The sequence below is a fragment of the Pelagibius sp. 7325 genome (genome assembly GCF_037652055.1).
GTDB lineage: Bacteria > Pseudomonadota > Alphaproteobacteria > Kiloniellales > Kiloniellaceae > Pelagibius.
The window spans coordinates 112,300-166,116 of the sequence record NZ_JBBKAH010000005.1 but is presented as its reverse complement, the minus strand read 5'-3'; the positions used below and the strand labels follow the sequence as shown (position 1 = coordinate 166,116).

The 53,817-nt window shown below is 67.6% G+C and carries 58 protein-coding genes, 1 tRNA gene and 1 riboswitch (2 of these 60 cut by a window edge); of the genes, 24 read left to right on the top strand and 35 right to left on the bottom strand.

Going from position 1 to position 53,817, the window contains the following annotated elements; genetic code table 11:
* The 6 genes from WDC82_RS15820 to purS all read right to left on the bottom strand — a co-directional run.
* Window positions 1-422: the start of a DUF1835 domain-containing protein gene (locus WDC82_RS15820; RefSeq protein WP_340118320.1), read on the bottom strand. Its footprint begins 607 nt before the window's first position; 422 of the gene's 1,029 nt are visible here — the first part of the coding sequence; the start codon lies at window positions 420-422; the stop codon falls past the left edge of the window.
* A 96-nt stretch (window positions 423-518) separates the two neighbouring features.
* Window positions 519-857, bottom strand: a complete 339-nt coding sequence (gene grxD, locus WDC82_RS15815; RefSeq protein WP_340118319.1) for a Grx4 family monothiol glutaredoxin — start codon at window positions 855-857, stop codon at window positions 519-521.
* 103 nt (window positions 858-960) lie between these two features.
* Window positions 961-1,200 carry a BolA family transcriptional regulator gene (locus WDC82_RS15810; protein ID WP_340118318.1) on the bottom strand — a complete coding sequence of 80 codons (240 nt, stop codon included), beginning with the start codon at window positions 1,198-1,200 and terminating at the stop codon, window positions 961-963.
* An 83-nt stretch (window positions 1,201-1,283) separates the two neighbouring features.
* Window positions 1,284-3,512 (bottom strand): phosphoribosylformylglycinamidine synthase subunit PurL, encoded by a 2,229-nt coding sequence (gene purL, locus WDC82_RS15805; RefSeq protein ID WP_340118317.1) that lies wholly within the window; start codon window positions 3,510-3,512, stop codon window positions 1,284-1,286.
* Entirely contained in the window at window positions 3,509-4,198 is a 690-nt protein-coding gene (gene purQ / locus WDC82_RS15800) for a phosphoribosylformylglycinamidine synthase subunit PurQ (RefSeq protein ID WP_340118316.1), read from the bottom strand. Before purQ ends, purL begins: the two co-directional genes overlap by 4 nt.
* 39 nt (window positions 4,199-4,237) lie before the next feature.
* Complete coding sequence (gene purS, locus WDC82_RS15795) at window positions 4,238-4,480, bottom strand: phosphoribosylformylglycinamidine synthase subunit PurS (protein ID WP_340118315.1); 243 nt, start codon at window positions 4,478-4,480, stop codon at window positions 4,238-4,240.
* A gap of 204 nt (window positions 4,481-4,684) precedes the next feature.
* On the opposite strand from purS, the gene WDC82_RS15790 reads away from it, so the two are divergent.
* Together WDC82_RS15790 and WDC82_RS15785 are read left to right on the top strand one after the other, a co-directional pair.
* A complete protein-coding gene (locus tag WDC82_RS15790) occupies window positions 4,685-5,626 on the top strand; it encodes a helix-turn-helix domain-containing GNAT family N-acetyltransferase (RefSeq protein WP_340118314.1) in 942 nt (313 codons plus the stop codon).
* A gap of 16 nt (window positions 5,627-5,642) precedes the next feature.
* On the top strand, window positions 5,643-6,557 hold the full coding sequence (locus tag WDC82_RS15785; protein WP_340118313.1) for a DMT family transporter: 915 nt from the start codon (window positions 5,643-5,645) through the stop codon (window positions 6,555-6,557).
* A 1-nt stretch (window position 6,558) separates the two neighbouring features.
* On the opposite strand, the gene WDC82_RS15780 is transcribed toward WDC82_RS15785, so the two are convergent.
* From WDC82_RS15780 to WDC82_RS15765, 4 genes are all read right to left on the bottom strand, one after another.
* Window positions 6,559-7,044, bottom strand: coding sequence for a methyltransferase (locus tag WDC82_RS15780; protein ID WP_340118312.1), 486 nt, complete (start codon window positions 7,042-7,044; stop codon window positions 6,559-6,561).
* A 14-nt stretch (window positions 7,045-7,058) separates the two neighbouring features.
* On the bottom strand, window positions 7,059-7,619 hold the full coding sequence (locus WDC82_RS15775; protein ID WP_340118311.1) for a lipid-binding SYLF domain-containing protein: 561 nt from the start codon (window positions 7,617-7,619) through the stop codon (window positions 7,059-7,061).
* Window positions 7,620-7,737: 118 nt separating this feature from the next.
* Window positions 7,738-8,499, bottom strand: a complete 762-nt coding sequence (gene purC, locus WDC82_RS15770) for a phosphoribosylaminoimidazolesuccinocarboxamide synthase (RefSeq protein WP_340118310.1) — start codon at window positions 8,497-8,499, stop codon at window positions 7,738-7,740.
* A gap of 226 nt (window positions 8,500-8,725) precedes the next feature.
* A complete protein-coding gene (locus WDC82_RS15765) occupies window positions 8,726-9,520 on the bottom strand; it encodes an NRDE family protein (protein WP_340118309.1) in 795 nt (264 codons plus the stop codon).
* A 235-nt stretch (window positions 9,521-9,755) separates the two neighbouring features.
* Between WDC82_RS15765 and WDC82_RS15760 the strand changes: the two genes are divergently transcribed.
* Window positions 9,756-10,079, top strand: coding sequence for a DUF1476 domain-containing protein (locus WDC82_RS15760; protein WP_340118308.1), 324 nt, complete (start codon window positions 9,756-9,758; stop codon window positions 10,077-10,079).
* 205 nt (window positions 10,080-10,284) lie between these two features.
* Here WDC82_RS15760 and purB read toward each other — a convergent pair whose 3' ends face one another.
* Entirely contained in the window at window positions 10,285-11,604 is a 1,320-nt protein-coding gene (gene purB / locus WDC82_RS15755; RefSeq protein ID WP_340118307.1) for an adenylosuccinate lyase, read from the bottom strand.
* 135 nt (window positions 11,605-11,739) lie between these two features.
* Window positions 11,740-12,666 (bottom strand): LysR family transcriptional regulator, encoded by a 927-nt coding sequence (locus tag WDC82_RS15750; RefSeq protein ID WP_340118306.1) that lies wholly within the window; start codon window positions 12,664-12,666, stop codon window positions 11,740-11,742.
* Window positions 12,667-12,826: 160 nt separating this feature from the next.
* Here WDC82_RS15750 and WDC82_RS15745 point away from each other — a divergent pair, with 160 nt between their 5' ends.
* Window positions 12,827-14,266 (top strand): MFS transporter, encoded by a 1,440-nt coding sequence (locus tag WDC82_RS15745; protein WP_340118305.1) that lies wholly within the window; start codon window positions 12,827-12,829, stop codon window positions 14,264-14,266.
* Here WDC82_RS15745 and radC read toward each other — a convergent pair.
* Window positions 14,263-15,030 carry a DNA repair protein RadC gene (radC, locus tag WDC82_RS15740; RefSeq protein WP_340118304.1) on the bottom strand — a complete coding sequence of 256 codons (768 nt, stop codon included), beginning with the start codon at window positions 15,028-15,030 and terminating at the stop codon, window positions 14,263-14,265. The two genes, WDC82_RS15745 and radC, sit on opposite strands and share 4 nt — an antisense overlap.
* Before the next feature lie 159 nt (window positions 15,031-15,189).
* On the opposite strand from radC, the gene WDC82_RS15735 reads away from it, so the two are divergent.
* Entirely contained in the window at window positions 15,190-15,453 is a 264-nt protein-coding gene (locus tag WDC82_RS15735) for a hypothetical protein (RefSeq protein WP_340118303.1), read from the top strand.
* 208 nt (window positions 15,454-15,661) lie between these two features.
* On the opposite strand, the gene map is transcribed toward WDC82_RS15735, so the two are convergent.
* Together map and sfsA are read right to left on the bottom strand one after the other, a co-directional pair.
* Window positions 15,662-16,486, bottom strand: coding sequence for a type I methionyl aminopeptidase (gene map, locus WDC82_RS15730; RefSeq protein ID WP_340118302.1), 825 nt, complete (start codon window positions 16,484-16,486; stop codon window positions 15,662-15,664).
* Window positions 16,487-16,574: 88 nt separating this feature from the next.
* Entirely contained in the window at window positions 16,575-17,372 is a 798-nt protein-coding gene (gene sfsA, locus WDC82_RS15725) for a DNA/RNA nuclease SfsA (RefSeq protein WP_340118301.1), read from the bottom strand.
* A 234-nt stretch (window positions 17,373-17,606) separates the two neighbouring features.
* Between sfsA and WDC82_RS15720 the strand changes: the two genes are divergently transcribed.
* Genes WDC82_RS15720 through WDC82_RS15705 form a run of 4 tightly spaced genes read left to right on the top strand, consistent with a single transcriptional unit; the run spans window position 17,607 to window position 20,252 of the window.
* Window positions 17,607-18,188, top strand: coding sequence for a hypothetical protein (locus tag WDC82_RS15720; protein WP_340118300.1), 582 nt, complete (start codon window positions 17,607-17,609; stop codon window positions 18,186-18,188).
* Window positions 18,189-18,205: 17 nt separating this feature from the next.
* Window positions 18,206-19,012 carry a molybdopterin-binding protein gene (locus tag WDC82_RS15715; protein WP_340118299.1) on the top strand — a complete coding sequence of 269 codons (807 nt, stop codon included), beginning with the start codon at window positions 18,206-18,208 and terminating at the stop codon, window positions 19,010-19,012.
* Between the two features lie 16 nt (window positions 19,013-19,028).
* The gene (locus WDC82_RS15710; protein ID WP_340118298.1) at window positions 19,029-19,361 is read left to right on the top strand and encodes a hypothetical protein; all 333 of its coding nucleotides are present in this window, start codon (window positions 19,029-19,031) and stop codon (window positions 19,359-19,361) included.
* 9 nt (window positions 19,362-19,370) lie between these two features.
* Entirely contained in the window at window positions 19,371-20,252 is an 882-nt protein-coding gene (locus WDC82_RS15705) for a pirin family protein (RefSeq protein WP_340118297.1), read from the top strand.
* A gap of 57 nt (window positions 20,253-20,309) precedes the next feature.
* Here WDC82_RS15705 and WDC82_RS15700 read toward each other — a convergent pair whose 3' ends face one another.
* The 3 genes from WDC82_RS15700 to WDC82_RS15690 form a co-directional block, all read right to left on the bottom strand.
* Complete coding sequence (locus WDC82_RS15700; protein ID WP_340118296.1) at window positions 20,310-21,182, bottom strand: class I SAM-dependent methyltransferase; 873 nt, start codon at window positions 21,180-21,182, stop codon at window positions 20,310-20,312.
* A gap of 105 nt (window positions 21,183-21,287) precedes the next feature.
* Entirely contained in the window at window positions 21,288-21,518 is a 231-nt protein-coding gene (locus WDC82_RS15695) for a hypothetical protein (protein ID WP_340118295.1), read from the bottom strand.
* Window positions 21,519-21,634: 116 nt separating this feature from the next.
* Window positions 21,635-21,721 (bottom strand) — tRNA-Leu (locus WDC82_RS15690).
* Window positions 21,722-21,945: 224 nt separating this feature from the next.
* Here WDC82_RS15690 and WDC82_RS15685 point away from each other — a divergent pair.
* The gene (locus WDC82_RS15685) at window positions 21,946-22,746 is read left to right on the top strand and encodes an SDR family oxidoreductase (RefSeq protein WP_340118294.1); all 801 of its coding nucleotides are present in this window, start codon (window positions 21,946-21,948) and stop codon (window positions 22,744-22,746) included.
* 179 nt (window positions 22,747-22,925) lie between these two features.
* On the opposite strand, the gene WDC82_RS15680 is transcribed toward WDC82_RS15685, so the two are convergent.
* A complete protein-coding gene (locus WDC82_RS15680) occupies window positions 22,926-23,663 on the bottom strand; it encodes a TerC family protein (protein ID WP_340118293.1) in 738 nt (245 codons plus the stop codon).
* Window positions 23,664-23,807: 144 nt separating this feature from the next.
* Here WDC82_RS15680 and WDC82_RS15675 point away from each other — a divergent pair, with 144 nt between their 5' ends.
* The gene (locus WDC82_RS15675; protein ID WP_340118292.1) at window positions 23,808-24,788 is read left to right on the top strand and encodes a zinc transporter ZntB; all 981 of its coding nucleotides are present in this window, start codon (window positions 23,808-23,810) and stop codon (window positions 24,786-24,788) included.
* 42 nt (window positions 24,789-24,830) lie between these two features.
* Here the strand turns inward: WDC82_RS15675 and WDC82_RS15670 are convergent, their stop codons facing one another.
* The 4 genes from WDC82_RS15670 to WDC82_RS15655 form a co-directional block, all read right to left on the bottom strand.
* Complete coding sequence (locus WDC82_RS15670; protein ID WP_340118291.1) at window positions 24,831-25,940, bottom strand: AbrB family transcriptional regulator; 1,110 nt, start codon at window positions 25,938-25,940, stop codon at window positions 24,831-24,833.
* Entirely contained in the window at window positions 25,940-26,611 is a 672-nt protein-coding gene (locus tag WDC82_RS15665; protein ID WP_340118290.1) for an HAD family phosphatase, read from the bottom strand. Before WDC82_RS15665 ends, WDC82_RS15670 begins: the two co-directional genes overlap by 1 nt.
* Entirely contained in the window at window positions 26,604-27,791 is a 1,188-nt protein-coding gene (gene argE / locus WDC82_RS15660) for an acetylornithine deacetylase (RefSeq protein ID WP_340118289.1), read from the bottom strand. Before argE ends, WDC82_RS15665 begins: the two co-directional genes overlap by 8 nt.
* 79 nt (window positions 27,792-27,870) lie before the next feature.
* Window positions 27,871-28,800 (bottom strand): transcriptional regulator GcvA, encoded by a 930-nt coding sequence (locus WDC82_RS15655; protein ID WP_340118288.1) that lies wholly within the window; start codon window positions 28,798-28,800, stop codon window positions 27,871-27,873.
* Window positions 28,801-28,987: 187 nt separating this feature from the next.
* Between WDC82_RS15655 and WDC82_RS15650 the strand changes: the two genes are divergently transcribed.
* From WDC82_RS15650 to WDC82_RS15625, 6 genes are all read left to right on the top strand, one after another.
* Window positions 28,988-29,206 (top strand): DUF1127 domain-containing protein, encoded by a 219-nt coding sequence (locus WDC82_RS15650; protein ID WP_340118287.1) that lies wholly within the window; start codon window positions 28,988-28,990, stop codon window positions 29,204-29,206.
* Between the two features lie 216 nt (window positions 29,207-29,422).
* Window positions 29,423-30,802: a glutamine synthetase family protein gene (locus tag WDC82_RS15645; protein ID WP_340118286.1), complete on the top strand. Its 1,380-nt coding sequence runs from the start codon at window positions 29,423-29,425 to the stop codon at window positions 30,800-30,802.
* Window positions 30,803-31,154: 352 nt separating this feature from the next.
* A complete protein-coding gene (gene dctP / locus WDC82_RS15640) occupies window positions 31,155-32,153 on the top strand; it encodes a TRAP transporter substrate-binding protein DctP (protein ID WP_340118285.1) in 999 nt (332 codons plus the stop codon).
* A 79-nt stretch (window positions 32,154-32,232) separates the two neighbouring features.
* Window positions 32,233-32,844 carry a TRAP transporter small permease gene (locus tag WDC82_RS15635; protein WP_340118284.1) on the top strand — a complete coding sequence of 204 codons (612 nt, stop codon included), beginning with the start codon at window positions 32,233-32,235 and terminating at the stop codon, window positions 32,842-32,844.
* 4 nt (window positions 32,845-32,848) lie between these two features.
* Entirely contained in the window at window positions 32,849-34,126 is a 1,278-nt protein-coding gene (locus WDC82_RS15630) for a TRAP transporter large permease (protein ID WP_340118283.1), read from the top strand.
* Window positions 34,127-34,160: 34 nt separating this feature from the next.
* The gene (locus WDC82_RS15625) at window positions 34,161-34,601 is read left to right on the top strand and encodes a universal stress protein (protein ID WP_340118282.1); all 441 of its coding nucleotides are present in this window, start codon (window positions 34,161-34,163) and stop codon (window positions 34,599-34,601) included.
* 262 nt (window positions 34,602-34,863) lie between these two features.
* On the opposite strand, the gene WDC82_RS15620 is transcribed toward WDC82_RS15625, so the two are convergent.
* Window positions 34,864-35,631: an NAD kinase gene (locus tag WDC82_RS15620; protein WP_340118281.1), complete on the bottom strand. Its 768-nt coding sequence runs from the start codon at window positions 35,629-35,631 to the stop codon at window positions 34,864-34,866.
* A gap of 215 nt (window positions 35,632-35,846) precedes the next feature.
* Here WDC82_RS15620 and WDC82_RS15615 point away from each other — a divergent pair, with 215 nt between their 5' ends.
* On the top strand, window positions 35,847-36,344 hold the full coding sequence (locus WDC82_RS15615) for a molybdopterin-guanine dinucleotide biosynthesis protein A (RefSeq protein ID WP_340118280.1): 498 nt from the start codon (window positions 35,847-35,849) through the stop codon (window positions 36,342-36,344).
* A 6-nt stretch (window positions 36,345-36,350) separates the two neighbouring features.
* On the opposite strand, the gene WDC82_RS15610 is transcribed toward WDC82_RS15615, so the two are convergent.
* Window positions 36,351-37,238: a LysR family transcriptional regulator gene (locus tag WDC82_RS15610; protein WP_340118279.1), complete on the bottom strand. Its 888-nt coding sequence runs from the start codon at window positions 37,236-37,238 to the stop codon at window positions 36,351-36,353.
* A gap of 158 nt (window positions 37,239-37,396) precedes the next feature.
* Between WDC82_RS15610 and WDC82_RS15605 the strand changes: the two genes are divergently transcribed.
* The gene (locus tag WDC82_RS15605; protein ID WP_340118278.1) at window positions 37,397-38,170 is read left to right on the top strand and encodes a sulfite exporter TauE/SafE family protein; all 774 of its coding nucleotides are present in this window, start codon (window positions 37,397-37,399) and stop codon (window positions 38,168-38,170) included.
* A gap of 50 nt (window positions 38,171-38,220) precedes the next feature.
* Complete coding sequence (locus WDC82_RS15600) at window positions 38,221-38,670, top strand: GNAT family N-acetyltransferase (RefSeq protein ID WP_340118277.1); 450 nt, start codon at window positions 38,221-38,223, stop codon at window positions 38,668-38,670.
* A gap of 14 nt (window positions 38,671-38,684) precedes the next feature.
* Here WDC82_RS15600 and moaA read toward each other — a convergent pair whose 3' ends face one another.
* Window positions 38,685-39,674 carry a GTP 3',8-cyclase MoaA gene (gene moaA, locus WDC82_RS15595; RefSeq protein ID WP_340118367.1) on the bottom strand — a complete coding sequence of 330 codons (990 nt, stop codon included), beginning with the start codon at window positions 39,672-39,674 and terminating at the stop codon, window positions 38,685-38,687.
* A gap of 266 nt (window positions 39,675-39,940) precedes the next feature.
* Here moaA and WDC82_RS15590 point away from each other — a divergent pair, with 266 nt between their 5' ends.
* Window positions 39,941-40,255 (top strand): hypothetical protein, encoded by a 315-nt coding sequence (locus WDC82_RS15590; RefSeq protein WP_340118276.1) that lies wholly within the window; start codon window positions 39,941-39,943, stop codon window positions 40,253-40,255.
* 16 nt (window positions 40,256-40,271) lie between these two features.
* On the opposite strand, the gene WDC82_RS15585 is transcribed toward WDC82_RS15590, so the two are convergent.
* Window positions 40,272-40,859 (bottom strand): HupE/UreJ family protein, encoded by a 588-nt coding sequence (locus WDC82_RS15585; RefSeq protein ID WP_340118275.1) that lies wholly within the window; start codon window positions 40,857-40,859, stop codon window positions 40,272-40,274.
* Between the two features lie 36 nt (window positions 40,860-40,895).
* Window positions 40,896-41,097, bottom strand: a riboswitch (cobalamin riboswitch).
* A gap of 106 nt (window positions 41,098-41,203) precedes the next feature.
* Window positions 41,204-42,208, bottom strand: a complete 1,005-nt coding sequence (locus WDC82_RS15580) for a PEP-CTERM sorting domain-containing protein (RefSeq protein WP_340118274.1) — start codon at window positions 42,206-42,208, stop codon at window positions 41,204-41,206.
* A gap of 159 nt (window positions 42,209-42,367) precedes the next feature.
* Here WDC82_RS15580 and WDC82_RS15575 point away from each other — a divergent pair, with 159 nt between their 5' ends.
* Window positions 42,368-43,810 (top strand): LysR substrate-binding domain-containing protein, encoded by a 1,443-nt coding sequence (locus tag WDC82_RS15575; protein WP_340118273.1) that lies wholly within the window; start codon window positions 42,368-42,370, stop codon window positions 43,808-43,810.
* A gap of 39 nt (window positions 43,811-43,849) precedes the next feature.
* Here the strand turns inward: WDC82_RS15575 and WDC82_RS15570 are convergent, their stop codons facing one another.
* From WDC82_RS15570 to WDC82_RS15550, 5 genes are all read right to left on the bottom strand, one after another.
* On the bottom strand, window positions 43,850-44,284 hold the full coding sequence (locus WDC82_RS15570; protein ID WP_340118272.1) for a DUF6524 family protein: 435 nt from the start codon (window positions 44,282-44,284) through the stop codon (window positions 43,850-43,852).
* Window positions 44,285-44,317: 33 nt separating this feature from the next.
* Window positions 44,318-45,517 carry a BamA/TamA family outer membrane protein gene (locus WDC82_RS15565; RefSeq protein ID WP_340118271.1) on the bottom strand — a complete coding sequence of 400 codons (1,200 nt, stop codon included), beginning with the start codon at window positions 45,515-45,517 and terminating at the stop codon, window positions 44,318-44,320.
* A 158-nt stretch (window positions 45,518-45,675) separates the two neighbouring features.
* Window positions 45,676-46,536, bottom strand: coding sequence for an NlpC/P60 family protein (locus WDC82_RS15560; RefSeq protein WP_340118270.1), 861 nt, complete (start codon window positions 46,534-46,536; stop codon window positions 45,676-45,678).
* 75 nt (window positions 46,537-46,611) lie between these two features.
* Complete coding sequence (locus tag WDC82_RS15555) at window positions 46,612-47,355, bottom strand: sulfite exporter TauE/SafE family protein (protein ID WP_340118269.1); 744 nt, start codon at window positions 47,353-47,355, stop codon at window positions 46,612-46,614.
* A gap of 44 nt (window positions 47,356-47,399) precedes the next feature.
* Window positions 47,400-49,484: a 4Fe-4S binding protein gene (locus WDC82_RS15550; protein ID WP_340118268.1), complete on the bottom strand. Its 2,085-nt coding sequence runs from the start codon at window positions 49,482-49,484 to the stop codon at window positions 47,400-47,402.
* 533 nt (window positions 49,485-50,017) lie between these two features.
* Between WDC82_RS15550 and WDC82_RS15545 the strand changes: the two genes are divergently transcribed.
* Window positions 50,018-50,437, top strand: a complete 420-nt coding sequence (locus WDC82_RS15545) for a hypothetical protein (protein WP_340118267.1) — start codon at window positions 50,018-50,020, stop codon at window positions 50,435-50,437.
* 79 nt (window positions 50,438-50,516) lie between these two features.
* Here WDC82_RS15545 and WDC82_RS15540 read toward each other — a convergent pair whose 3' ends face one another.
* Window positions 50,517-50,783 carry a hypothetical protein gene (locus WDC82_RS15540; RefSeq protein WP_340118266.1) on the bottom strand — a complete coding sequence of 89 codons (267 nt, stop codon included), beginning with the start codon at window positions 50,781-50,783 and terminating at the stop codon, window positions 50,517-50,519.
* A 547-nt stretch (window positions 50,784-51,330) separates the two neighbouring features.
* Here WDC82_RS15540 and WDC82_RS15535 point away from each other — a divergent pair.
* Window positions 51,331-51,903 (top strand): exopolysaccharide biosynthesis protein, encoded by a 573-nt coding sequence (locus WDC82_RS15535; protein WP_340118265.1) that lies wholly within the window; start codon window positions 51,331-51,333, stop codon window positions 51,901-51,903.
* A gap of 51 nt (window positions 51,904-51,954) precedes the next feature.
* Here the strand turns inward: WDC82_RS15535 and WDC82_RS15530 are convergent, their stop codons facing one another.
* Window positions 51,955-53,817: the 3' portion of an ABC transporter substrate-binding protein gene (locus tag WDC82_RS15530; RefSeq protein WP_340118264.1), read on the bottom strand. It continues 45 nt past the right edge of the window; the window shows 1,863 of its 1,908 coding nt (coding positions 46-1,908); its start codon lies off the right edge, out of view; it ends in the stop codon at window positions 51,955-51,957.

The window sequence follows — 53,817 nt, the reverse complement described above, 5'->3', positions numbered from 1 at the left end:
TCGAACTCGACGACGCGTAGCTTCGCGTGGTCGAACTTGAAGCGATCAAACAGAAAGACAATCCAGGTCAGCAGCAACTGGTCGGCCAGTCCCTGGGTGACCCAGACGACCACTTCAGGGGCCTCGGCGAGGCGCTCGCCATCGATGTGCGGACCGATTTCCGGCTCGTCGCCGAAGGAGACCGTTGGCGGCAGAGGGTGATCGGACATGGCGCGGTGCCAAGTCTCGAAGAGAGTATCGGAATAGACTTTCCGTATTCGATGCCAGGCAATCAGGTCGTCCATCATGGGGGCCGGTCCACAATGGAGGTCTGAATCCCCGACGAGGACCTGATGGTTCCTGACCCGCAGGGCCTGCTTCAGGCAGCCTGCCGCAGAGCCGCCCGAGACGACATGAAGGGTCTTGCTGGGGTCGTTGATCATTCGGCTTAGATTGTACGCGGAGGTTGCTGAGCTCGGCGAAAAAAGGGGCCGCTCCCGGCGGGGGCGGCCCCTTTGTCTTTCGGCTGTCGCTGGCGCTTAGGCCGCCGGCTTGGCCTCGACGCCGTTGGTGTTGAGGAACTCCTGCAGCTCGCCGGACTGGAACATCTCGCGGATGATGTCGCAGCCGCCGACGAACTCGCCCTTCACGTAGAGCTGGGGGATGGTCGGCCAGTTGCTGAAGTCCTTGATGCCCTGGCGGATGCCCGGATCCTGCAGCACGTCGACGCCTTTGAACTTCACATTGAGGTGCGAGAGGATCTGCACCACGGCGGCGGAGAAGCCGCACTGCGGGAACACCGGCGTGCCCTTCATGAACAGCACGACCTGGTTGTCGTCGATCTCCTGCTTGATCCGCGCGGCTACGGTATCGTCCATAACCTGAACTCCTTTCCCGAAAACGGCCAGCCGCCCTACCGCGGCCGCCTTGGCCTCTGAGGGCCGTTGTTCACAAAACGGTTTAAGCGCGACGTGTCCCGGCTCAGGCCTCGGGCGGTGCCGAGGTTTGCAGCGCCAGCGCATGAAGCTCGTTGCCCATGCGGCCCTGCAGGGCCTCGTAGACCATCTGGTGCTGCTGCACCCGGGTCTTGCCGCGGAAGGCCGTCGAGGTGACATAGGCGGCGTAGTGGTCGCCGTCGCCGCGCAGGTCCTCGATCCGCACCTGGGCGTCAGGCATCGCCGCCTTGATCATTCCCTCGATTTCCGACGGGTTCATCGGCATGAAAATTATCCTTGTCCCTCAATCCTCTACGGGCCTTTTCTCAGACCCTGTCTCGTTCCGCCGCCCTAGCTCCTGATCGGTGGCTAGCGGTTCATGTAGCCGGGCAGCCAGTCCTCGTGCGCGGCCCTGAGGTCCGCCAGGGATATGGCCTCCCCCGGTGCGATGATCAAGCGCGCATCTCCACCCTGGGGGCCGGTGCGCCCGATCGCCCGCGCCGGCACGCCGGCTTTCTCGGCGGCGGCCAGCAAAGCCCCGGAATCGGCTGTGGTCACAAGATAGCGCGCCTGGTCCTCGCCGAACAACCACGCGCAGAGAGGGGGATTGCCGGGCACGCCCGCGGCGTCGGCGATATCGGCGCCGCAGCTGCCGGCCAGCGCCATCTCGGCGAGGGCGACCGCGAGGCCGCCGTCGGCGAGGTCGTGGCAGGCGGTGATGGCGCCGGCGTGGATCTGCGCCCGCACGAAATCGCCGTTGCGCCGCTCGGCGGCGAGGTCGACCGGCGGCGGCGCGCCCTTCCGCGTGCCCTCGATGTCGCGCAGGTAGATCGAAGCGCCGAGGTGGCCCGTCGTCTCGCCGATCAGCACCAGGGTCTGGCCCTCACCGGGCAGCGCCGCGCTGACGATGCGGTCGAGATCGTCGATCAGGCCGACGCCGCCGATCACCGGGGTCGGCAGGATGGCCTGGCCGTTGGTCTCGTTGTAGAGCGAGACATTGCCGGAGACGACGGGGTAGTCGAGCGCCTCGCAGGCCGCCTTCATGCCGGCGATGCAGCCGACGAACTGGCCCATGATCTCGGGCCGCTCCGGGTTGCCGAAGTTCATGTTGTCGGTGACGGCCAAGGGACGGGCGCCGACCGCGGTGAGGTTGCGCCAGCTCTCGGCCACCGCCTGGGCGCCGCCGCGCTCCGGGTCCGCCTTGCAGTAGCGCGGCGTGCAGTCGCTGCTGGCGGCGAGGCCGCGGTTGGAGCCGTGGATGCGCACCACGGCGGCATCGCCGCCGGGCCGCGCCACGGTGTCGCCCATGACCATGTGGTCGTACTGCTCCCACACCCAGCGCTTGGAGCAGAGGTCCGGTGTCGCCATCAGGCGCTTCAGCGCCTCGGCGGGGGTGACCGAGGGGGTGAAGCCCTCGGGGTCGACGTCGTCCTGCGCCGGGGTCGGCTGCCACGGGCGGTCGTATTCGGGCGATGCTTCGGCGAGCGGATCGATCGGCAGGTCGCCGACCACTTCACCATGCATCTTCAGCACCATGCGCCCGCTGTCGGTGAGGCGGCCGATGATGGCGAAGTCGAGGTCCCACTTCTCGAAGATGCCGCGCGCCAAGTCTTCCTTGCCGGGCTGCAGCACCATCAGCATGCGCTCCTGGCTTTCCGACAGCATCATCTCGTAGGGCGTCATGCCCGCCTCGCGGCAGGGCACCTTGTCGAGCTCCAGCTCGACGCCGGAGCCGCCCTTGGAGGCCATCTCGAAGGAGGAGGAGGTGAGACCAGCGGCACCCATGTCCTGGATGGCGACGATGGCGTCGGTCGCCATCAGCTCCAGGCAGGCCTCGATCAGCAGCTTCTCGGTGAAGGGATCGCCGACCTGAACGGTCGGGCGCTTCTCCTGGGAATCGTCGTCGAACTCGGCCGAGGCCATGGTGGCGCCGTGGATGCCGTCGCGTCCGGTCTTGGAGCCGACGTAGACCACGGGCTTTCCGACACCGGCGGCGGCCGAATAGAAGATGCGGTCGGCCGGGGCGATGCCCACGGTCATGGCATTGACCAGGATATTGCCGTTGTAGGACGGGTCGAAGTTCACCTCGCCGCCCACCGTCGGCACGCCCACGCAGTTGCCGTAGCCGCCGATGCCGGCGACCACGCCGGCGATCAGGTGGCGGGTCTTGGGGTGGTCGGGCGAGCCGAAGCGCAGCGCGTTCAGGTTGGCCACCGGCCGCGCGCCCATGGTGAAGACGTCGCGCAGGATGCCGCCGACGCCGGTCGCGGCGCCCTGATAGGGCTCGATGTAGCTCGGGTGGTTGTGGCTCTCCATCTTGAAGATGGCGGCCAGGCCCTCGCCGATGTCGATGACGCCGGCGTTCTCGCCGGGCCCCTTGATGACCTGCGGGCCCTTGGTCGGCAGGGTCTTCAGCCACTTCTTGGAAGATTTGTAGGAGCAGTGCTCCGACCACATCACCGAGAAGATGCCGAGCTCCAGCAGGTTCGGCTCGCGGCCCATGATGTCGAGGATGAGGTCGTATTCCTGGCCGTTGAGTCCGTGCTCGCGCACGACCTCCGGCGTAACGGGCTGCTCGTTGGCAACTGCGGAACTCACGAAAGCGCCTCCACCAGGCCGTCGAAGAGGGCGCGCCCGTCGGTGCCGCCCAGCTTGGGATCGGCCAGGCGCTCGGGGTGAGGCATCAGGCCCAGCACCGTCTTGGTTTCGTTGTAGACGCCGGCGATGTTGCGCAGGGAGCCGTTGGGGTTGGCCTCCGCCGTCACGCTGCCGTCCGGCGTGCAGTAGCGGAAGGCGATCTGGCCGCGGTCTTCCATCGCCGCGAGGGTATCGTCGTCGGCGTAGTAGTTGCCGTCGTGGTGGGCAACCGGGATGCGGATCGCCTGGTCCTGCTCGTACTTCGCGGTGAACAGGCTCTGGCTCGACTCCACCTTGATATTGACGTCGCGGCAGACGAAGCGCAGGTCGGCGTTGCGCATCAGGACGCCGGGCACCAGCCCCGTCTCGGTCAGCACCTGGAAGCCGTTGCAGATGCCCAGCACGGCGACGCCCTTGTTGGCGCGCGCCACCACTTCCTTCATGACGGGCGACTGCGCCGCCATGGCGCCGCAGCGCAGGTAGTCGCCGTAGGAAAACCCGCCGGGCAGCACGATGAGGTCGACTTTCTCGAAGTCGCTGTCCTTGTGCCAGACCATGACGGGTTCGTTGCCCATGGACTGTCTAAGCGCAACCTGGACGTCCCGGTCACAATTGGAACCCGGAAACACGATGACCGCGGCTTTCATGCGCGCTCTCCTAAGCAGATCCGGTCCATCGACGACGGGTCAGGCGTTCAGCTCGATGGCGTAGTTTTCGATGACGGTATTGGCCAGCAGCTTCTCGCACATGGCCTCGACCTCGGCGCGGGCCTTGGCGGGGTCGCTCTCGGCCAGCTGGAACTCGATGACCTTGCCCTGGCGCACATCGTCCACGCCGCCGAAGCCGAGCGAGGCGAGTGCGTGTTCGATGGCCTTGCCCTGGGGGTCGAGAACGCCGTTTTTCAGGGTGACGTGAACGCGCGCCTTCATGGGCAGATCGCTCCGACTCGCGGGGGGTGAAAGTTGGCCGGACCTTAGCGGCGACGGCCCGGCAAGACAAGCCGCACACGAGCGAGATCGGGCGGTTTGCGGGGGCGGTTTCTTGTCCCCATACCTGCCGCCAATTTAATTGACTAAGTCATATAAATTGATGGACGATGGCATCCAAGTCGTTGCCGCGAGGGAGTTGCCGCCATGACCAGGCTGGACCGGCGGGTGGACGCCGTGCGCCGTTTCACGCGCTTTTACACCCAGCACATCGGGGTTCTGCACCGCCATCTGCTGGAGAGCCCCTTTTCGTTGACCGAGGCGCGGGTGCTCTATGAACTGGCTCACCACGAGACCACCAGCGCCAAGGAGCTGGCCGGCGAACTGGGGCTCGATGCCGGCTATCTCAGCCGCATCCTCAAGCGTTTCGAGAAGCACGGCCTGGTGGAGCGCCGGCGTTCCGCGGCGGACGGGCGCGCCGCGGACATCACCCTGACTCCGGCGGGGCTCCAGGCCTTCGCGGAGATCAACGCCCGCTCGCGCGCCGAGGTGAGCGCCATGCTGGCCAGGCTGGACGACGGGGAGCAGACAGCGGTCGTTCAGGCCATGGCGACCGTCGAGAAACACCTCGGCGGCGGCCATGGCCCGGAACGGCAGCCGCGCAAGGTGCCCTACATCCTGCGCCCGCCGCAGCCCGGCGACATGGGCTGGATCGTCCACCGCCACGGCGTGCTCTATGCCGAGGAATACGGCTGGGACGACACCTTCGAGGCGCTGGTCGCCAAGATCGTGGCGCATTTCATCGAGGCCTACGACCCCAAGCGCGAGCGCTGCTGGATCGCCGAGAAGGACGGCGAGGTGGTCGGCTCGGCCTTCGTGGTGCGCGATTCGGAGTCGGTCGCCAAGCTGCGGCTGGTCTACGTCGAGCCCGCGGCGCGCGGACTGGGCATCGGCCAGCGCCTGGTGGCCGAGGCAATCCGCTTCTCCCGGCTGCATGGTTACAAGAAACTCACGCTCTGGACGAACGACATTCTGGTATCTGCCCGCCGGATATACGAAGCTGCAGGCTTCACGCTGGTGAAAGAAGAAAAGCATCACAGCTTCGGCAAGGACCTGGTCGGCCAGCACTGGGATCTGGAACTCGGTTAAACAAAGCAGGGGGATTATGCGGTCCTGGCCCGCGATTCTGGCGGCCGCGACGGTGGGGGTGCAGGTCGGAGCCGCGACTGTGGCATCTCGTGCCGTGGTTGAGGACGTCGGGCCGGTTTCGCTGGCCTTGCTGCGCTATGCCATCGGCGTGTGCTGCCTGCTGCCGTTCTTCTTCGCCGCGCCGCGGGTGCGCTTCACCGTCCGCGACCTTGCCGCCGTCGCCGCGCTCGGCATCGGCCAGTTCGGCGTCATCATCGTGCTGCTGAACTTTGGCCTGCTCTACGTGTCCTCGGCGCGCGCGGCGCTGATGTTCGCGACTTTTCCGATCATGACCATGCTGCTGGCCGCCGCCCTCGGCCACGAGAAGCTGTCGCTCAGTAAGACGCTGGGGGTGGCGGTCTGCTTCGCCGGTGTCGGCCTTGCCTTGCTCGACAAGCTGACTGTGGCGCAGGCCGCGGGCGGAGAATGGCTGGGCATTGCCGCCATCCTCGGCGCGGTGCTGACCGGCGCCGCCTGTTCGGTGCTCTATCGCCCTTATCTGCAGAAGTATCCGACCCTGCCGGTCAGCACGCTTGCCATGCTGGCCTCGGTGGTCGTGCTCGCCTTCCTCGCCGTGCCGGAAGGCGTCGGCGCAACGGTGCTGCGGCTGTCGGCGCGCACCTGGGGCGTCATCGTCTTCATCGGCATTTCCAGCGGCACCGCGTTCTTCTGCTGGCTGTGGGCGCTGGGCCGCATGCCGGCGACTCAGGTGACCGTGTTCCTGTCGCTCAGCCCGATCACCGCAGCGCTGCTGGGCGTCCTGCTGCTGGACGAGACGCTGTCGCCGTTGACGCTGGCGGGGCTCGCCGCTGTGGTCGCCGGCCTGCTCATCGCCTTCGCCGGCCCGTCGCCGGTGCGCGCCGCCGAGACTCCCAGCGAGCCGCCGATCTGATCTAGAACCAGCGGCGCACGCGCGCCTTGTAGTCGCGGTAGGCGCTGCCGAAGCGGCGCTCCAGGTAGCGCTCCTCGCGACGGATGACGCCGAACTCCATCACCAGCAGCACCGCCGGCAGCAGCACCAGCGCGCCGAGGCTGGCGAAGAACGCGGTGACAGCGAGGTAGACCAGCGTGACGCCGACGTAGATCGGATTGCGGCTGAAGCGGTAGAGCCCGCCGGTAACCAGCGCGCTGGCGGGGCGGTGCGGCGGTATGCTGGTGCCGGCGCGGACGAAAAGGCCGGCGGCGGCGAGCGCCAGCAGTAGGCCGGCGGTGCCCAGCAACGCCGCCAGGGAGACACCGGCGCCGCCGGCGAGGCCTGGCAGTGGCGGCAGGGTGAAGAGGCGGTCGGCGCCCCAGCCCAGCAGCAGCCCGGCCAGATAGATCAACGGCGGGTGTGTGATCACACCCGCCGTGTCGTCGCTGTGCTTGGGGGCCGGCATCGGCCGGAAGGCTCTCAGTCCGGATTGATCCTGGTGATCTTCGTGCCCTCGATGGTGAGGCCGGCCATCAGGCCCTTCTGGTCGAAGAAGAACACCAGGATGTTGTCCTTGGCCGAGGTCGTGGTCAGCGAGGCGCCGGCGCCTTCATCGACCACCACCACGTTCGGGGCGGTGCCGATTTCCCAGCCGTCGCTGTTGTCGAGGTAGCCCAGCGCCGTCTCGTTCATGAAGAAGATGGCGTAGCCGAAGGTCTGCAGGCCGGCCTGCAGGCCGAAGGAGGCGGCGGCGGTGCTGTAATACTGTGCCACCGCGTCGTTCTTGAACAGGGCGCCCTCGCCGTACTGGCCGCCGATGATGAGTCCGCCCTTGACGATCTTCGGGAACACCAGGATGGCGGCGGCCTCGGGCGCCAGTTTGTCGGCCGCCGGAGAATTCTGCTTCAGCAGCGCCAGCGCATCACGCGAGTTCTGCTCGATGGTCGCCGCCTTCTCCGCGCGCGCCGTCGAGGCCTGGAAAGTGAAGCCGGCGGTGAGCGCCGCCAACAGAGCAAGAACCACCGGGAACCGAACGCGCATCGCTGTCTCCTGTCGACTTTATTGATTGTCCCCATTCTACCGCGATCCTGCGCGGGCAGAACAGGCACGAAGAACGCTGCGGAACGTCCGGCCGCGGACGTCCCTGCTGGCGGTCGGCCTACTGAATGAGGCGCGGTCCCTGGAGGTCTACCGGGCCGGCTTCCGGCAGCACGCCGAGGCGGCGAGCGACCTCCTGATAGGCCTCTTCGACGCCGCCCAGGTCGCGGCGAAAGCGATCCTTGTCCAGCTTCTCGTTGGTGGTCACGTCCCACAGGCGGCAGGAGTCCGGGCTGATCTCGTCGGCCAGCACGATGCGCATCTCCTCGTCATCCCACAGGCGGCCGAACTCCAGCTTGAAGTCGACCAGCTTCAGGCCGACGCCGAGGAACAGGCCGGTGAGGAAGTCGTTCACGCGCAGGGCGTACTGCAGCATCTCGTCGATGTCCTGCGTGTTGGCCCAGCCGAAGGAGGTGATGTGCTCCTCGGAGACCATCGGGTCGCCCAGTTCGTCGTTCTTGTAATAGTACTCGACGATCGAGCGCGGCAGCGGCGCGCCTTCCTCGATCCCGAGACGCTTGGACAGCGAGCCGGCGGCGATGTTGCGCACCACCACCTCGAGCGGGATGATCTCCACCTCGCGAATCAGCTGCTCGCGCATATTGAGACGGCGCACGAAGTGGGTCGGCACGCCGATGCTCTCCAGCCGCGTCATCAGATACTCGGAGATGCGGTTGTTCAGCACGCCCTTGCCGGTGATCACGCCCTTTTTCTGGGCGTTGAAGGCGGTGGCGTCGTCCTTGAAGTACTGGACGAGCGTTCCCGGCTCCGGTCCTTCGAAGAGCACCTTGGCCTTGCCTTCGTAGATCTGTCTGCGTCGCATCTCTTGCACCTGAAGTTGGGTGCCGCCAGGACGGCGGCCTGCACCCGTGTTGGGGATTTGGTCCCATTACGCAGGGTGGCATGCGCCCCTGCGCCCCTTGCCCCCAGCCGTCTTGCGGCACGCCTCAGGGGGAGCCTCGTCATATAGCAGGAGAACCCAGGCAAAACAATGACGCCCACCGGCGCCGGATACCATCAGCCAAGCTATTGTAATAGAACAAATTTTATCAGCCGTTCGGCGGCGCTGCCAGGGCCTCCAGCGGGGCGTAGGGGGTGCGGTCCGGGCGCCCGGGCGCGAACAGCCAGACCGGCCGCCAGGGCGTCCCGCCGGGCCCCGCCAGTCCCGCCGCCGGCAGCGCGAGCAGCGAGGAGCAGACGGTCTGGAAGCCGCCGCGCTCGACGGTCATCGCCGCCTCGCCGCCGGGCTCGCTGCGCGCCAGGATGGCCTGCCACGCGGCCCAGTCTCCGTCCTGGTTGCCGGTCCCCCAGGGCTCGGGCGGCACGGCAGCTTCGAAGTCGGCAAGGTGGCGGGCGACGCGCGGGCTGGCGGGATCGTTGAGGTCGTAGGCGGTCAGCATCGAAAGGCCATCGGGCACGGGCTCCAGCTCGATCACCCGGGCGTCCGGCGTGCCGCGGTTGCGCAGCCAGTAGGCATCGCGGTTGTCGGCGACCACCATGTTGAAGCTGCGGTACGCCTGGGGGTTCAGCTCCGCCAGGGCCTCGGCGGCGGCCAGCGCGTCGGCGTGGTCGAGGGCCTCCAGCACCAGTTCGCCGCGGCTGCGCTTGCCGGCGGCCGGGCCGAGGGAGCCGCGGCGGTTGAGGATGGCGGCCACCACGCCGTGGTCGTTGAGGCCCAGCCAGGAGCCCCCGGCCGTGCGATCGAGGCCGGCGACCACCTCCGGCCGGTCGGGCCAGTGGCGGCCCGGCGCGGCCCAGGGCCGGTCGACCATCTCGTCACGATTGGCGGCCAGGATCACCGGCCAGGGATGCTCCGGACGGCGCAGAATTACCAGGGTACACATGGGGGACGCGGCGGCTTTCTATCGGTGAGGGTGGCGAAATCCGGGCCAAAGCGCCGCGGCAGCGACTTGAAGTAGTTTAACGCAGCCGCGAAGGGCGCTATAAAGCCTCCTGATGAACCGCCGCTGCCAGACGATGCAGCAGAGCATAACCGCCATGTGAAGGGTCGGCCAACCCCTTCGCCCTCACGGGGCACAACCGGAGGGCGGGACGCCACTCCAGGAGACCTATCGACCGATGTCGACATTCAACGAGCGCGAAAAGGCTTTCGAGGACAAGTACAAGCACGACCAGGACCTGCAGTTCCGCACCGAGGTTCGGCGCAACAAGCTGCTGGGCCGCTGGGTCGCGACGGAACTGCTCGGTCTCGAGGGCGACGCCGTGGAAGCTTATGCCAAGGACGTTGTCGCCAGCGATCTCGACGAGCCCGGTGTCGACGATGTGGTGCGCAAGGTCATGGCCGATATCCAGGCCAAGGGTGTCGACTTCTCGGAGCACCGTCTGCGCCACCGCCTGGAAGAACTGATGACCGAGGCCAAGCATCAGATCATGAGCGAGTAGGGCGCGGCACCAAGCCGACGCGGAAAGGGCCGCCCCGAGGGGCGGCCCTTTTTTGTTGCGTCTAGGCCGAGCCCGACTCGCACGCTATTGCCACATCATTGATGTCATTCCGGCACTTGCTGCCGGCATCCGTTGCCCTTGCAGCTTGCCTCGCCCGTCGGCCAATGGGTCCCGGGGCCAAGCCCCGGGACGACACCGGTGTTTCTTACTCCGCGGCTTTCGCTTGGGCATCCTTCCCGAACACCCGGGCGAAGATCGTGTCGACGTGCTTGGTGTGGTAGCTGGCGTCGAAGCAGGCGGCGAGCTTGGCCTCGTCGATCTTGCCGGCGATCTCCGGGTCGCTCTTCAGCAGCGCCAGGAAGTCGCCTTCGCCGCCCCACACCTTCATGGCGTTGCGCTGCACCAGGCGGTAGGAGTCCTCGCGGCTGATGCCGGCTTGCGTCAGCGCCAGCAGCACGCGCTGGGAATGCACCAGGCCGCCCAGCTGGTCGAGGTTCTTCTGCATGGTCTCCGGGTAGACCAGCAGCTTCTCGACGACGCCGGCCAGGCGGTTGAGGGCAAAGTCCAGGGTGACGGTGGTGTCCGGGCCGATCATGCGCTCGACAGAGGAGTGCGAGATGTCGCGCTCGTGCCACAGCGCCACGTTTTCCAGGGCGGGCACGACGGCGGCGCGCACCAGGCGGGCGAGGCCGGTGAGGTTCTCGGTCAGCACCGGGTTGCGCTTGTGCGGCATGGCCGAGGAGCCTTTCTGCCCCGGCGCGAAGTATTCCTCCGCCTCGCGCACTTCGGTGCGCTGCAGGTGGCGGATCTCGATGGCGAGGTTCTCGACCGACGACGAAATCACGCCCAGCGCGGCGAAGAAGGCCGCGTGGCGGTCGCGCGGAATGACCTGGGTGGACACCGGCTCGGCCTGCAAGCCCAGCTTTTTGGCGACGTACTCTTCCACGTAGGGGTCGATGTTGGCGAAGGTGCCGACGGCGCCGGAGATGGCGCAGGTGGCGATCTCCTCGCGCGCGACTTCAAGCCGCTTGCGGCCGCGGGCGAAGGCGGCGTAGTGGCCGGCCAGCTTCACGCCGAAGGTGGTGGGCTCGGCATGGATGCCGTGGCTGCGGCCGAGACACACGGTGTTCTTGTGCTCGAAGGCGCGCGCCTTCAGGGCGGCCAGCACGCGGTCCATGTCGGCCAGCAGGATGTCGGTGGCCTGGGTCAGCTGCACGGCGAGGCAGGTGTCCAGCACGTCGGAGGAGGTCATGCCCTGGTGGACGAAGCGGGCTTCGTCGCCGACGTGCTCGGCCAGGTTGGTCAGGAAGGCGATGACGTCGTGGTGCGTCACGCGCTCGATCTCGTCGATGCGGTCGACCTCGAAGGCGCCGCGCTCCCACACCGCCTTGGCGGCCTCCTTGGGAATGACCCCCAGCTCGGCCTGGGCGTCGCAGGCATGCGCCTCGATCTCGAACCAGATGCGGAATTTGTTCTCCGGCTCCCAGATGGCGGTCATTTCGGGGCGGCTGTAACGCGGAATCATGAGGGAAGATGTCCTGCTGCTGGAGGGGGCCCGGAAGAAATATGGGGAAGGGCCTCTTTATAGCGGCGGGGCGCGCCGGCGGCAACGCCGTCCGACCCCTCGCAATCCCACAGAACGCGCCGGAATGTGCGGCTTTCAGGCGGTCGGGGACTTGCTGCGCCGCCGGCCGGACCGGTCGCCGCAGACCTCCCAGACGCAGCCGCGCAGCCAGCGGTGGGCCAGATCCGCATCCAGGCGCGGGTGCCACAGTAGCGAGACGGTGATCTCCGGCACAGGGACCGGGAGGCGAAAGCTCGCCAGCCCGTCGCGCAGATTCCCCGTGTAGCGTTCGGGAACGCAGGCGACCAGGTCCGTGGCGTGTGCCAGGGCCAGGGCTTCCGAGAAGCTGCCGACGACCGTCATGATCTGCCGCTCCAGCCCCAGGGGGCCGAGGGCCTCGTCGATGCGGTCGGTGCCGATGTCCCGGCGTGCGACCAGGACGTGGCGGGCGGCGGCAAAGCGGGCCGGGGTGATCCTGCCTTTGCAGAGCGGGTGCCCTTTGCGCGCGACGCCGACGAAGCGGTCGCGGAACAGTGCCTGCGCGCGCACCTCCGGCCCCATGTCCTTGCCGATGACGCCGGTTTCCAGATCGATGCTGCCGTCGCGCAGGGGCGTGCTGTCCTTGTTCGGCTTCGGCACGAAGCGCAGCCGGACGCCTGGTGCTTCCGCGGCGACACGGGCGATTAGGGCCGGGCCGAAGGTCTCGACGAAGCCCTCACGGTTTCTCAGCGTGAAGGTCCGCTCAAGCCGCGTCAGATCCAATGTCTCGGCGGGGCGCAAGATGGCTTCGGCGTCCTGCACCAGCGGGCCGACGCGCGCGCGCAACTCCAGCGCCCGGGGTGTCGGGACGAGGCCGCGTCCCGCGCGCACCAGCAGAGGATCGCCGGTCGTCTCGCGCAGGCGGGCCAGGGCGCGGCTCATCGCCGAGGGGCTCAGCCGCAGCCGCCTGGCGGCGCCGGCCACGCTGCCTTCGCTCAGCAGTACGTCGAGGGTGACAAGCAGGTTCAGATCGGGGAGCGCCATCAGCTCAGCATACCATGGGCCGTCGGAAATGACATGGCGCCAAACGCACGAATTAAGTGCAATTGATGCGTCTTCCGCCATGTGTCGCAAGGGCCTAACTGTCGGGCGGCTCCCCGTTTCCCGGGGGCCCTGACAAGGCGCAAGCGAGGCGAGGCAAATCATGACCGAACAGAACGCAACAATGGAAGAGCGGGCCGCTCCCTCGGTTCGCTGGGCGCTCGCCGGCCTGGCAATGACGATGCTGCTAGCTTCGCTGGGCATCAGCATCGCCAACGTCGCGCTGCCGACGCTGGTCCAGGCTTTCGGCGCGTCGTTTCAGGCCGTGCAGTGGGTGGTGCTCGCCTATCTGCTGGCGGTGACCACGCTGATCGTCAGCGCCGGGCGCCTCGGCGACCAGTTGGGGCACCGAAGGGTGCTGCTGGCCGGCATCGCGATCTTCACCTCGGCCTCGGCCCTATGCGGCGCGGCGGCGACGCTGCCGATGCTGATCGCGGCGCGGGCGCTGCAGGGCCTCGGCGCGGCCATCCTCATGGCGCTCACGCTGGCGCTGGTGCGCGAGACCATCGCCAAGGACAAGACAGGCAGCGCCATGGGCCTGCTCGGCACCATGTCCGCCGTCGGCACCGCCCTCGGTCCGTCACTGGGCGGACTGCTTCTCGCCGGCCCCGGCTGGCGGGCGATCTTCTACGTCATGGTGCCGCTGGGACTGGTCGGCTTCCTGCTGATCTGGCGCAGCCTGCCCGCAGGGCGCCGGGTGCCGCCGGGCGACAGTGCCGGTTTCGATGCCTGGGGCACGCTGCTTCTCGGCCTCACCCTAGCGGGCTACGCGCTGTCCATGACGGTCGGGCGCGGCGACTTCGGCGGCTTGAACGCGGCGCTGCTGGCGGCGGCCGCGGCGGCCGCCGTCGTTCTCGTGCTGGTGGAGACGCGGGTCGCCTCCCCGCTGCTGCGGCCGGCGATGTTCCGCGACGCGGCGCTGAGCGCCAGCCTGGTCATGAATGCGCTGGTCGCAACCGTGATGGCGGTAACGCTGGTGGTCGGCCCGTTCTACCTGTCGCGCGCGCTGGGGCTCGATGCCGTGCACGTCGGCGCCGTTCTCTCGGTGGGGCCGGTGGTTTCCGCGTTGAGCGGCGTTCCCGCCGGCCGCATCGTCGACCACCTGGGCGCGCGGGCCATGGTCGTCGCGGGGCTGGCGCTAATGCTCGCCGGGACCGTCGCCCTGGCGGCGCTGCCGGGCCTGTTCGGTCTGGCGGGCTACATCACCGCCCTCGCGGTGCTCGCACCCGGATACCAGCTGTTCCTCGCGGCGAACAACACTGCCGTCATGGCCGACGTCGCGCAGGATCGGCGCGGTGTCCTCTCCGGCCTGCTGAACCTGGCGCGCAATCTGGGATTCGTCACCGGCGCCTCCGTCATGGGGGCCGTCTTCGCGGCCGCCGTGGGGGAAAGCGACATCACCGCGGCGTCGCCCGATGCCGTCGCCTTCGGCCTGCGGATCGCCTTTGCCGTCGCGGCGGGGCTGATCGCTGCCGCGCTCGCCACCGCCCTGGCCGCGCCGCTGCGCCGTGCCGTGCGGAGACCGGCGGCCGTCGCCGACTAAAGCAGCCCCAAACTCCGGAAGCTCGCGTGGCCGGCGCGGCCGATTACCAGGTGGTCGTGGATGACGATGCCCAGCTTGGTGGCGGCGCCGGCCAGCTCCTCGGTCATGGCGATGTCGGCGGCCGAGGGCTCGGCCTCGCCGCTGGGGTGGTTGTGGACAAGGATGAGGGCGGCGGCGCCCAGTTCCAGAGCGCGCTTCATCACCTCGCGGGTGTAGACCGGGGTGTGGTCGATGGTGCCCTGCTGCTGCACTTCGTCGGCGATCAGACGGTTGCGCTTGTCGAGGAACAGCAGACGGAACTGCTCGACCGGCTGGTGCGCCATGGTGAGGCGGCAATAGGCCAGCAGCTTGTCCCAGGACGAGATCACGTCGCCGGCCATGGCTTCCTCGCGGGCGAGCCGCGCGGCCGCCTCGGGGATGACCTTCAGCACGGCGATGGAGGCATCGCCCATGCCCGCCACCTTGGCGAGGGCTTCGGGCGGGGCGGTGAGCACGCGGGCGAGGGTCCCGAAGCGCTCGATGAGCGCCTTGGCCAGCGGCTTGGTGTCGCCGCGCGGCCTGGCGCCGAACAGCAGGAACTCCAGGACCTCGTAGTCGGCGAGACTCGCGCCGCCACGCTCCAGCAGCCGCTGGCGCAGGCGCTCGCGGTGGCCGTGGTAGTGCGGCTTGTCTGAACTGTTTTCCCTGCCGTCGCCGTCCAGCGGACCGCTCCCCCGTTTCCCGCTCGCCGGCGCAATTAGAGAACGCGCCGCGCGGATATTCAACCGTGAGATTGAGCGCACGATCGGACGCGCGATCGGGGAACCCGCCGAACTAGTGATTTGTTAACTATGGCAGGCGCAATAATTGATGCCGACGAAGGTCGGTCCAAGCAGGTCGATTCTGTTGATTTGTCCTCTGATGCGTCTTCGAGGGAAATGCAGATGTCCGATGTTCCTACACCCGATGCCGCCACGGATGCCGTCACGCACGGCAGCAACGTGATCGCCTTTCCGGTGCGTCCGCGGCCGGTGTCCGTCGCGCCGGTCGATCTTTTCGAGGACTGGATGAGCTGGGCCGAGTGCGAGCTGGCGATCCTCGGTTTCGATCTTTCGGCAACCAGCTACAACTGGCGCGCGGCACATCAGAAGGGCCTGCGTCCCGAGATCGCCGCGGAGCACGCGGTGCGCGGCCTGCAGGTCGGCTGAGCCGCCGTCCGGCGGACGTCCAGCCGCGCCGCCAAGATTCACGGGGTCCGGCACTGCAGAAGGCAGGCCGCACCACCAACACCACCCCCTGAGGCATCCCCGCGACCGCCGACGTGACGTTTGGCGGCGACTGTGGTTGGCCGCCTGTTCGCCGGACCTCCGCAGGTAGACAGTCTGCGTGGTTGCGACGAAAGCGCCGCGTGACGGCTCAGTCGTAAGGCGGCTGGTGCCAGCCCTTGGGGGAGAGGGTGAAGATCTCGTAGCCGGTGGCCGTGACGCCGATCGAGTGTTCGAACTGGGCCGAGAGCTTCATGTCCCGCGTGACGGCGGTCCAGCCGTCCTGAAGAATCTTCACTTCCGGGCGGCCGGCGTTGATCATCGGCTCGATGGTGAAGAACATGCCCTCGCGCAGCTTCACGCCGGTGCCGGGGCGGCCGTAGTGCAGCACGCTGGGCGCGTCGTGGAAGACCTGGCCGAGACCATGGCCGCAGAAGTCGGTCACCACCGAGAAGCGCTGCCTCTCGGCGAAGGACTGGATGGCGTGGCCGATGTCGCCCAGGGTCGCGCCCGGCTTCACCACCTCGATGCCGCGCATCATGGATTCGTAGGTCACCTCGACCAGGCGGCGCGCCTTGATCTTGGGTTCGCCGACGAAGAACATCCGGCTGGTGTCGCCGTGCCAGCCGTCGACGATGACGGTGACGTCGATGTTGATGACGTCGCCGCTCTCCAGGCGCTTGTCCTCGCTGGGAATGCCGTGGCAGACGACATGGTTCACCGAGGTGCAGATCGATTTCGGGAAACCGCGGTAGTTCAGCGGCGCGGGGATCGCGCCGGCAGCCTCGATGAAATCGTGGCAGAGCGTGTTCAGGTGCTCGGTGGTCACCCCCGGCTGCACTTCCGGGGTGATCATGTCCAGGGTCTCCGCCGCCAGGCGGCCGGCACGGCGCATGCCTTCGAACGCGGCCTCGTCGTGGATGACGTAGCCGCCCTCGGAGGGGCTGACGCGCTCGGCGGAATAAGCTTGCTTCATGGACTTCGACCCTTAGAGCAAAACGTGCATTCTATTTAAGCATTCTAGCCGGGAAATCCAGCTTTTGCACGGCTTGGCGGGGGCCGCGTCACCCAGGCTGGGACGCCAGCGGCAGGCGCGCGTCCAGGACGATGCCCTCCGGCGACAGGTTGCATTGATAGCAGAGCACTTCAACTCCCTGGCTTTGCGCGCTTTTCAGGGCCGCGGCGTAGGCCGGGTCGATGTCGCCGGCCGCCGCCACGCGGCGGCAGTCGCCGCGCTGGACCAGGAAGAACAGCACCGCGCGGGCGCCCTGGCGGGCCATGGCGGCCAGTTCGAGCAGATGCCGGGTGCCGCGGGCGGTCACCGCGTCGGGAAACTCCGCGGTGTCGCCGCCCCGCTTCAGGGTGACGCTCTTGACCTCGAGATAGCAGGGCGGGCGGCCGTCGGCTTCCAGCAGGAAGTCGACCCGGCTGTTGGTGCCGTAGCGGACCTCGCGGCGCAGCCCGGCATAGCCGGCCAGTTCCGCCACCCGCCCGGCCTCCAGCGCCTCGGCCACCAGGGCGTTGGCGCGTCCGGTGTTGATACCGACCAGCGCGCTGCCCTGCGGCGCCGGCACCTCCACCAGTTCCCAGGAGTACTTCAGCTTGCGCGCCGGATTCGTCGCCGGCGACAGCCACACCGGCGAGCCCGGAACGGCAAGGCCCAGCATGGAGCCGGGATTGGCGCAGTGCGCCACGACTTCGCGGCCCCCGTCTTCCTGGCCCCCGTCTTCCTGGCCCCCGTCTTCCTGGCCCCCGTCTTCCTGGCCCGCGTCTTCTTGGCCCTCTTCGAGCACGATGTCGGCGAGAAAGCGCTTGTAGCGGCGCAGCAGGCGCCCGCGGATCAGGGGATCTGGAAACTGCATCGGTGCGGCATAACTCTCGAAGCGAAGATGTTTCTTGAAGCCGACGAGGGCGGGAACGCCCGGTGGCATTGCGGTGTTGGCAGCAACTGGCGGGAAGCGATTGAGGACCCCTACCCAGGCTTGCAACTTGACGTCGGGAAAGCCACTCTACAATGACTTAACCGCTTTTCGGCAATCGCCGTCCCGCCGCCAGTAGTTGGCGCCTGCCACAGCCGCCTGCCCAGGATTCGCCTCATGTCCGTGCTTTCCACTGCCCATACCGCCTTGGCGTTTCCGGTGTTCAGGCGCATGGCGCTCGCCGCGGGCCTGCTGCTGGTGGCCGCCTGCGCATCGCAGTCCGGCGGCCCGGCGCGCGGGCTCGATTCCGGGACGGCGCTGCCGCCGCCCGCCGCCGGTGAAAATGCCGCCGGTGAAAATGCTGGCGGCAGCGGTGCCCTGCCGGTGGTGCCCGCCGCCCCGCTGCCGGCGCCGTCGAGCACCAGCCAGCCGCCGGCGAACGGCGGCGAACCGGTCGTGGTCAAGGGGCCCGACGGCACCGAGTGGACGGCGTCCACCAACAAGGACAGCGAGACCTACCAGGCCGACATCGAGGACTGCTATCGCTACGCCGCCGCGCAGACGCGCCGCGATGCCCAGTTCATCGACGACCGCAACGCCGGCATCGATACCCTGACGAACCAGTCGCCCTATTCGGGCCTGCGCCAGCGGGTCGACGAGTACGATCTGCGCAATCGCCGGACGTCTTTAATGTCGTCCTGCATGGAGTCGAAGGGTTACGCGCGGGCCGACACGGTCTTGCCGCGCCTCGAGTTCTGAGGGAGAGGCCTTAAGGCATGGCTGCAACAGCGGAGCCGCGGGCGAAGCCGGAATCGCCGGTGACGGCCTGCCTCCTGATCATCGGCAACGAGATCCTCTCGGGCCGCACCCAGGACAAGAACCTCGCCTTCATCGGCCAGGGCCTCAACGAACTCGGCATCCGGCTGATGGAAGTGCGGGTGATCCCCGACGTCGAGGCGACCGTCGTCGCCACCCTGGGCGAGGTGCGCCGCCGCTTCGATTATGTCTTCACCACCGGCGGAATCGGCCCCACCCATGACGACATCACGGCGGACTGCGTGGCCAAGGCCTTCGGTCGGCAGCTGATCATCAATCCCGAAGCGCGGGCCATCCTCGAAGCCCACTACCCGCCCGGCCAACTGACCGAGGCGCGGCTGCGCATGGCGCGCACGCCCGAGGGCGCCGTGCTGATCGAGAACCCGGTCAGCAGGGCGCCGGGCTTCCAGGTCGAGAACGTCTTCGTCATGGCCGGCATTCCCAACATCATGCAGGCCATGTTCGCCAGTGTGAAACACCGCCTGGTCGGCGGTCAGCCGCTGCGCTCGCGCACTCTCGTCGTGGAGATGGGCGAAAGCTTCGTGGCCGAGGGGCTTGCCGGCCTGCAGGCGCATTACCCCGATGTGGAGATCGGCAGCTATCCCTTCACGCGCGACGGCGTTTTCGGCACCCGGCTGGTGCTGCGCGCGACCGAGGACGCGGTGCTGGATGCGGCGGCGGCGGATCTCGATACGTTGATCGCCGCGCTCGGCGCCAAGAGTGCATGGGAAACCGGACCGGCGCCTGCGCCTGCAGAGACGGCATGAGAGGAGACGCAAGGCCGTGAATGACGAGGTGCCACCGACAGATCTGCTGCCGCTGCTGTTCACCACGGCGCTGGTGGTCTACGTGCTGGTGATGGGCAACATCGACCTCGCCCGCACGGTCATCCGGGTCGGCGCCCTGTTGTCGGCCAGCTTCTGCCTGTTTGTCTGGGGTGCGGCGGCGCTGTCCTATGCCGAGTGGGGCGGACCGGTGATCGAGGAGTTCTATGCGACCCAGTTCATCGCGCAGCGTCTCGGGGCGCCGGCGACCGGCTGGCTGCTGCTCGCGCTGGGGGTGGCCCCCGTGGTCGTCGCGCTGCGCGAAGTGCGGCGGCTGAAGACCGCGCGGTGAGGTGCTGCGATGACGGGAAAACCTGACGGCGCCGTCGACCTGGTGATCCAGCCGCGGACCCGCGACATCGGCGACTTCGCCGTGCGCCGCGTGCTGCCCTACGCCAAGCGGCGCATGGTCGGTCCTTTCGTCTTTCTCGACGAGTTCGGCCCGGTCGACATGGCGGCGGGCCACGGCATCGACGTGCGCCCACATCCGCACATCGGGCTCTCCACGCTGACCTATCTCTTCAAGGGCGAGATCCTGCACCGCGACAGCCTGGGCAGCCTGCAGGCGATCCGGCCCGGCGCGGCAAACTGGATGACCGCCGGGCGCGGCATCGTTCATTCGGAGCGCAGCGGCGAGGTGGAGCGCGCGCGCGACAAACGCCTGCACGGTATGCAGTCCTGGGTTGCCCTGCCGCTCGACGAAGAGGAGCGGACGCCGAGCTTCACCCATCATGGCGAGGACACGCTGCCGGTGATCGAGCGCGACGGCGCCTGGCTGCGCCTCGTCGCCGGTCGGGCCTACGGCGAGTCCGCGCCGGTCGAGGTGTTCTCCGACCTCTTCTACATCCACGCCGAGCTGCCGGCGGGCGCCGCGCTTGCGCTGCCCGAAGAGCATCCCGAGCGCGCGGTTTACATTGTCGAGGGCGGACTCTCGATCGGCGGCGAGACCTATGGCCCGGCCACCATGGTGGTGCTGCGGCCCGGCCCGGCCGTCCTCGCGGCGACGGCGGCGAGCCGCCTCATGTTGCTGGGCGGCGCGCCGCTGGAGGGAAGCCGCCACATCTGGTGGAACTTCGTCTCCTCCTCGCCGGAGCGCATCGCGCAGGCCAAGGCGGACTGGAAGGACGGACGCTTTCCCGCGGTGCCGGGCGACAGCGACTTCATCCCGCTGCCCGAAGAGTGAACGGCCCCGGCCCGACACGTCATTTTCGTCCCCGGACCCAAGTCCCCGAACGGATGGCTATACGCCGAGCGCGCCACCCGGCGGCCGGGTCGCCAGGATGGCGACCACGTCGGTCTCTTCGGCGAAGTGCGGCGCGCCGGGCAGCGCGGCGAGACAGGCGCGCAACCCCGCCTCGAAGTCGCCGATGCCGTCGCCGAGCAGCGCCGCATTGCCCGAGGAGGTCGAGAACACATAGCCGACGATATCGTCGATCGACCAGTGCCGGGCGACCGGATAGGCGAGGGTGGCGATGCGGTGGAAGGCCGATTGGCGCAGCACCTCCTCGTGGCTGCGCCCGCTGCGGCGCTTGCTGTTGAGGGCATCGGCGGGGCTCGCGCCGCCGTGCCAGTCCCTGACGTAGGCACGCGCCGCCTCACGCCAGGCGACGCCGTTCGGACGATCCTCGCCGATGATGACGACGCTGCCCGTGGCATCGATCACGCGGTCGAGAAACGCCAGCACCGCCTCGCGCTGCATCCAGTGGAAGCTGCGCCCCAACGTCGCGCAACAGAATGCCGGCGCTTCCATCGGCCATTGCGCGGCGAGGTCCTCGCTGGTGGTCTCGAGCCAGCGGATGTTGTCCGCGCAGGCCAGGTCCTGCGCGGCCTTGCGGCCCGCGGCGAGCATCTCCGGCTGCGGATCGACGGCGGTGACCTGCGCGCCCAGGGCGGCCAGGGGCACGGCGAGAAAGCCGGGCCCGCAGCCGAGATCCAGCACGCGCTTGCCGCGGTTCAGATGGCAGCGCTCCACCAGGTCGGCGAAGAGCGCGTCGGGATAGCGCGGCCGGTAGCGCAGGTAATAGGGCGCCGCCCCGGCGAACAGCGAGGCCGGATCGGGAGGTTGGCGGTCAGCGGCGGGCTGACCGGGACCGGATGGCGGCGTAGCGGACATGATGCCCCCTGCATAGCACGGCGGGCGTGTCGCGGTGATGACAGAGCCGGCCCCGCCTCCCGAAAAAGCAGGCGGGGCGCGCTTGCTGCCGGCCTACTGGACGGCCTACTGGACCGCGGAATCGCGCCGGATCTGGTCGACGCGGATGTCGTACTCTTCCCGGCTCATGCGGCCTTCCTTGTAGGCCTCTTCGACGCGGTCGCGCTCGTTGTCGAGATGGACCTCATAGCCCGTGGCGGTACCGCCGGCGCCCACGGCGCCACCCACCAGGGCCGCGCAGCCGCTGACCATGAACATCGAGCCCAGCAGCACCGCGGCTGCCGCGAATTTACGCATGATTCTATCCTCTTTCAGGTATTCCCGCGGCATCAACGCAGAGATCGCGCGCCGGTTCCCCCAAATCGCGCCCCGGTTCCGCCGCAGGCGCCCTCCACCCTGGTGCCAGCCGCCCCTGGTGCCCGCTGCCGGACTCGAACCGGCACGGCCTTGCGGCCTCGGGATTTTAAGTCCCGTATGTCTACCAATTCCATCAAGCGGGCCGGGGCCTTCGGGAGGGCCGCCGGGGCGGTAGGGCCTTCCTTGTGCCCCAGGGGGCTGCCGGAGACAAGGGCGGCCAGGGGGGGCGGCCAGGGGCGCGCTGCCCTATCCGCCCCGGGACGCGGCCCGCCGCATCCAATGCCGGCACCCGAAGCTGGCACCCGAAGCTGGCCCCGCCGGGCCGCTTCTTCTATGAAGGGAGGCAACGGTCGAGGGAGAACGATCCATGGCGGGACGGCTCGCAGGCAAGGTGGCGATGGTGGTCGGGGCCGGCTCCTCGGGGCCCGGCTGGGGCAACGGCAAGGCCACGGCCGTGCTCTTCGCCCGCGAAGGCGCCCGGCTGTTTTGCGTCGACATCAATCTCGAAGCGGCGGAGGAAACGGTCGACCTCATCCGCGGCGAGGGCGGCGAGGCCGAATCCTGCCGCGCCGATGTCTCCAAGGCGGCGGAGGTCGAGGCCATGGTGGCGCGCTGCCTTGAGACCTACGGCCGCATCGACGTGCTGGACAACAACGTCGGCATCCTGCAGGTCGGCGGGCCGGTGGAAACCGACGAGGCGAACTGGGACCGCGTCCTCGACGTGAATCTCAAGTCGATGTTCCTGACCTGCAAGCACGTGCTGCCGGTGATGGAGCGCCAGGGGGGCGGCGCCATCGTGAACATCGCCTCGATCGCCGGGATCCGCGACACCGGCGTGCCCTATATCTCCTATTCCACCAGCAAGGGCGCGGTGCTGCCCTTCACCCGCTCGGTGGCGCTGCAGTACGCGAAGAAGGGCATCCGCGCCAACGCCATCGTTCCGGGCCTGCTGAACACGCCGATGATCGTCGAGCCGCTGAAGGATGCCTATGCCGAGGGCGACATCGAGCAGATGATCCGCCTGCGCGACGCCCAGTGCCCGACTGGCAAGATGGGCGACGCCTGGGACGTCGCCTACGCGGCGCTGTTCCTCGCCTCCGACGAGGCCAAGTACATCACCGGCACCGAGCTGCTGGTCGACGGCGGCATCACGGCGAAGTTTTCTTAGTACCTGACACTTCGACCATCTCTACAGGCACACACCGCTGTCGCCCCGGGGCTTGACCCCGGGGCCCATTGGCTGCAGTTGCGGTGAAGATTTCAACAGCTGTGTTCGGTGAAACGGCGAGGGCAATGGGTCCCGGCATCAAGTGCCGGGACGACAGTTATGCATAAAGCGAGAGCGTATCACTGCGCCGTCGTGCCGCCCTCCGTCTTCTTGCGGCGCCGGAACGCCGTGAGGTTCAGGATCTCCACCATCAGCGAGAAGGCGATGGCGAAGTAGAGGTAGCCGCGCGGCACGTGGAAGTGCAGGGCATCGGCCACCAGGGCGACGCCGATGAGCAGCAGGAAGGCGAGCGCCAGCATCTTGGTGGTCGGGTGGCGGCGGATGAAGTTGCTGATTGGCGTCGCCGCGAACATCATCACCGCGATGGCGATGACGACGGCGGTGATCATGATCGGCAGGTTGTCGGTCATGCCGACGGCGGTGATCACGGAATCGAGCGAGAACACCAGGTCGATGGCGAGGATCTGGACGATGGCGGAAGCGAAGGAGGTCGCCTTGCTCGCGTGCTCCTTGCCGTGATCGCCTTCGACGGTGCCGTGGATCTCCGAGGTCGCCTTGGCCAGCAGGAACAGGCCGCCGGCCAGCAGGATGAGGTCGCGCCAGGAGACCGCCAGGTCGAAGACCTCGAACAGGGGCGCGGTGAGCTTGGTCAGCCACACCAGTCCCGCCAGCAGCACGATGCGCCCGACCAGCGCCAGGCCGAGGCCGAGGCGCTGGGCCAGGATGCGGCGGTTCTCGGCCACCCTGTCGGTGATGATCGACAGGAAGATGATATTGTCGATGCCCAGCACGATCTCCAGGAAGGTCAGGGTCAGCAGGCTGGCCCAGATGGCGGGGTCGGAAATCCATTCGAGCATCGTCGGTCGCTCCAGCGTTCTTGGCCGGCCAGCGGTCTTGGCCGGGTGGATGGTATCAGTGGCGGACTTGGGATAACAGTCTGCCCGGCGTAGGGTTGCACGCCGCCGTATCGCTTCTTTTCGCAACGAGGCCGGGGAAACGTGATGGATGAAAAGCAGAAGGAAGACTGGAGCTTCGTCAGCGTGTTCGACGGTGCCGGCGGCGCGCGGCGGGAATCGGCCGGCCGGCAGGACTTCCCGCCCGATGCGATCCTCTGGGCGCACTTGCAGCGCGACTCCGCTTCGGCCCAGCGCTGGCTGGCGCGCGAGCGCGGGGTGCCGCCCCTGGTGCGCCAGGCGCTGACTGCCGAGGAAACCCGGCCGCGCTGCACGCCCCTGGAGGGCGGCCTGCTGCTCATCCTGCGCGGGGTCAATCTCAATCCCGACTCCGATCCGGAGGACATGGTCTCCATCCGGGTCTGGACCGACGGCAGGCGCATCCTGACGGTCTGGCTGCGACGGCTGCTGGCGGTCAGGGATATCGACGAGATGCTGGAGCAAGGACGCGGCCCCAAGGGCGTCGGCGAATTCCTCACCCTGCTGTGCGAGCGGCTTGCCTCGTGGATGGAGCCGGTGATCGCCGAGATCGACGACCGCATCGACGCGCTGGAGGACGAGGTGCTGGAGAACTACCAGCCGGAACTGCGTGAGCGGCTCGCCACGGTGCGCCGCCAGGCCATCGTGCTGCGCCGCTACTTCGCGCCGCAGCGCGAGGCCCTGCTGCGCCTCGCCAGCGACCAGGACATCACTCCCTGGCTGGAAACCCGCGAACGCCTGCTGCTGCGCGAGACCGCCGACCGCATCACCCGCTACGTCGAGGACCTGGATGCCGGACGCGAGCGCGCCAGCGTCGTCCACGACCAGCTCGCCAACCACCTCTCCGACGAACTGAACCGCGGCATGTACACGCTGTCGGTGATCGCCGCGATCTTCCTGCCGCTCGGTTTCCTGACCGGGCTGCTCGGCATCAACGTCGGCGGACTGCCCGGCGTCGACACGCCCTGGGCCTTCGCCGCGGTCTGCGGCATTCTTGCGCTGCTCGCAGGCCTGGAGATCTGGCTGCTGCGGCATTTGAAGTGGATTTGAGGAGACAGCGGAGTGTCCCGGCATACGCGCCAGGAAGAACCGCTAGTCCTCGCCAGGCGCCGGTGCGGGGGCCGGGGGCTGGCGGCGGCCGACGATCCCGGCCGGCAGCAGGCGGAAGAGCAGCGGCGTACACACCACGATGAAGAAGATGCGCACGATGTGGTGCGTCGCCACCAGCGCCGCGTCGATCGACAGTGCCAGCGCGATGAGGCTCATCTCGGCGACGCCGCCCGGGGCGAAGGCGAGGAAGAGGCCGATGGTCGGCAGGCCGGTCAGCGGGTGCAGGGCGACGGCGAAGAGAAGGCCGCCGGCGACCAGGATGACGGTGCTGCCGAAGGAGGCGAGGATGGTGTGGCCGACCAGCTTCATGCTGACGCCGGCGAAGCGGCAGCCGATTGTGGTGCCGACCACCACCTGGGCCGCGGCCACCAGTTCCGTCGGCGGCTTGGCCGAGGTCAGGCCGCCCAGGTGAAAGGCGGCCGAGAACAGCATCGGGCCGAGCACGGCGGCGGCCGGCAGGCGGGCGAGGCGCGCCAGAATGTAGCCGGCGACGCCGCAGAACGTCAGCACGAGAATGTCGAAGGCGTTGGAGTCGGCGAGCGGGATGCCGCCGGCCGGGCGCGGCCCCGGCGTGTAGCCGAAGATGACCTGCATGAGGAAGGGCAGCGCCAGCACCACCAGCAGAATCCGCGACGTGTGGGTCAGCGAGATGATGCGCTCGTCGCCGCCGGCCTGGGTGCCGGCCAGCACCATCTCCGAGAGGCCGCCGGGCGCGGCGGAGAAGTAGGCGGTGATCGGATCATAGCCGGCGACCCTGCGCAGGAAGACGGCGACCAGCGCGGTCGCCGAGACGGTGTAGACGGCGAGGCCGGCGAGGGAGATCGCCCAGTCGCCGATGCGGTCCAGGATCTCCGGCGCAAAGCCGCTGCCCAGCATGACGCCGAGGACGCCCAGCATGGCGAGGCGAAAGGACACCGGCAGGGCGACCGGCAGGCCGCTCATGGCGGCGACGGTGGTGGCGCTCATGGCGCCCAGCATCCAGGCCAGCGGCACGTTCAGTTCGTGGGCGAGCCAGCCGCCCACCGAGCCGATGACGAGCGCCAGGGCGATCTTGTGCAGCGCCGGACGGGGGGCTTTGGGTTTCTTCGCCATCACGCCACCGCCGTGGCAGCGGGGAGCAGGCCGAGCGCGCGGAGGTCGCCGGAGAGCTGTTCCGCCGAGATGAACTGCAGTGCCTGCCAGCCGGCGGCGCGCGCCGCCTCGGTATTGTCGCGGCGGTCGTCGATGAAGAGCGTGCGTGCCGGGGCGAGGGCAAAGCGTTCGGTCAGCAGGTCGTAGATGCGCCGGTCCGGTTTCTTCAGACCTTCGGCGCCGGAGATCACCATGCCGGAGAAGCGCTGGAAGAAATCGAAACGGCGCTGCGCGAGCGGGAATGTTTCTGCCGAGAAGTTGGACAGCACGTACAGCGGCACGTTTTCGGCATGCAGCCGCTCGACCAGCGCAACGGTGTCATCGAGCGCACCGGCCATCATCTCGTCAAATCGCGCGTAGTAGCTTTCGATCAGGGCCCGGCTGTCGGGATGGCGCGCGCAGAGATCTGCCGTGATCGCGGCCGTCGAATGGCCGGCATCAGCCTGCTCGTTCCAGTCCTGGGTGCAGACCTCCGCGAGGAAGCGCTCCATCTCCCCGGCATCGTCGATGAGCTTGCGATAAAGGTGGCGCGGGTTCCAGTCGATCAGCACGCCGCCGACATCGAAGACCACGGCCTCTATGGGCGCCTCGACCGGCGGGGTGTCCGGGCCGTGCACGCGCCGCTCAACCACGCAGGCGTTCCTCCAGGCGGTCCATGAAGCGCTCACAGAGGGCGACCTGTTCCAGGGCCACGAACTCGTCGGGCTTGTGCGCCTGGTCGATGGAGCCGGGGCCGCAGACCACCGTCGGGATGCCGCTGTGGTCGAACAGGCCCGCCTCGGTGCCGAAGGCGACCTTGCCGGTGGCGTTGCCGCCGGAAAGCGTCTTGGCCAGCTCGACGATCTCCGCCCCGGGGTCCATGTCGAGACCGGGGAAGGCGGAGATCTGCTCCCAGGTGAAGCCGGTCGCCGGGTCGACCGCCTGCATCGCCGGCAGCAGTTCCTTTTCGGCGTAGGCCTGCACCTCGGCCAGCAGCGCCTCGGGATCGTCCTGCGGCAGGTAGCGGAACTCGAACTCGAAGCGGCAGTGGCCGGGCACGATGTTCAGCTGCGTGCCGCCCTGGATGGTGCCGGTGTGTACCGTGGTGTAGGGCACGTCGAAGTCGCTGTCGAAGGGTCCTTCGGCAGCCTTGCGCGCGGCCATGTCGGCGAGGTAGCCGATGACCCTTGCCGCGACGTTCACCGCATTCACGCCGTAGGGCGCCAGCGAGGAGTGCGCTTCCTTGCCGCGCACCTGGCAGCTGACCGACTTCTTGCCCTTATGGCCGATGATGACCTTCATGTCCGTCGGCTCACCGACCACGCACATGGCCGGGCGGATCGGCTGGCTGGCGAGGAAGTCGAGCAGGCTCGGCACGCCCTTGCAGCCGACCTCTTCATCGTAGGAGAAGCAGAGATGAACCGGCGTGGCGAGGCCGCTCGCCAAAAAGCGCGGCGCGTGCGCGAGAGCGACGGCGACGAAGGACTTCATGTCGCAGGTGCCGCGGCCATACAGGCGGCCGTCGTGTTCGCTGACCAGCCAGGGATCGCGCGTCCAGTCCTGGTTGTCGATCGGCACCACATCGGTGTGGCCCGAGAGCGCGATGCCCGGCCGGTCGGTCGGGCCCAGGGTGGCATAGAGGTTGGCCTTACGCCCGTCGGCATCATGCACCAGCTGGGCGGTGACGCCGAGCCCGGCGAGGTAGTCGCGGACGTAGTGGATCAGCTCGAGATTGGAATTGCGGCTGGTGGTGTCAAAGGCGATCAGCCGGTCGATCATGGCACGGGTTTCGGGCCTGATGGCCGGGCGATCGGCGTTCAGGGGTGCGGACACGCGATGGGATACTCCAGGCGTTTGGCTGTGTTGAGGCAGAGGGGAACTCTTGGATACCAGTTAGATACCAGAGCCGGCCCTAGGATGACAGAGGCACGCGCTCGGCGCCAGTCCTCTCCGCCTCCTCCAGCAGCCATTCGCGGAACAGGCGCACCCGGCGCCGCTCGGCTACCGCGGGGGGAGAGACCAGGTAGTAGGAGAACTTTGAGGGAACCACCGGCCCGAAGGGCATGACGACGCGGCCGCCCTCCAGGTCGGCGGCGGCCAGCCAGCGGTGGCCCAGGGCGACGCCCTGGCCGGCGGCCGCGGCCTCGATCACCATGGAGGAATCGCTGAAGCCCGGGCCGCGATTCCAGTCGACCCCCTCGATGCCGGCGGCCTGCAGCCAGGAGCGCCAGTCCGGGCTCTCGTCCTGCCGCGATACCTCGTCGTGCAGGAGGGTGTGGTGCTTCAGGTTATCCGGCGTCTTCAGCGGGTGCGGCCCCTCCAGCAGCTTGGGGCTGCATACCGGAAAGACCTCGTCATACAGCAGCAGATCCGTGCGCAAGCCGGGATAGTCGCCGCGGCCATAGCGGATGCCCAGCTCGAAGGTGCCCTCGGCGAAGTCGATCAGCGCGCCGTTGGCCGAGATCATGACGTCGATCTCGGGGTGGCGGTCGCGGAAGCGCGACATGCGCGGCAGCAGCCACTTGGCGGCGAAGGAGGGAATGACGCTGATGTGCAGCGGTCCGCTCGGTCGGTCCTGGCCGAGGCGTGCCGTCCCGGCGGCGATGGCGTCGAAAGCGTCGCGCAGCACGGGCAGGTACAGCTGGCCGGCCTCGGTGAGCACCAGGCGCCGGTTGAGGCGGCGGAAGAGGGAAAGGCCGAGGTGCTCCTCGAGGGTCTTCACCTGGTGGCTGATCGCCGCCTGGGTGACGAAGAGCTCCTCGGCCGCCTTGGTGAAGGAGAGATGGCGGGCGGCGGCCTCGAAGGCCCTCAAGGCATTGAGCGGGGGCAGTTTGCGGGCCATCGGGGGACCTCTTCGCGGGGCGGTTTCGGATCAGAATTCCTTATCCGAAACATGAGATATCATCGTTTGTTGGTCGCGGCAAACGGCAATATCTTCCTGAGTAACACAGCAATTTGGCCAGAAAACCTTGGCCGCGCCGCCCTGCCTTGGGCTGGCGTCACATAAGGTTCACTAAGGGAATACGACGATGCAACAGGCTGCCACCCGCCGGACCCTGCCGCTCACCACCGGCTCCGCCGGTCTGCTGCGGACCCCCGTCGCGCTGCTGGCCCGTCTCGCCGCCTGGCAGCGCCAGGCCGAGGAGCGCGCGCATCTGCTGCGCCTCAGCGACCGGGAACTGCACGATCTCGGCATCAGCCGGGGCGAGGCCGAGGACATGGCCCGCAAGGCCTTTTGGAACCGCTGAGCCCGGGGCGATACCTCAGAGTCGGCCTCAGCACCTCTTTTGAGATTTTGAGAACCTTCCCTGTGGGGCCGCCAGCGGCCTCCAGGCACCTGACCGGCACCGCGTCTCTCCCCCAGAGCGCGGTGCCGCTTTTTTGCGCGCTGCCCGTGACGCTTTTCTCCTGCCGGGCGTGAGGCAATACTCCTGCGGTGTCGACCCCTCAGGATTCTCACCGAAATGAACCTTCAGCCGCCGCCGGGCGTGTCGTTGAGCGAAGCCGCCGATTTCCTGGCGAAGTATCCGCAAGCCGAAGCGATCGATGTGGTCCTGACGGACTGCCATGGCATCGGCCGCGGCAAGACGATCCGGCGCCACGAATTGGAATCGCTTTATCTCACCGGCCGCGCGATGCCCGCCTCGCTGTTCGGGCAGGACGTCGCCGGGGATGACGTCGAGGCGAGCGGACTGGTGCTGAACGACGGCGGCAGCGACAAGCGCTGCTGGCCCGTGGCAGGCTCCCTCGGCTTCCAGCCCCACGCCGGGCGCGGACAGGTGCTGGTCAGCATGTACGAGGCCGACGGGACGCCCTTCGACGCCGAGCCGCGTCACGCGCTGCTGCGCCAGATCGCGCGGGCGCGCGCGGCGGGCTTCGATCCCATGGGGGCTTTCGAGCTGGAGTTCTATCTGGTCGACCGCGAGCGCGATGCGGCGGGCCGTTATCAGCCCGCCCGCTATGCCCTGACCGGGCGGCGTCCGCTGGCCCACAACACCATGTCGGTCGACGAGCTGGACGAGATGTCGCCTTTCTTCGATGCCGTCTACGAGGGCGCGCGCCACCTCGACCTGCCGCTGGAGTCGGTGATTTCCGAGTATGCCGTCGGCCAGTATGAGCTGACGATCCGCTACCGCGATTTCGCCCGGGCCGCCGACGACGTTATCGTCGGCAAGCGCCTCATCCGCTCGGTGGCGCGGCGCTTCGGCATGGAGGCCTGCTTCATGGCCAAGCCCTTTGGACGGCAGGCGGGCAACGGCATGCACCTGCATCTCTCCCTCGCGGACGACGCGGGCGGCAACCTCTTCGCCGACGGCGCCGACGGCAAGCTGAGCCCGCTGATGCTGCATGCGATCGCCGGCGTGCGCGACACGCTGGGCGACACCATGCTGGTGCTGGCACCCTTCATGAACTCCTGGCGCCGCTTCGCCTCCACGGTCTACTCGCCCGCCAACGACGCCTGGGGGCTGGACAACCGCACCACCGCCATCCGCGTGCCGGAGACGGCAGGAAAGGCGCGGCATTTCGAACACAGGGTCGCCGGCGTCGATGCGAACCCTTATCTGGTCGCCGCGGTGACCCTGGCCGGTGCCCTCGGCGGTATCGCGGCCAAGGCGGATCCCGGCCCGCCCAACGACGGCAGGCTGGCGGGCAACAATCTCGGCGGCCGGCTGCCGCGCAGCTGGCTCGACGCCATCGAGACGTTCGAGCGCTCCGCCTTCGCCAAGGAGGCTTTGGGTGCCCGGCTGCATCGCGGTTTCACCGCCGTGAAGCATGCCGAATGGGAACGCCTCGCGCACGAGGTCTCGGACAGCGAGTGGTCGTTGTACGGCTTCGTCGTGTGACTTCCCCGCACGCTGCCGATTCTCCCAAGTTGCGCAGAGATAGTATTCGTAGGCGGACCTTTCGCGCTGCGTAGAATTCGATTCCGAAAAATCGACGGCAAGCAGGATCCTTTAAAGAAGAATCGCCAGCGTGCCACCCGATAATCCGTGGCATCGTTTATAGACTTCTTCGCGCTGCCCGGGTCATCCTTTACCCTAATTTTTCGCACTTCGCTGCGGTTCTTTCTGCAGCGCCGGTTGCGTGCGCCTCTACTGCGCCGTGACTGAGAAAAAGTCCCATTCCCGGACGAGACTTCGGGAAGGAACCACGAACAGACAGGGAGAGCGTAAGGTGATCAAAAGATTCGCGACTATGACGGCCGCTGCCGCGGTGCTCGTTGGCTTTACCGGCACGGCCTCGGCCGACACCTGGAAGTACGCCATCGAGGAGGCCCTGCATGAGGTGCAGGGCGTCTATGCCACCAAGTTCAAGGAGTACATCGAGGCGAACTCCGACCACGAGGTGGAGATCTATCCCTTCGGCACGCTGGGCGAGTCGGCGGACACGACCGAGCTGGCGCAGCTCGGTGCCATCCAGTTCGTCGATGCCTCGCCGGGCTTCACCGGCAGCCTCATTCCCGAGCTTCAGGTCTTCCTGCTGCCCTACGTGCTGCCTGAGGACCCCAAGGTGCTGGCCGATTTCTACGAGACATCGGACACCATCAACGAGAAGCTCGCCTCGATGTACGAGGAAAAGAGCCTGAAGCTCATCGACATGTTCCCGGAAGGCGAGGTGGTGATGACCACCAAGGAGCCGGTGGAAAGCCCGGCCGACCTTGAGGGCGTGAAGTTCCGCGTCATGACCACGCCGCTGCTGGTCGAGACCTACGATGCCTTCGGCGCGACACCGACGCCGCTGCCGTGGGGCGAGGTCTTCGGCTCGCTGCAGCTCAACATGATCCAAGGCCAGGAAAACCCGATGTTCTTCGTCGAGTCGACGAACATGTACGAGGTGACCGACTACATCACCTATACCGGCCACAACAACTTCACCACGGCGGTGGCGGCGAACCTCGGCTTCTACGAGGGCCTCTCGGACGAGGACAAGAAGCTGGTGCAGGAAGCGGCCGATGTCGCTTACGACCACATCATCGAGTATCAGGAGGGCCTGCAGCAGGAAGCCGAGCAGAAGATCCTGGAGGCCAAGCCGTCGATGACGGTTACGGTGCTGACCGATGAGCAGCGCGCGCCCTTCCGCGAGGCCGCCGAGCGGGTGCAGGAGAAGTTCGTCGACATGACCGGCGACAGCGGCAAGGAAGTCCTCGAGGGTTTCATCGCGGACATCAAAGAGTCCCAGAAGCGCGTCAACTAAGCGGTCGACAAGGGGCGGCCCGCCGCGGCGGGCCGCCCTTCTTCTATCGGTATCATTTCCGGGTGGGGGCGGCCGCAGCATGACCGATCAGGATTCACCGGCGGGCACGACCCGACCGAGGGCGGACAGCAAGCCGCCGCAGTTCTCCGGCGTGCTGAAGCCGCTGGCTTTCATCGATGAGGTCATCGCCCGCTTCGAGGCGGTCGTGCTGGCCATCGGCGTGCTGATCATGGCGACGGTATCCGTCGCCAACGTGATCGGTCGTTTCATCTTCGGCGAATCGCTGTTCTTCACCGAGGAACTGAACCAGTTCCTCATCGTGCTGATCACCTTCGTCGGCCTCGGCTATGCCGCGCGCAAGGGCCGCCATATCCGCATGTCGGCGATCTACGACAGCCTGCCGGACATCTGGCGCAAAGTTCTGATGGTGGCGATCGCGCTGATCACCGCGGCGGCCATGTTCGTGCTCGCCTACTACGCCTACGTCTACGTCGACAAGGTGGCGGCGACCGGGCGGATCGCGCCCTCGCTGCGCGTGCCGGTCTACCTGACCTTCCTGTGGGTTCCGGTCGGCTTCGTCATCACCGGTATCCAGTATCTGCTGACCGCGGTGGTCAATCTGCTGCGCCGCGACGTCTACCTCTCGGTGGCGGTTGTCGACTCCTTCGACGACAGCGAAGTTCAGGTATAGCGCCATGGCTGAAGCGATGCTCCTCACCATGGTCGTGCTGCTGCTGCTCGGCTTCCCGATGATGATCCCGCTGATCGCGGGCTGCTTCGTCGCCTTTTTCCTCTTCATGCCGGTGCCGCCGGAGATCATGGTCCAGCAGATGCTGGGCGGCATCCGGCCGGCAGCACTGATCGCGGTACCGATGTTCATCTTTGCCGCCGACATCATCACCAAGGGCCATTCGGCCGACCGCCTGATCGACCTGGTAATGCGCTTTTTCGGCCACATGCGTGGCGGCCTCGGCGTTACCGCGGCGGCGAGCTGCACCCTCTTCGGCGCCGTCTCCGGCTCGACCCAGGCCACGGTGGTGGCGATCGGCGGTCCCTTGCGTCCGCGCATGCTCGAGGCCGGCTACAAGGACAGCTTCGTGCTGGCACTGATCGTCAACGCCTCCGACATCGCCATGCTGATCCCGCCGTCGATCGCCATGATCATCTACGGCGTCATCTCCGGCACCTCGATCTCGGAGCTGTTCATCGCCGGCGTCGGCCCGGGCCTGCTGATCCTGGTGCTCTTCGCCGGCTACTGCGTGATCTATGCCATCCGCAACGACATACCGGTGCTGCCCAAGGCAAGTTGGGGCGAGCGGCTGACCGCGATGAAAGAAGCCGTCTGGCCGCTCGGCTTTCCGGTCATCGTGGTCGGCGGCATCTATGGCGGCATCTTCAGCCCGACCGAGGCAGCCTCGGTCTGTGTCGCCTATGCCTTCCTGTTGGAGTTCGTGATTTTCCGCTCGCTGAAGCTGAGGGAGATCTACGACATCGCAAAGTCGACCGGCCTGATCACCGCCGTGGTCTTCATTTTGGTCGCCGCCGGCGCCGCGTTTTCCTGGGTGATCTCCTTCAATCAGATCCCGCAGGCGATTCTGGGCGGCATCGGCCTGGATCAGGCGGGCCCCATCGGTGTGCTGATCGCCATCTCCATCGCCTTCTTCATCGGCTGCATGTTTGTCGACCCGATCGTCGTCATTCTGGTGCTGGTGCCGATTTTCACGCCGATCATCGACGGTGCCGGCATCGATCCGGTGCTGGTCGGCGTCATCATCACCCTGCAGGTGGCGATCGGATCGGCAACGCCGCCCTTCGGCTGCGACATCTTCACCGCCATCGCGATCTTCAAACGGCCCTACATGGACGTGGTGCGCGGCACGCCGCCCTTCGTCTTCATGCTGATGCTTGTGGCCGCCGCGCTGATCATCTACCCGCCGATCGCTCTCTTCCTGCGCGATCTTGCATTCAGATGACGGGGCATTCCGAAAAAAAAGGGTAGTCGTTGCGATGATTGAAAGCATCCTGGTGCCGGTGGACGGTTCCGAACAGGCGGACAAGGCCGTCGACTACGCCGTCGACATGGCGGAGAGGTTCGCCAGCAAAGTCCTGTTGCTGTGCGTGTACCGCCATCACTCCATGCTCGAGGCCTCGCTTTCGATGGTGCGGCCGGCCGAGCCGGAGCATCCGGACAAGTCGCTCAGCGACTACGCCAAGGAGATCGTCGCCGCTGCGAAGAAGCGGGCGCAGGAACGCGGTGCCAAGAAGGTCAACGGTTTCGTGAAGCGGGGCCAGCCATCGCGCACCATCGTCGCCTTCGCCAAGGAGCACGGCGTCGACACCATCGTCATGGGTGCGCGCGGCACCGGCGACGTCGAGAGCTTCCTGCTCGGCTCCGTTTCCCACAAGGTCAGCGGCCTGTCGCCGGTCACCTGCGTCCTGGTGAAGTAGGGGGCGGGAAGGCATCTGAAAGTCGGGCCGAATTCTCGCACGCCCGTGACACTCTCAAGGTGTCGTCCCGGCACTTGATGCCGGGACCCATGGGCCTATCCGCTCGATGTGACGCCGATGGGGAGCTTTCATCGCCTCCCGCTGGCGAGGAAGCCAATGCCGCATGTCATCGCCACGCGTTGACGCCAATGGGTCCCGGCATCAAGTGCCGGGACGACAGTGGGGTCTGTGTCGGCATCGAGGCGCCATCAGGGGGTGCCGTCTACGGCTGGAACTGTTCCTTGATGATGCGTTCCTCGAGGTTGTGCTCGGGATCGAACAGCAGGTTCAGGTCGACGCTCTGGTCTTCGCGCACGGTGACGCGGGCAACGTCGCGCACCTCGGTGAAGTCGGCGGTGGCGCTGACCGGCCGCTTGGCGGACTCGTGGATCTCGAAGGTGACCTCGGCGCGCGCCGGCAGCAGGGCGCCGCGCCAGCGGCGCGGGCGGAACACGCTGATCGGCGTCAGCGCCAGCAGCTGGGCTGCGAGCGGCACGATGGGGCCGTGGGCGGAGAGGTTGTAGGCGGTGCTGCCGGCCGGCGTCGCCACCATGATGCCGTCGCAGATCAGCTCCTCCATGCGCTTCACGCCGTCGATGGAGATGCCGATCTTGGCCGCCTGGCGGCTTTCGCGCAGCAGGGAGACTTCGTTGATGGCGAGGGCGTCGGCCTCGGCCCCTTTGACCGTCGTGGCATGCATGCGCAGCGGATGCAGCGTCACCTGCTGGGCGGCGGCCAGCCGCTCGGGCAGGCGCTCCTCCTCGTACTGGTTCATCATGAAGCCGACGGTGCCGCAGTTCATGCCGTAGATCGGCACCGAGCGGTCGATGAAGCGGTGCAGGGTCTCCAGCATCAGACCGTCACCGCCCAGGGCGACGATGACTTCCGAGGCGTCGATGTCGGCGGTGGCGTAGCGCGCCTCCAGGCGCGCCTTGGCGTCGCGGGCCTCGGCGGTGTCGCTGGCGACCAGCGCGAAACTCGGAGTGCTCATGATGCAGCCATGCCGCCTTGCGGGCCCCTGAAACCGGCGTTGTGCTGCGACTCCGCGAAGACCGGGCCGCGCGGGGGGAGTATAGCGTTCTGCCTGCCCGATGCCAGGGCCGGGAAATCAGGGGGCGGCAGCCTTGGGACAGCGCCGGCCGCTTGCCAATCCCGGGGCGCTGCCGCAGTCTGGCGCCTCGGACTCATCAGGGTAGGGAGTGGGTGATGGCGGTGCGAATGACGATCGGACTGGCGGCGCTGCTGCTGGCGGTGGCGGGTGTTGTGGCGGCGGGGCCGGTCCGCGCGCAGTCGGACGACCGCCACGCCGGCTACTACTACCCCGAGCCGACCAGCAGCGAAGACTACGAGGCGCGCGCCTACACGGTGCCGGAGGCCACGCGCAAGGCGCGCATCGCCTTCGTCACCGGCATCACAAACGAGCAGAACAAGGCGCCCTATCCGCCGCAGGCGGCGATTTTCGCCAAGGGCTCGGAGGCCGAGAAGATGATCATCGTTGCGCTGGAGGACGGGCGCATCGACACCATCTACCGCGCCCGCGCCATCTTTGCGCAGATGACGGCGGTGTCGCGCCTGCTGCCGATCTTCGCCGAGCTGGGGGTGGAGGACTATTACACCTTCTTCGATCTCGCCAAAATGCTGGGCTTCGAGCAGATCACCATCTCCGACGGCCGCGACTTCGCCCACCAGATCATCATCAAATAGCAGCGTTCAGGAGCCGGGCGAGAGCGGCGCCTCGGCCGCCTCGGCTTCCAGCCGCGCCGGCAGGCCGGCCAGCCAGTCCATCACCGCACCGACCCGCGGCAGCTGGCGCAGATCCGGGTGGACCAGAAGCCAGAGGTCGCGCTGCAGGACCGGCGCCGCCGAGACCCGCGCCAGGGCCGGATCGCGTGTCGCCATGAAGTCCGGCAGCACGCCGCGGCCCAGGCCGCCGCGCACCGCCTGAACCAACCCCTCCGCGTCGTTGATGCGCAGCCGCGCGAGCCTGTCCGGCGACACATTCGCGGCGACCCAGCGCGCCTGCGGCAGGTGCAGGAAGCGGTCGTCGTAGGTCACCCAGCGCAGGCCGTCAGGCTCCGTGCCGCGCGGGGCGTAGACCGAAAAGGCGAGGGCGCCGATGCGTCGGCAAAGGCCGCTGCCGCTCTCCGGCCGCGCAAAGCGCAGGGCGATGTCGGTCTCGCGCCGGCTGAGGCTGAGATTGCGGGAATCCGCGTTGGCGTCGACCTCCAGGCCCGGAAAGTGGCTCAGCAAAGCCGCCAGGCGCGGCACGATCAACTGGTTTACCAGGATCGGCACGGCGGTGATGCGCACCCGCCCGGCCACCGCCGCGCCCGACGCGCTGGCCGCGGCTTCCAGGGCCGCCATGGCAGCCTCCATCTGCTCAGCGCGGGCCACGGCCTCCTCGCCCAGCGCCGTCGGGGTGAGGGCGCCGCGTTCCCGCAGGAAGAGGCGACCGTCCAGGGCCCGCTCCAAGGCGGCGAGGCGGCGGCCGACGGTGGTCTGGTCGACGCCCAGCCGCTCGGCCGCGGCCGAGAGGGTGCCAGCCCGCGACAGCGCCAGGACCACCCGCAGGTCGGACCACTGCGGGAGGGCGCTCATGCCTGCAAAATTGCAGACATAAGCTGCATTACTAAGGGTTGTACCTGCATCATCGCAGGGATATCACGAAGTGGTTTCCGATGCCAGGGAAGGCGTCGGCTTCCCTGGCTCCGGCGCTCTCCTGGGTGCCGGCCCACGCTCAGGCGAAAGGCAACAGAATGGACGGCACCGCACCGGCCCTGCTGTGGAGCGCCGTGACCGGCGACCCTCATTTCGTCTGGCTGGCCGCGGCGGCGCTCCTGGCCGGGCTGGTGCGCGGCTTTTCCGGCTTCGGCGCGGCGATGGTCTTCGTGCCCCTCGCCAGCGTGATGAAGGGCCCGGAGGTCGCCGTGCCGCTGCTCTTCCTGGTGGACAGCCTGGCCACACTGCCGATTACCGTTTCCGCCTTCCGGCGCTGCACCTGGGCGGAGATCCTGCCGTTGCTGGCCGGCGCCACGGTGACCATCCCGCTGGGCGTGGCGCTGCTGGTCTCGGCCGATCCCGTGGTCATGCGCTGGATCATCTCGCTGTTGATCCTGGCGGCGGTGTCGGCGCTGGCCGCCGGCTGGCGCCTGCGCCGGCAGCTGCCGCTGCTGGGCACCGCAGCCGTCGGTGCGGCGGCGGGGGTGACCGGCGGGGCCGCCAGTCTCGCGGGACCGCCGCTGGTGCTGTTCTGGCTGGGCGGTCAGTCCAGCCCCGCGCAGGTGCGCGACAACATCTATGCCATCTTCGGCCTGCTGGGCGTGGTAAGCGGCATCACGCTATGGCTGAACGGCCTCTTGAGCCTAGCGGTGCTGCGCGAGGCATTGGTGCTGCTGCCCGCTTATGTGCTTGCCATCTTCGTCGGTGCGCGGCTCTTTCCGCACGCCAGCGAGGGCGTCTACCGCAAGGCGGCGCTGGCGCTCTGCGCCGGGGCGGCACTCTACGCGCTGCCGTTGTGGGAGCGGCTGTAAGCGCCGGGATGGCGGTCGCCAAATAGCAGGGGTTGGACTATGAAGGTGACATGAGCGAGCCCACGATTCGACGCGCAGTGTTGGCCGACCTGCCGGCCATCGTCGCCCTGCTGGCCGACGACGCTCTCGGCAAGACGCGGGAGGCGCCCGGTGATCCCTGCTACGCCGAGGCCTTCGCCGCCATCGAGCGCGATGCGAACCAGTTCCTCGCGGTGGTCGACGACGGCGGCGCGGTGGTCGGCTGTTTTCAGCTCAGCTTCATTCCGGGGCTGTCGCTGAAGGGCATGTGGCGCGGCCAGATCGAGAGCGTGCGCATCGCCGCGTCACGGCGCGGGCAGGGCCTCGGTCACCTGATGATCGGCTGGGCGATCGACGAGAGCCGTCGGCGCGGCTGCGGCCTGGTGCAGCTGACCATGAACAAGTCCCGCCAGGACAGCCACCGCTTCTACGAGTCGCTCGGCTTCGAGGCGACCCACGAGGGCTTCAAGCTGGTGCTGTGAGGGGCCGTAGCCGCTCAGCCGCCGGTGACGCTCATGTGGCGAGAGACGGCGGGCTGCTTGCGGCGGCGGTCGATGATGAAGTCGTGGCCCTTGGGCTTGCGGCCGATGGCTTCCATGATGGCCTGCTCCAGCGGCCCGTCGTTCTCGCTCATGCGCAGCGGCTCGCGCAGATCGGCGGCGTCGTCCTGGCCCAGGCACATGTAGAGCGTGCCGGTGCAGGTGAGGCGCACGCGGTTGCAGCTTTCACAGAAGTTGTGGGTCATCGGCGTGATGAAGCCGAGGCGGCCGCCGGTTTCCTTCACGCGGCAATAGCGCGCCGGGCCGCCTGTGCGGTAGTCGATATCTTCCAGCGTCCACTTTTCCGCCAGCTGCGCGCGCAGCATGGAGAGCGGCCAGTACTGGTCGATGCGCTGCTCGCCGATCTCGCCCATCGGCATGACCTCGATGAAGGTGAGGTCGTAGCCCTCGTCGCCGCACCAGGCGACGAGGCGATCGACCTCGTCGTCGTTCACGCCCTTCAGGGCGACGGCATTGATCTTCACGGCGAGGCCGGCGTCCTTGGCGGCGGCGAGGCCGTCCATGACCTTGTCCAGCTTTCCCCAGCGGGTGATCGCCTGGAACTTGTCGGGATCGAGAGTGTCGAGCGAGACGTTCACGCGCTTCACGCCGCAATCGGCGAGTTCGTGGGCGAAGCGGCCGAGCTGGCTGGCGTTGGTGGTGAGGGTGAGCTCTTCCAGTGCGCCGCTTTCCAGGTGGCGCGACAGGGAGCGGAACAGCTTCATGATGTCGCGGCGCACCAGCGGCTCGCCGCCGGTCATGCGCAGCTTCTTCACGCCCTGGCGCACGAAGGCGCTGCACACCCTGTCGAGTTCCTCGAGGGTGAGAATGTCCTTCTTGGGCAAAAAGGTCATGTCTTCCGCCATGCAGTAGACGCAGCGGAAGTCGCAGCGGTCCGTGACCGAAACGCGCAGATAAGTGACCGCCCTGCCGAAGGGATCGATCATCTCAGCCATCAGGTGTCTCCCAACCCATACTCCTGGCGCCGGTTCCCGGAGGAAGCATCGCCCGCGGCCCGGCCTTTATCCCAAGCTTCAATATAGTGAGCCGGGCAGTATAGGTACAGGGAGGGCGTGTTTTCTCCCCCAAACTTTCTGGGGCTAAAGGTCCAGAAACCCTTGGATTTCCGCGGACTTCGCGGCGTCTTGCCGCGGGGGCGGGGAGACGATTTCTTCAGTTGCCGGGCGCCGGAGGCCGCACTAGCCTTGCCGCCATGGCCGACTCCTCCCAAGAGGTCTCTTTCCTGGACCGACCGATCGCACGCTTTTGCGCCGTCGGCGTGGCCCTGCTCATGGCGGCGGCGCTGGCCTTCATGCACCGCGATGACCTCTTCCCGCCGGAGCAGGCGGCTGTGGACGCCACTGATCCGGTGGCGCGCTGCTTCGCCGAGCGCGCCGCCGACATTGAGAAGATGGTCTCGGAGGGCACGATCAACGCCCAGCAGGCCGCGTTGTTCAAAGGCCGGGCCGAGGCACTGTGCCAGGCGCAGCTGGGTGGTGGCAGCGGCCCGCCGCCACCACCGCAATAGCTGCCGTCAGAGCGCCTTACAGAACGCCCGTGAGAAGCGCCAGACCGGAGAGACTGAGCAGCGCGCCGCCGACGCGTGCCGCCCGGCGGCTGGCTGCGCCGGCCACGGCGTTGAGGGCGAAGCCGGCGCCGATGCCGAGGCCGTGCAGCAGGGCGGTGGCCGCCATGAAGCCCAGGCCGTAGGTCAGGCCGGACGCGGCGAGCGGCATCTCGGTGCCGTGGGCGTGGCCGTGGAACACGGCAAAGCCGCCGGCCAGGGCCATGGCGAGGGCCAGGGGCACACTGCCGCCGAAGGCCAGCGCGGCGCCGATCACCACCACCGAAAGAGCGATGCCGGCCTCCACAAACGGCAGGCCGACTCCGGCGACGCCGACAATACCGCCGACGGCCATCATGGCGACGAAGGACACCGGCACCAGCCAGAGGGCGCGTCCGCCGATGACGAAGCCGAGCAGGCCGACGCCGGCCATGGCCAGGATGTGGTCGAGGCCGCCGAGGGGATGGAAGAAGCCGTGGGACAGGCCGGACGCGGCGCCGCCGCCGGTGTGGGCTTCAGCCGCCGTGGCGATGAGCAGGGTGGCCGTGAAAACGGAAAGAAAGCGCATGAAAACTCCTTTGCGGGGGCCCGCCGCCCCCTTTCAGCTGTTGAACTCCGTGACGGCCGGTCTCCTGGCTCGGAGCTTCTTCCCACCTTCGCCTTCCCGGCCCCAAGGGATCTTACCGATGGAGGCCAGTGACGTTCTTGAAGGGGGCGATCTCCTTACAGTCGCGGGGGCGGCGTCGGTTTCTCACCGAACTTCCCGTTTCACCTCTGCCAAAGGCACCGTCGCGGGCAGGATGCCGGGAAGCGGAGCGGAAGGCAACCGGACTCGGCGGGTCGACCATGTGATGGCGAACGAATGCCGAGCGCTATTGCAGCGCCACGGCGGCACCGGCGGCGGAGAGGGGGTCAGACAGCGGCACGCAAGCGGAAAGCCGCTCGATCCCGTCGCAGGCCCAGCATCGCCAGACCGGTAACGAGCAGAGCCAGCGAACCAGGCTCCGGTACCTCGGTGGGGACGACCTCCGGCGGCGGACTCTGTCCGAAGCGGATATTGTCGAGGCCGAAGTTGTCCTGCTGTCCGAAGGGGATGTTCGAGAAGTCGAGGCTGATCGTCAGTTCGCTGCCCATCAGCGGTGCGGCGAAGCCGAAGGCGGTGTGGCCTGGTCCCGTCGCGTCGCCTTCGACTGCCACGTCGATCTGCGAGAACAAGGGAATGCCGTTGCTGCTGACCGTCACGGCATCGATGGCGTAGTCGGTCAGCGGCCAGCCGGCGAGGTCGAAGCCGTACAGCACGACCTCGAAGCCCGCGTCGGCCTCGAGTTGGACGCGAAAGACGTTGGAGCCCGGCCCAGCGAAGATGACGTTGGTCAGGTCGCCATACTCGAGCGTCCAGAGGAACACGCCGCCGGTGGCGAGGTAGTTGACACCGACATTGGGCGTGAAGCCCTCGCCGCCGTTACCGTAGGTGTAGGTGCCGCCCAGCACGTCCATCGGACTGCCGGTGACCCGGTCGCCGTAGTCCTGTGCCACCTGCGCACCGGCTTGGATCGGGACCACGTCGAAGCCGGTCGCGCTCCGCCCCTGATCGAAGGTCAGGATCGTCGCGCGGGCGCTGCCGGCGGCGGCCACGACGGCGAACAGCGCGACGCCAAGCACAAAAGCGACGGTTCCGGCGATGGCGCGGCGCCCCGCAGAGCCGGCTCTGCCGGGGTAGATCCAACGGGCTGTTCCGGCCAGCGCCCGGATGAGCCACGCGATCATCCCAAAGAGGGTCTCGAAGCAGGTGGCGACCTGCGCTTCGATAGGAACAGGAGGCTCAGCGAACAGGCCCGCACGCGGCGCTTTGGGTGCTCGCAGATGGACCGCCACATAGATGGCATCGGTGTAGCCTCGGAGAAAGTGGTACAACATTCAGCGCATCCTCGTTGGTATCGGCGTGCGGCGATGACCGGGCCGACCTTACGAAGGGACAGTAGTCCGGCGGAGGGGAAGCCACCGGGGTGCCGATCGGAAATAAACCGTGAATTCGATGGATGCGACGCAGGAACCGTCCACCGGACGCTTGATGTCATGAGCCACGACCCGTCAGCCGACATCCTGGAGATCACTCTCTTCGGCGGGTTCCGCCTGCGCGACGGCGGCGGGCGGACCATCGACCTGCCGGGCCGCAAGGACCGCGCGCTGCTGGGTTTCCTCGCCATGTCGCCCGGCGTTCCAGTCGCCCGCGAGAGGCTGGCGGGGCTGCTGTGGGGCGACAGCGGCGAGCGTCAGGCGCGCGACAGCCTGAAGCAGGCGCTGCTGCGCCTCAGGCGTTCGTTGGGCCTCAGGCGTTCGTTGGGCGGTGAACCGCGGGGGGCGCTGGTCGCCAACCGGCGCTCGGTGACGCTCGATCCTGACACGGTCGACGTCGATGTGATCCGCTTCGAGCGGGGTCTGAGGCAGGACAGCCTCGAGGCGCTGGAGCAGGCGGTGGCGCTGTACCGCGGCGAACTGTTGGAGGACAGCTACGTCCGTGATGCCGCCTTTGAAGACTGGCTGGCGATCGAGCGGCAGCGCCTGCGGGGCCTCGCCGTGGACGCCGCGACGGCGCTGATGGAGCGGTCGCTCGCGGCCGGCGAAAGAGAGCGGGCGGCAGCCGCGGCGCGCTGCCTGCTGCTGCTCGACTCGCTGAACGAAAGGGCCTGCCGCGCGCTGATGCGCATCCATGCCGAGCGGGGCGAGCGGGCGCAGGCTCTGAAGCTGTTCGGCACCCTGCGGGACCGGCTGGCGCGCGAGTTGTCGGTTGCACCCGAGTCCGAGACTGTCCGTCTGTACGACGCGCTGCGGACACGGGGCGGCACAGTTGCAGCCGATACCGCTTGGTCAAGCGCGCTGCATGAGATTTCGCGGGCCGACCACCTTATCCGGGTCACTGCGCAGCCTGCCTTCGCCTCGCGCTGGCTGATTCGCCGCCTCGACCGGTTCCGGGCGGACTGGCCTGAATGCGAGGTGGTGCTGGATGCCACGCCGCGTGTTGTCGATCTGAACCGTGAGGGCGCCGATATCGCCATCCGCCGCGGACTGGGCCACTGGCCCGGATTGACGCAGGACCTTCTTGTGAATTCGCAGGTGTTTCCCGTGGCGTCGCCGGACTACCTGCCGCAAAGGAAGGGTGCATGGCGGCCGCAAGACCTGACGCAACTCACCCTTTTGCATGACGACGACGGCTGTCTGTGGCGGGACTGGCTCGCCGCGGGCGGGATCTCCGGCTCAGACGTGGGACGAGGGCCGCGCATTCTCGAGAGCGGTCTTGCCATCGAAGCCGCGATCGCCGGCCAGGGCGTAGCGCTGGCCGACCAGTTTCTCGTTGCGGAAGACCTGGCCTGCGGGCGGCTCGTGAAGCTGTGCGACCACGCCGTTGCCGACTGGGACTACTACCTTGTAACGCCCGAGGGGAAACCGCAGAGCGAGCCGGTCACGGCGTTCCGCCTGTGGCTGCTGCGCGACACGGAGCCTCTGCGCCAGGGCGCGTGATCCGGAAGTGCGTCAGGGACGGCCGCCCTGCGACCGCGCTCAATCCTCGATCTCGTCCACGGCGTATTGGCCGGTGATGCGCCGCCATATCAGTGCCCATGACAGCCCGACCGCCAGGATGATCGCGCCGCAGACCAGGACGATCCAGGCGACGGCATTGGTCGAGTCGGTGTTGAGCAGCCCCCAGTCGATGAGCACCCAGATGACGGCGCCGAGCAGGGCGCAGACCAGGACCACCCCGTAGATGTCGAGAGATTTCCACGTCGCGACGACGAGGATGCTCCAGCAAATCAGCAGCACCACCAGGGCCAGAAAGTGAATGCCGCCCAGTTCTCCGGCTGCCATGGCGTCGGTGAACCAGGTATAGAAGCAGTAGTCGGTGGGATTGTAGGTGATCAGAACGATCGCCAGCGGCGCGAGGATGCGCAGCGCAATTTTCAGCAGGTCGTTGTCGTCTTGAGCGTTTACAGCCATGGCATCACCTCCCGGAGCATTTGGATAATCCCCTCAAAAAGCTTCCCCGATGCGAAAGTAGACGCCGATGTCGCCATCCAGGTTGACGGCGCCGTCGACGGCCAGATGAACCTGATAGTCCTCCGAGGCCTGAAAGCGCAAGCCAAGCCCCCCGCTGGCCAGCGGGTCGGAGCTGAGGGTTTTGCCAATGTCCGATGCGACGCCGCCGGCCCCGGCGAAGCCGACCAGCCCCCAGCGCTCGGCGAACTTCCAGCGTTGTTCCACCTGGACCGCAAGCGCATTCTCATCTCGGTAGCGGCCCGTCTCGTAGCCTCGGAGGTCGTTGTTCGCGCCGAACAGGCAGAGATCCACCACCGGCACTTCGCCTCCCGCAAAGCATCCGGCCACCCGCGCGGCCAGGATGCCGTCGTCGAAGACCTCGCGGTAGTAGTTGAAGCTCACGTGCCCCTTGCGATAGTTGAAGTCGGACAGGAATTCACCGCTGGCGACGAACATGTCGGCATGCAGCCAGTGGCCCTGGCGTGGCCAGAAGGGATCGTCGCGCGTATCCCAGTCCAGGATGGGCCCGGCCCCGGAGCTGGTGAAGTCGAGCTGGCGCCCCTCCAGCAGTCGCGCGAGCACACCGTCCCGGTCCGAGAAATCGATCTCGGTGCTCGCCTCGATAAGCCGGTATTGCAGGCCGACATAGAGATTCTCGGCAATACGAACCTCGGCCCAGGGGTTCGTGAAGTAGCCTTTCTGAATGATCGGGATCGATGCGCCACGGTCGCCCGCATCGCTGCCGGCACCGAAGAAGTCGTAGTGCACGCTGGCGTAGCCCAGCCCGAAGGAGAGACGGTAGCGATCCTCATCGAGGGAGAGATACTGCAGGACGCCGACACCCCAGGTTCGGTTGCTGGTCGCCATGGCGCCGACGCCGGTGTAGGACGGCGCCGACCCGGCGTCCGTCTGGTAGAGCAGACCGGTGCCGACCCCGAGCCCGGTCCCGATGGTGGGATTGCTGATTGGAATGGGGAAGACGACGAAGCCGGGGCCGGGCTCGAACGCGACGGCTTCGCCGCGCTCGAAGGTCTTGTCGACGGTCGGGTCGCTTCCCGCGGCACCGATGGCGTCAGGCCCTGCGAGGGCGTCGTGGTTGGCGGCCGCCAGCACGAGCATGCCGCTGAGCACGGACAGGGCGGCCGCACTCTGGGCCTGCGTGCCGCCTGCCACGCTGCGATTTCCGCCAGCCATGCAAACAACCTCGTGAGCGCGCGGAAGAGCCGGCCATCGGCGCGAGCCAGCGTCGGACCGGCATATCCGAAGCTAGGCAGGCCCGGCGCAGGCGGCCATTGGACTTAGGTCCCACACTTTTTTGAGTGCCGCTGCGCGGGCCGGGCACCTGGGTGATATCAGAGGCCGGTGCGGCGCACGGCGGTGAAGCCGGCGCCCTTGGTCTCGGCACGCACGCGGGCTTCCAGGGCTTCCAGCGTCTCGATGGCGACCGTCATGGTAAAGCCGTTGGCGTGCACGATGTGGCGATCATCCAGCATGATGGCGACGTGACCCGGCGAGTAGACGAGGTCGCCACGCTCGAGCGTCAGTTCACCGGGCAAGCCGTTCAGTTTTTCGCCGATGGTGGTCGCCTGCTGGTAGGAGTCGCGCCGCACGTCGAGGCCCGCGCAGGCGAGCGACAGCTGTACCAGGGTCGAGCAGTCGAGGCCGATGGAGCTGCGTCCGCCCCAATAGTAGGGCGTGCCCAGGAACTCCAGTGCCGTGGCGACGAAGTCCGGCGCGTTTTCGGCGATCGGCTGCAGGTGCTTGGTGTAGAGCCAGCCGCCGCCGTGGATGCGGCTGTAGGCGCACTCGGTCGCGGTGACGGACACCGGGCTGGCAATGGAGAGGACGTCCAGCGGCGGTGTCTTCAGGTTCGGCTCCGGATAGAGGAAGCTCCTGAGGGCGCGCAGGCGGTGGGTCGCCGGCGGCGGCGCCTCGCCCAGCGCGGCGCTTTCCAGATAGCCGACATAGCCGTCGGTCCCGTTTTGCACCCAGGACCAGCCGTCCTTGTCGTCGAATACACGCACGGTCTCGCCGAAGAGCAACTGTGTGTCGAGGCCGGAGGCCGGATCGGGCGCGCGCCTGAGATCGACCACGCCGCGTGCAACCCCGGCCGGGCGACCCTCGGCATAGCGCGGCGCCGTCACCCTGTCTTTCAGCCGGGCGTCGGCGAGGTCGTCGCGGAAGGCGTTCAGGCGCGGGTCGAGATCGGTCATGGCTGCCACTGTAGTTCAACAAGCGGAGTCTAGGCGAGCGCCGGTTAAGCTCCGCTGAAGGCGGCTTCGGACGGATCAGGGGGCTTTGAACATGAGGGCGATGGCACTGGCCGCAGCAATGACCAGCACGCCGCGGCGGAAGGCCGCCGGGTTGCGGATGACGAGGTAGCGGCGGGCGAGGACGTAACCGAGAAGGAAGCCGGGCATGAGGGCGAGGCCGAGCAGGATTTCCCGCACGCCGAAGTATCCGGCGCTCGCCAGCGCGGCGATGGTGGCGATGTAGGCGACGAAGAAGATGGAGGCGATCATGGCGCGCGCCTTCTCCGGCTCGCTGCGCTGGTAGAGCAACGCCAGCGGTGGGCCGTGGATGCCGGAGAGCACACCCATGACGCCGGCGATGGAGCCGACCCCCACCAGGTTGCGGAGGGTGAAGGGCAGGTGCAGACCGGTCAGGCTGATGGCGACGGCAGCCAGGATGACGCCGCCGAACACCGGCGCCATGTTCGCGAGGTCGAGGAAGATCAGCAGCACGGCACCCAACGCAGCGCCGGCCACCACGCCGGCGCCGACCGGCAGCAGTTCCTCGCGCACGATGACCGTGCGTCCCGCCGAGGTCATGAAGAGCGCGAGAAAGAGAGCGACGAAGACGCTGGGGCCCGGCACGAAGGAGAGGTCGACCAGCGCCAGCAGGGGAATGGCGATGAGGGCGAAGCCGATACCGGTTGCCGCCTGGACAGCCGTCGCCGCCAGGACGATGAGATTGGCCACCACAAGCTGTCCCGGGTGGAGGGCGCCGAAGGCGGCTTCCAGTTCAGCCAAACAGGGCCCCCGCGCGGCCAGACGATGCGGGCCCGTCGCTGCCGTCAGTGTTCATGCGGACCGGGCTTGCCGCCGGGGCCGCCATTGGCCTTCGCGCGGGCGAGTTCCAGTTCCAGATCGCGCTCGCGCAGATCGTCATCGGTGGTGCGGATCGTCGGCCGCGTGCCGCGCTGGAAGGGGTTGTCTGTGCTTTCGAACTGGTGGGAGATGCGGCAGTCCTCGCACATCTTGATGCGGTCGATCTGACCGCTCTCGCGGAACATGGAGTGCTTGCCGGCGAGCTGCTCGGAAATGCGCTCGATCGACTTGCGCACGCCGAAGGGCTTGCCGCAGCGGATGCATTCGAAGGGCTCGTCCTCGTTGAGGGTGACCGCGCTCATCGCCGCGTTGGTGAAGTTGAGGCGCGGCTCCAGGGTGATGACCTGCTCCGGACAGGTGACGCGGCAGAGGCCGCACTGCACGCAGGCGTCCTCCTTGAAGCCCAGCCAGGGGCGGTTCTCGTCGTCCAGCAGCGCGCCGGCCGGGCAGGCCGAGACGCAGGCGAGGCAGAGGGTGCAGCCCTCGGTATCGACCTTCACGCGGCCGAAGGGCGCACCCGGCGCCAGCGGCAGATGGTCGACCGGCTCCGGCGCCTTCTCGTGCAGGTGGCGCAAGGCCAGGAAGGCACGGCTGCGCTTGCCGCCCACGGGCAGGAAGCTGGCCGGTGCGATCGCTGTCTTGGGGGCGGCGAGGCCGTAGAGCTGCGTCTCCACCGCGTCCGGATCGAGATCGTCGATGACGTGCAGGCGTCCGCCACCGTAGCCGAGGCCGCTCAGCACCGTCTCGGCAAGGCCGATCTGGCCGGCGAGGCCGCTCATCTCGTCGCGTTTCTTCGGATCGGCGAGGATCACCACCTGCTCGGCGCCATAGGCGAAGGCGGCGGCCAGGAAGTCGATGCCGACCTGGGTCACCTCGTTCAGCGGGAAGGGCAGCACGTACGCTGGCAGACCGCGGCCGAGGCGGGCCATGTAGCCGATCATCTCGCTGCCGTGCTTGCCGTCGTGCAGCAGCAGGGTGGCGCGCTTGCCGCCGGCCATGCGGTAGGCGCCCAGCAGTTCGCGCAGGCGCTGGAACAGGCTGTCGCCGGCGGGCAGCTGATAAGTCGCCGCGCCCGTCGGGCAGACCGAGGCGCAGGAGCCGCAGCCGGCGCAGACCTGCGGGTCGATGTTGACCACATCACCGGCCGGGCTGATGGCGCCGGTCGGACAGACGTCGAGGCAGCGCGTGCAGCCGGTCTTGCGGCTGCGCGCGTGGGCGCAGATCTCGGCGTTGTACTTCACGTAGCGCGGCTTATCGAACTCGCCGACCAGATCGACGAGTTCGAAGAGCGCGCGCTGCACTGCCGCCGGATCGCCCGGGTCGGGACGGAAATAGCCGTCGCGCTTTTCCGCCGCCTGGAACAGCGGCGTGCCGCCGGTGAGATCGAGGATCAGATCGCACTCGGAAAAGGCGTTGTTCTTCGCCGCGTCGAAAGTGAGGGCGCCGCGCCCGGAGGGCGTTGCCGGCGCGTAGTCGTTCACCGTGATGCCGAAGCCGCCGAGGTGGCCCTTGGCCTGCACGATGGTGCCCTTGAAGACCGGCACGTCCATCACCTGCGGCGGAATGATCTCGCCCGGCTGGCTCAGCAGCACCGTGACGTCGAGGCGCCCGGCGAGTTGCCTGGCCGCCTCGAGCGCCTGCTCGTCGCGCCCATAGACCAGGCAGACGCCCTGGGAGGCCAGCGCCACCATCGGCGTCGGCTCGGCCTCCACCATGGCGGCGGCGATGAGGGCGGCGATTTTCGGCGTCGCCGCCTTGGCGTCGTCCGACCAGCCCGCCGTCTCGCGAATGTTGAGAAAGTCGATCTCCGCGGCGGGGTTGTCCTCCGCCGCGATCTCGCGGAACAGCGGCGCTTCCTGGGTGCAGGCGACCGCCACCGGCTGGCTGCCGAGGATGGCACGCTGGAAGTTGCCGAGCTGGGCGCGGCAGAGCTGGCTGTTCAGCTCCACCTTGCCCTCGGCGCCGGCCGCCTGGCAGGCGCGCGTGAGGGCGCCTGCGTCCAGCGGCATGGTGGCGTCGCAGGTGCAGACGAGAACGCGCTTGCCGCGCATCTCCATAAGAATACTCTCCGTAACCTCTTGAGGCGCGGCTCAGGCCGAAAAGGCCGGGCCCGATCGGCCCTTTCCAGCGCCCGCGCGCTTGTTCTCCTTCAGGCCCACCTTGGCGGAAAGGCCCTCCGGCCTGGATTCCAAACCAATTGGTATGACCATTCGTCTGCATCTTAGCGGGCCGGGCGGGGGCAAGACGACCCCAATTTTCCTGAGGGATTGCGGGTCGACCCTCGAACCGAACAGGCGCCTGTCACCCCCGTTGCGGCAATATCTGGACGGATCCGGCCGCCGGAAGCCGGCCGGCCCCGTGCAGTATGACGGCTCGCAGGAAACTTGCAGGAAGAAATAATTATTTTTGTTATATTGGAAATAGGAAATAAATAACCATATGAATTATAGTAAAAATTAATTCCACCTCTCCTTCAGATAAAGACGGATCCGAAGAAATATTGGAGGGGTCTGAAGGATTTGACCGTGGCGCCTGCTTCGGGCTTCCGCAGGTGAGACCCGCAGCGTCTTCAAAGAGGATTATTATGGGATTGCGCCCGGAGTACTCGCTCGCTCACTCAGAGTTCAATGACTTCCTTTTCGCGTTGGTCGGCGAGGAGAAGAGCGGCCAGCCGCTGACCGTTCTTTCTGCGTTGGCGCGTCTCGGGCTGGACCCTTGGGAAGAGGCCGCGCGTCTTGCCGGGATGTCGAAGGACGCGGCCACCTCTGCGCTCACCTCCGCGATCGCCGATCTTCCGGAAGGGGACTGGCAGGCCTCGGACTCGCGGTCAATCGCCAGCCGCCTGGTAAGCTGGTTGCCGGCGCGCGGAAGAGGGGCGGCGGACTCGCCGGAGAGAGGGGATGGCAGCCGTCCGCTGCCGAAGCCGGATGTCCCGAAGTGGCTAGTCTGGGCTGCTTTGGCCCTGGCGGGGTTGGCCATGGCCATGTGGCTGCAGGGCGGCTGAACCGCTGAGCCCGAAGTGGCCTGACTCGCGCCAGCGTGTCTTGGACGGCCAGCCGGCCACGGCTGCGGCATGCCCCAAATCAGTCGGGGGTTAGACGGTCGCGATCCAGCGCTGCGTCCAGGTCGTCCGGATCGATGGTCAGCGCCCGTGTCAGGTGGGACGGTCCGGACCGGGCGTGCAGCCGCAGGACGGTCGATGTCCGCCGGAAGGCAGCGTAGGAAAGCCCCTCAATGCGCTCTTCCTCCGTTTCCACGCCGTAGTCGCCGGCGGGCAGCACCTCTTCAAGCGCCGCGAGGACGAAGGGATGCCGGAAGGTGACGGTCTTTGCGCTTGTGCGGGTCGTCATCGGAAGGCTTCCAGTTGGTCGAGGAGTGGCGGAGGGGGCAGGCCCCCTCCGGGACGCCAGCTACGACTTGGGCACCGACGTGACCTCAGCGGGCTTCTGGGCAGGCTTTGCGGTCGGCTGTCCTGAAGGCCAGGCTTCCTTGGGCTTGTTGCCAGCGCCGCCCTTGTTGGGAGCGGGCTGCGCCGAGGAGAATTTCTTGAAGGACATCGAGAGCGCCTTTCGTAATGTCGGCAGTGATTTGCCGTTCTCAAATATATGGTAGTGATATGATTGTATTTCAATGGGAGAAGAAAATATTATTCAACAAATATTTCATAGTATAAATAATATTCAAGAAGAAAAAAAGTTATGCATTAGAGTAAACGAAGATTTTCTCGACGATATTTGCAGCATCATTGAGCGGATCTATCAGATTTGAGTTTGGGTGTGGGCGGACCCATCTGCAGAGAACTCCCGCGCGGCCCGTTTGGACGCCGCCAAGGGAATTCTGTTCTGGTGGCGGTTTCGTACAGGACCCCTGTAACTGGTAGGAGGGCGCGGCCCGGCGATGCGCGATCCGACGTCGGTCATTCTGGAGAGGCTACTGCGGGACGCACCGAGCAGCGTGACGCTGGCGTGGATCGTCGCAAATCTGCGGGAGCTCTCGTTCGGCATCGTGATGCTGCTGATCGCTCTCATGGGTCTGGTTCCAGGTTTGTCGCCCGTCGCGGGTGTCCTTCTCGCCGTGCCGTCCGTGCAAATGATGGTCGGGCGCCGGGAGCCCCTTTTGCCCCGTCGGCTTGCCGCCCGACAATTTTCAAAGCCGCGGATCGAACGCATCGTCGCGCGTGTGATCCCCGTCGTCAGGCGCCTGGAACAGGTCGTGCGGCCGCGATGGGCCATGCCGTTCGAGGCGACCAAACGGGCCGTCGGCTTCGTCGTTCTGCTGCTGAGCGGAACGCTGCTTGCACCGGTTCCCTTCAGCAACGTCATTCCCGCCCTCGTCATTATGTTGCTCGCCTTTGCGTTCATGGAGGAAGACGGCCTCCTGTTGTGCATCGCCCTGGCTGCCGCGGTGATTTCGCTCGCCATTACCGCTGCGGTGGTTTGGGGAACCATTGAACTTGGGGTGTTTTGGTAGCCCGATTTTCTCTTCAAGAGAATTGCGTCAGGCTCGCTGCTGCAGTCGCCGCTATTTTTCAGCGAACCAGAGTGTGTCCATGCGGTAGCGGCCGAAGTAGGCGCCCGGGTCGTACATGTAATCGGCCTTGGCCGGCAGGTTGCGCAGCTTCGCGTTGATGACGATGGGCTGCTGCACGGCGCCGAGCAGACCGATGGTGAAGACCTGGTCAGCGTGGATCTCCAGCATCTGGCGCCAGATGTCGGCGCGCGCCGCTGCGTCGGTCGCCAGCGTCCATCCGCCATAAAGTTCCAGCAGCTTGCGCGCCGAGGGCAGAGCCGGCGGTTCGCCGGCGCTGCCGCCGCTTTCGTTGTGCAGCCCCCACAGCGGCCAGTTGTTCTGCTTGTCGCTGGTCGGCGCCAATTCGTCCGGCGACATTGCCTCGGTGGCAAGGCCGTTGGCGAGGCCGTAGAAGACGCTCATCACCGTCGCGCCGGCGGCGATGCGCTGGCGCGCCGCCTGACGCGGCTGGGCGCGCACCAGCACGGCGATGCCGATCTTCGCCCACTGCGCCTTTATGACCTCCAGCATGTCGGTCTCCACCGGGTCCACCTCGGCGGTCTCGATGATGAGGTCGGCGCGGCGGCCGTCGGGCAGGTGGCGGATGCCGTCGGGATCCTTCCAGGTCATGCCCAGCTCGTCGAGCAGCGCGTTGGCCTGGTCCGGATCGTAGGCCGCCCAGGCGCTGCGGTAGGCCTCCTGGTACAGCGGCGAGCCGGGCAGCAGGGTGTTGGCGCCGGGCAGGGCGGTGCCCTGGTAGAGCACCTGGTTCAGCTCCTGGCGGTCGATGCCGAGCGAGAGCGCGCGACGAAAGCGGACGTCGCGCAAGACATCGCGCCAGCCCGGCGATGCGGCGTTGAGGTTGGGATAGAGCGCCAACTGCGAACCGCGGCCGATCGGCCACAGCAGCACCTTGATGCGGCCGTCCTTCTCCGCCTGCTTCAGCGCGGCGCCGTCGGCAAAGGAAAGCCCGCGCGCCTGCAGGTCGGTCTCGCCGGCGGCGGCCTTGGCCAGGATGAGGCGCGGCTCGGTGCGCGCCAGGATCACCTCGTCGATGTAGGGCAACTGGCGGCCTTCGGCATCGACGCGATGGAAATAGGGATTGCGGCGGGCGACGAAACGCTCGGCCGGCGGCGCCGTGGTGGTCATCCAGGGCTGCAGCGTCGGCAGTGCTGGATTGTCGAAGAAGAACATCCGGTCCATGCGATGGAACAGCTCGGCCCAGGAGCGCAGGCCGATCGCCTGTGCTTGTTCGGCGAGTTCCTGCGGGTCGTGGTAGGCCGCGTGGAATTGCTTCAAGTAGTGCGCCGGGCGGTAGAGAAACAGCGGATCGGCGGCTGCCAGCGCCGGCAGGAAGCGCGGATTGGGGGCCTGCCAAGTGAAGCGGATGGTGGCGTCGTCGATGATCTCCACCGTGGGCGGTTTGCCGGCCACCAACAGCTCCTGCGGCAGTCCGCGGGGCGAGATCTCCTTGTTGTTGGCGACGTCGGCCCACCAGAAGCGGAAGTCTTCGCTGGTGAAGGGCGCGCCGTCCGACCAGCGGTGGCCCGGCCTGAGCCTCAGGGTGAAGACCCGCTCGTCCGTCACCTCGATGCCGGCCAGGATGTCCGGCACCAGTTTCAGAGCATCCGCGTCCCAGGCGACCAGGCGCGCATAGCCGAAGAGCACCAGGTCGCGCGCGTCGCGCCCGCCGCGAGTGAGCAGGGTGAGGCTGCCGCCGTAGCGGCCCTGCTTCCAGTCCTCGCGCGCGGGGAGATCGCGGCGCGGCTCCGCCGGCAGGCGCTCGGCCAGCGGCGGCAGCGCGCCGCTGGCGAGGTCCAGGCGCAGGCCCGGCGGCTCCTGGGCGGCGGCGGGCAGCGCAATCGCGATTACGGC

Bases quoted from the DNA above. Each gene is read 5' to 3' on its own strand.
- moaA (WP_340118367.1), bottom strand. From the start codon at position 39,674: ATGATCGATCCCTTCGGCAGGGCGGTCACTTATCTGCGCGTTTCGGTC.
- purQ (WP_340118316.1), bottom strand. From the start codon at position 4,198: ATGAAAGCCGCGGTCATCGTGTTTCCGGGTTCCAATTGTGACCGGGAC.
- WDC82_RS15790 (WP_340118314.1), top strand. From the start codon at position 4,685: ATGACCAGGCTGGACCGGCGGGTGGACGCCGTGCGCCGTTTCACGCGC.
- WDC82_RS15675 (WP_340118292.1), top strand. From the start codon at position 23,808: ATGGATGAAAAGCAGAAGGAAGACTGGAGCTTCGTCAGCGTGTTCGAC.
- sfsA (WP_340118301.1), bottom strand. From the start codon at position 17,372: ATGCAGTTTCCAGATCCCCTGATCCGCGGGCGCCTGCTGCGCCGCTAC.
- WDC82_RS15600 (WP_340118277.1), top strand. From the start codon at position 38,221: ATGAGCGAGCCCACGATTCGACGCGCAGTGTTGGCCGACCTGCCGGCC.
- WDC82_RS15585 (WP_340118275.1), bottom strand. From the start codon at position 40,859: ATGCGCTTTCTTTCCGTTTTCACGGCCACCCTGCTCATCGCCACGGCG.
- WDC82_RS15630 (WP_340118283.1), top strand. From the start codon at position 32,849: ATGGCTGAAGCGATGCTCCTCACCATGGTCGTGCTGCTGCTGCTCGGC.
- WDC82_RS15715 (WP_340118299.1), top strand. From the start codon at position 18,206: ATGGCTGCAACAGCGGAGCCGCGGGCGAAGCCGGAATCGCCGGTGACG.
- WDC82_RS15610 (WP_340118279.1), bottom strand. From the start codon at position 37,238: ATGAGCGCCCTCCCGCAGTGGTCCGACCTGCGGGTGGTCCTGGCGCTG.
- WDC82_RS15580 (WP_340118274.1), bottom strand. From the start codon at position 42,208: ATGTTGTACCACTTTCTCCGAGGCTACACCGATGCCATCTATGTGGCG.
- WDC82_RS15605 (WP_340118278.1), top strand. From the start codon at position 37,397: ATGGACGGCACCGCACCGGCCCTGCTGTGGAGCGCCGTGACCGGCGAC.
- WDC82_RS15655 (WP_340118288.1), bottom strand. From the start codon at position 28,800: ATGGCCCGCAAACTGCCCCCGCTCAATGCCTTGAGGGCCTTCGAGGCC.
- WDC82_RS15625 (WP_340118282.1), top strand. From the start codon at position 34,161: ATGATTGAAAGCATCCTGGTGCCGGTGGACGGTTCCGAACAGGCGGAC.
- WDC82_RS15695 (WP_340118295.1), bottom strand. From the start codon at position 21,518: ATGCGTAAATTCGCGGCAGCCGCGGTGCTGCTGGGCTCGATGTTCATG.
- WDC82_RS15645 (WP_340118286.1), top strand. From the start codon at position 29,423: ATGAACCTTCAGCCGCCGCCGGGCGTGTCGTTGAGCGAAGCCGCCGAT.
- grxD (WP_340118319.1), bottom strand. From the start codon at position 857: ATGGACGATACCGTAGCCGCGCGGATCAAGCAGGAGATCGACGACAAC.
- WDC82_RS15765 (WP_340118309.1), bottom strand. From the start codon at position 9,520: ATGTGTACCCTGGTAATTCTGCGCCGTCCGGAGCATCCCTGGCCGGTG.
- WDC82_RS15775 (WP_340118311.1), bottom strand. From the start codon at position 7,619: ATGCGCGTTCGGTTCCCGGTGGTTCTTGCTCTGTTGGCGGCGCTCACC.
- WDC82_RS15785 (WP_340118313.1), top strand. From the start codon at position 5,643: ATGCGGTCCTGGCCCGCGATTCTGGCGGCCGCGACGGTGGGGGTGCAG.
- purC (WP_340118310.1), bottom strand. From the start codon at position 8,499: ATGCGACGCAGACAGATCTACGAAGGCAAGGCCAAGGTGCTCTTCGAA.
- WDC82_RS15565 (WP_340118271.1), bottom strand. From the start codon at position 45,517: ATGGCTGGCGGAAATCGCAGCGTGGCAGGCGGCACGCAGGCCCAGAGT.
- WDC82_RS15615 (WP_340118280.1), top strand. From the start codon at position 35,847: ATGGCGGTGCGAATGACGATCGGACTGGCGGCGCTGCTGCTGGCGGTG.
- WDC82_RS15550 (WP_340118268.1), bottom strand. From the start codon at position 49,484: ATGCGCGGCAAGCGCGTTCTCGTCTGCACCTGCGACGCCACCATGCCG.
- purS (WP_340118315.1), bottom strand. From the start codon at position 4,480: ATGAAGGCGCGCGTTCACGTCACCCTGAAAAACGGCGTTCTCGACCCC.
- WDC82_RS15810 (WP_340118318.1), bottom strand. From the start codon at position 1,200: ATGCCGATGAACCCGTCGGAAATCGAGGGAATGATCAAGGCGGCGATG.
- WDC82_RS15650 (WP_340118287.1), top strand. From the start codon at position 28,988: ATGCAACAGGCTGCCACCCGCCGGACCCTGCCGCTCACCACCGGCTCC.
- WDC82_RS15685 (WP_340118294.1), top strand. From the start codon at position 21,946: ATGGCGGGACGGCTCGCAGGCAAGGTGGCGATGGTGGTCGGGGCCGGC.
- WDC82_RS15780 (WP_340118312.1), bottom strand. From the start codon at position 7,044: ATGCCGGCCCCCAAGCACAGCGACGACACGGCGGGTGTGATCACACAC.
- WDC82_RS15705 (WP_340118297.1), top strand. From the start codon at position 19,371: ATGACGGGAAAACCTGACGGCGCCGTCGACCTGGTGATCCAGCCGCGG.
- WDC82_RS15635 (WP_340118284.1), top strand. From the start codon at position 32,233: ATGACCGATCAGGATTCACCGGCGGGCACGACCCGACCGAGGGCGGAC.
- map (WP_340118302.1), bottom strand. From the start codon at position 16,486: ATGAAGCAAGCTTATTCCGCCGAGCGCGTCAGCCCCTCCGAGGGCGGC.
- WDC82_RS15670 (WP_340118291.1), bottom strand. From the start codon at position 25,940: ATGGCGAAGAAACCCAAAGCCCCCCGTCCGGCGCTGCACAAGATCGCC.
- WDC82_RS15570 (WP_340118272.1), bottom strand. From the start codon at position 44,284: ATGGCTGTAAACGCTCAAGACGACAACGACCTGCTGAAAATTGCGCTG.
- WDC82_RS15540 (WP_340118266.1), bottom strand. From the start codon at position 50,783: ATGACGACCCGCACAAGCGCAAAGACCGTCACCTTCCGGCATCCCTTC.
- WDC82_RS15745 (WP_340118305.1), top strand. From the start codon at position 12,827: ATGACCGAACAGAACGCAACAATGGAAGAGCGGGCCGCTCCCTCGGTT.
- WDC82_RS15750 (WP_340118306.1), bottom strand. From the start codon at position 12,666: ATGGCGCTCCCCGATCTGAACCTGCTTGTCACCCTCGACGTACTGCTG.
- WDC82_RS15735 (WP_340118303.1), top strand. From the start codon at position 15,190: ATGTCCGATGTTCCTACACCCGATGCCGCCACGGATGCCGTCACGCAC.
- WDC82_RS15545 (WP_340118267.1), top strand. From the start codon at position 50,018: ATGGGATTGCGCCCGGAGTACTCGCTCGCTCACTCAGAGTTCAATGAC.
- WDC82_RS15760 (WP_340118308.1), top strand. From the start codon at position 9,756: ATGTCGACATTCAACGAGCGCGAAAAGGCTTTCGAGGACAAGTACAAG.
- WDC82_RS15560 (WP_340118270.1), bottom strand. From the start codon at position 46,536: ATGACCGATCTCGACCCGCGCCTGAACGCCTTCCGCGACGACCTCGCC.
- dctP (WP_340118285.1), top strand. From the start codon at position 31,155: ATGACGGCCGCTGCCGCGGTGCTCGTTGGCTTTACCGGCACGGCCTCG.
- purB (WP_340118307.1), bottom strand. From the start codon at position 11,604: ATGATTCCGCGTTACAGCCGCCCCGAAATGACCGCCATCTGGGAGCCG.
- WDC82_RS15700 (WP_340118296.1), bottom strand. From the start codon at position 21,182: ATGTCCGCTACGCCGCCATCCGGTCCCGGTCAGCCCGCCGCTGACCGC.
- WDC82_RS15535 (WP_340118265.1), top strand. From the start codon at position 51,331: ATGCGCGATCCGACGTCGGTCATTCTGGAGAGGCTACTGCGGGACGCA.
- WDC82_RS15720 (WP_340118300.1), top strand. From the start codon at position 17,607: ATGTCCGTGCTTTCCACTGCCCATACCGCCTTGGCGTTTCCGGTGTTC.
- WDC82_RS15680 (WP_340118293.1), bottom strand. From the start codon at position 23,663: ATGCTCGAATGGATTTCCGACCCCGCCATCTGGGCCAGCCTGCTGACC.
- WDC82_RS15620 (WP_340118281.1), bottom strand. From the start codon at position 35,631: ATGAGCACTCCGAGTTTCGCGCTGGTCGCCAGCGACACCGCCGAGGCC.
- WDC82_RS15590 (WP_340118276.1), top strand. From the start codon at position 39,941: ATGGCCGACTCCTCCCAAGAGGTCTCTTTCCTGGACCGACCGATCGCA.
- WDC82_RS15575 (WP_340118273.1), top strand. From the start codon at position 42,368: ATGAGCCACGACCCGTCAGCCGACATCCTGGAGATCACTCTCTTCGGC.